This window comes from Halalkalibacterium halodurans, from assembly GCF_005671335.1.
Classification (GTDB): Bacteria; Bacillota; Bacilli; order Bacillales; family Bacillaceae_D; genus Halalkalibacterium; species Halalkalibacterium halodurans.
In genome coordinates, this window is record NZ_CP040441.1 from 2,652,893 (window position 1) to 2,710,563 (window position 57,671).

Sequence of the window (57,671 nt, forward strand, 5' to 3'; positions counted from 1 at the left end):
TGCCTCATGTACTCCTCTTGCCAACAAGCGCCCCGTTCCGCACCCTACATCTAATACGGCACGATTCGCCCAGGATCCCGTCCCTTTTTTTAACCGATCGTGGACTGGACGAAGCCAGCTCGCCTGCGCCATCCCGTCAAAAAAAGAGACGAGTGGATCAAACTCTTCACCCGTCATTTTTCGCATTCCATTGCCTCCCCTCTCCTTCCTTTTTAGCATACTAAGGTAGAAGGCAAATGACAATTATTCGTTCATCCAACTTTGCGAGCTAGGATTTTCACGCCATTTCTGTAATTTTTGTAATTCTTCTTCTGAGATGTCACCACGTCTGATCGCAACATCTAGCAAAGTCGGATAGTCCGTTAATACGTAGGAGGGAAGATTAGCTGCCTCTAGCTGATCCTGCCCTTTCTCTAGCCCGTATGTAAAAATCGCCACAACTCCAAGAACGTCAGCACCAGCTTCTCTTAACGCATCGGCTGCTTGAATGACACTTCCTCCAGTCGAGATAAGGTCTTCAATAATGACGACACGATCCTTGGAAGAGAGCTTCCCTTCGATTTGATTTTGCTTGCCATGACCTTTTGACTTGCTACGAACATAAACCATTGGTGCTTGCAGTCGATCACTTACCCACGCAGCGTGGGGAATTCCCGCTGTCGCAGTTCCTGCAACAACGGTCACCTCTGGAAAATGTGAGCGAATCAACTGCTCAAATCCTTCCGCAATCGACTGGCGAATGTGCGGATAGCCCATCGTTAGACGATTGTCGCAATAAATCGGCGACTTGATCCCAGAACTCCACGTAAAGGGGTCGTTCGGGCGTAACGTAACCGCCTCAATGTCTAACAAATGTTGTGCGATTGTCTCTTTCATCCTTAACCCTCCCATTGCTTGCGTATGATTTCATAGGCGGCAGCAGGATCTGGAGCCGCCGTGATGCTGCGACCGACAACGATAGCCCAGCTCCCTAATGTCCGCGCTTCTTCCGGGGTAACAATTCGCGTTTGATCCCCTTTGTCATCCTCTTTTAAACGAATCCCTGGTGTGACGGTCAAAAAAGACGGACCGCAATGCTCGTGAATAATAGGAACCTCTTGGGCGGACGAGACAACCCCATCCAGTCCGGCCTCCTTTGCAAGCCGAGCATAATGAGACACTGCCCCGTTCATGTTGGACTGAATGAGCAGCTCTTTTTGTAGCATAGCCTCATTTGTACTTGTAAGCTGTGTCACACCGATGAGCTTCGGACGGTTACGGCCGTCCACTGTCCCAGCTTCCAGTCCTTCCCGTGCCGCAGCCATCATGTTTGTTCCTCCTGCTACGTGAACGTTCACGATGTCAACTCCGAGTGTGGCTAGTTGTCGCATCGCTCGCTTTACCGTGTTCGGAATGTCGTGTAGCTTTAAATCGAGAAACACTTGATGTCCTTCATCCTTTAGTTGCTCAATCACAGCTGGGCCTTCACTGTAAAATAACTCCATCCCTACTTTTACGAACAGAGGTTTTGGAAGTGTCTTGAGCAGTTCCTGCATGTTCTCCCGGTTTTCTACATCTAGGGCAATGATCAATGGTCGTATCATGACTGCTTCCAGCTCCCTCCGACAATATCGGCAATCCGTTCAATGCCAAGCTCATCCATTCGCTTTGGCAGCTCGTCAATGATCGTTGGACAAACGTAAGGATCGGTAAAGTTGGCAGTACCGACCGCTACCGCATCTGCTCCTGCTAGCATAAATTCCAGCACATCATCAGCCGATTGAATCCCGCCCATCCCAATGATCGGAATCGAAACGGCTTGGCTCACCTGATAAATCATGCGAATCGCCACAGGCTTTATTGCAGGTCCAGACAGCCCACCTGTTCCGTTTGCTAAAATTGGCGTCCGCCGTTTTAAATCAAGGCGCATTCCAAGGAGTGTGTTGATCATCGACAATCCGTCGGCTCCAGCTCGCTCCACTGCATGCGCCATTTCCACAATGTCGCTCAGATTTGGCGAAAGCTTCACATAGACGGGCACAGTAGAGACGCGCTTCACTTCTTGCGTTAGCTGTGCCGCCACATCTGGCACGGTTCCAAAGGCAATCCCGCCCTCTTTTACGTTCGGGCAAGAAATGTTTAGTTCAAGCGCATGGACATTGTCCACACGGGAAATGGCTTCAGCCACTTCGACATAATCGTTCACGGTTGAACCTGCAATGTTGGCCACAATCGGTACATCCACGTCCGCAAGCCGAGCCAACTCGTTATCAATGACGTTATTGAGGCCTGGGTTTTGCAAGCCGATCGCATTTAGCATGCCCGAATGGGTCTCTGCTACGCGAGGCGTTGGGTTTCCGAAACGTGGCTCCACGGTGGTCGCTTTAATGGCGATCGCGCCTAAAAGATTCAGGTCGTAAAAGCCAGCAAATTCTTTACCAAAGCCGAAGCAACCAGAAGCTGGCATAATCGGATTTTTCATAGAGAGACCTGGTAATTCTACTGCTAACCGACTCATAGCACGACCTCCCCTACTGGAAATACTGGGCCATCGGTGCAGATTTTTCGATACGCCGTTCCTGCCTCATCTCCTGTCACATGACAGACACAGGCAAAACATGCACCAATCCCGCAGCCCATCCGTTCTTCCATCGAAATAAAGGCACGTTCACCAATAAAACGTTCACTCACGGCTTTTAACATAGGAGTTGGCCCACAAGAATAGACGACATTATACGAAAGGGCTTCTTGATCCAGCACATGGGTGACAAACCCTTTCGTCCCCGCTGTACCGTCCACGGTCGCTACATATGTTGTCCCGAGTTGAGAGAACTGCTCATAGTAAAAGCTGTCCTTTGCGGATTGAAAGCCAAGCACATTAATGACGTGGCAGCCTTTCGCTTTCAGGCGCTTCGCCAAATAGTAAAGAGGAGGGACTCCGATTCCGCCACCGATGAGCAGAGCCGTTTCCCCTGAAGCTATTGCCTCCAATGGGAACCCTTGACCGAGCGGTCCGAGAATGTCGACCGTCTCCCCCCGCGCTTTTTGCGCCAGCCGCTTCGTGCCTTGCCCTTCTGCTCGGTAAAGCAGCGTTAATTCGTTCGTCTGCTCGTCTACGTGGCAGATGCTGAGCGGGCGCCGTAGTAACAGCTCTGAGCCATCATCCACCTTCACATGGACGAACTGCCCAGGTGAGGTCATCTCTTTTACGCGCTCACCTGTTACTTTCATTTCATAGATGCCATCAGCGATTCGCTGATGGCTCGTAATTGTCATCCGTTCTGTCTGTCTCATCGGTCCTCCCCTTTCTCTATTGCATGACCGGCATGCTTTCAGCAGAAAACGTAATGGATTCTAGGACGCGGAGAAGCGCCTCGGCTGTGTCTAGTGATGTGAGACATACGACCCCGTTTTCGACCGATTCACGGCGAATTCGAAACCCGTCACGGGCTGGTTGCTTTCCTCTCGTTAACGTGTTGATGACAAATTGAGCGTCACCTGCACGGATCACGTCTAGCAAATGGGGCTTTTCGTCGCTAATCTTGTTGACCGTCGTCACTGGAATGCCCTCCGCTTGCAGAATATGGGCTGTTCCTTCCGTTGCGAGAATCGAGAAGCCGATTTGATAAAAGCGTTTTGCGAGACTGATCGCTTCCTGCTTGTCTTTATCGGCGATCGTAAACAACACCGAACCGTGGGTCGGAATGCTCATTCCTGAGGCAATTAACCCTTTGTACAATGCTTTTTCTAACGTTTTGTCTCGGCCCATTACTTCACCTGTTGACTTCATTTCTGGTCCTAGCGTGATGTCCACCCGGCGCAATTTTGCGAACGAAAAGACGGGTACTTTTACAGAGACTTCTTTTGCCTCTGGATGGTAGCCTGTTTCATAGCCGAGCTGCGGCAATGTTTTCCCAAGCATCACCTTCGTCGCCACATTCGCCATCGGAACACCTGTCACCTTGCTTAAAAACGGTACCGTTCGGCTTGACCGTGGGTTTACTTCAAGGACGTACACATCGTCTTTATGCCAGACGAACTGAATGTTCAGCAACCCGACAATCCGCAACCCTCTAGCAAGCTCGATCGTCCGTTCGATCAGCTTTTGTTTCAGCGATTCAGGAACGGTTTGCGGCGGATAGACAGCAATCGAGTCTCCCGAGTGAACCCCTGCCCGCTCAATGTGCTCCATAATGCCTGGAATATAGACGTTTTCTCCATCGGATATTGCGTCAACCTCTAGCTCTTTACCTGTCAAATAGCGGTCGATGAGCACGGGATGTTTCGGATTCACTTTGACCGCATGGGCCATATAGTTTAACAGTTCTTCTTCTTTATAAACGATTTCCATTGCCCGGCCGCCGAGTACATACGACGGTCTGACGAGAACTGGGTAGCCGATACGTTCAGCAATTTGGCGAGCTTCCTCAATCGAAGTTGCCGTATCGCCTAATGGTTGTGGGATGTTCAATTCAACCAATGTCTGTTCAAACTTATCCCGATCCTCGGCACGATCCATGTCTTCAAGAGCCGTTCCGATAATTTTCACGCCGCGTGCCGCTAGCCCGGACGCCAAATTAATCGCTGTCTGTCCCCCGAACTGGACGATCACCCCTTCTGGCTGCTCCAAATTAACAATGTGCATCACATCTTCGACGGTGAGCGGTTCAAAATAAAGTTTGTCGGACGTGCTAAAGTCTGTTGATACGGTCTCAGGGTTATTGTTCACAATAATCGCTTCGTACCCTGCTTCTTTAATCGCCCATACCGTATGAACCGTTGCATAATCAAATTCGATTCCTTGTCCGATTCGGATCGGGCCAGAGCCTAACACGAGAATGCTTTTTTTATCGGTTCGTTCCGATTCGTTTTCTTCTTCGTACGTTCCGTAAAAATACGGTGTCGCCGACGCAAACTCTGCTGCACACGTATCGACCATTTTATAGACTGGTGAGAGGCCATGGTTCATCCGGAGCTCATACACTTCCTGTTCGGATGTTCCCCATAGATCGGCGATGATCATATCGGAGAACCCACGCTCTTTTGCTTCTTTTAGTAGCTCTAAATCGCCTACGTTTTCCTTTAGTTGTTTTTCGAGCTGGATGATTCTTGCAAACGAACGGAGGAAGAAGCGATCAATTTTTGTTAACGCCCAAAGCTCTTCGATCGTATACCCTCTACGGATCGCCTCTCCTAAGGCAAACAATCGCTCGTCATCAGGCTTTGTCAGCTTTTTCTCGAGGCTTTCTTTATCAAGGTCATTTACATCTGGTTGATCTAAGTGATAGACCCCGGCTTCTAATGAACGAACCGCTTTTAACAGAGATTCCTCCAAGTTCCGTCCAATCGCCATTACTTCCCCAGTCGCCTTCATCTGTGTACCGAGGGAACGGTTGGCTGCTTCGAATTTATCAAAAGGCCAGCGTGGAATTTTGCTCACGACATAGTCAAGAGCAGGCTCGAAACTAGCATACGTCGTTTGGGTAATCGGATTGAGCAATTCATCCAATGTATAACCAACGGCAATTTTTGCGGCAATTTTTGCAATCGGATAACCGGTCGCTTTCGACGCGAGGGCAGATGAACGGCTCACCCGTGGATTCACTTCAATGATGTAATATTGGAAGCTATCCGGATCAAGGGCAAACTGAACGTTACACCCTCCTTCAATTCCTAGAGCGCGAATAATCTTTAACGACGAGTTTCGTAGCATTTGGTATTCACGATCGGATAACGTTTGCGACGGGGCCACAACGATTGAATCCCCTGTATGAACGCCGACAGGATCGATGTTTTCCATGTTACAGACGACGATCGCATGATCTTTTCCATCCCGCATGACTTCATATTCAATTTCTTTAAAGCCCGCGATGCTTTTTTCCACTAGACATTGGGTCACAGGGCTATACTTCAAACCGCTCGTTACGATTTCAACAAGGTCTTCTTCATTGTATACGAGACCCCCGCCAGTACCGCCGAGCGTATACGCAGGGCGAACGATGATCGGGTAGCCGACACGCTCGACGAACGTGTACGCTTCCTCCAACGTATGAATGATCTCACTATCTGGCACAGGTTCATTTAATTCTTTCATCAATGCTCGAAACAGGTCACGGTCTTCCGCCTGTTGAATCGAATCTAATTTCGTCCCGAGAAGTTCGACATTGTACTCTTTTAAAATGCCCGCTTGGTCTAATTCAACCGCCATGTTTAACCCTGTTTGGCCACCGAGTGTCGGCAAGATGCCATCCGGTCGCTCCATGCGAATAATTCGGCTCACAAATTCTAGCGTTAACGGCTCAATGTAGACACGGTCAGCCATTGTCGTATCGGTCATGATCGTGGCAGGATTGGAATTGACGAGAATCACTTCATAGCCTTCTTCCTTTAATGCTTGACACGCTTGCGTTCCTGCGTAATCAAACTCCGCCGCTTGTCCGATGACAATTGGTCCTGAACCGATGACGAGAATTTTTTTAATATCTTCGCGTTTCCCCATGTTCTCTCACTCTCCCAATTTTATCTGTTATACCGTGAGCGCCCGATGCTTGTTTGATTCCATCAGCTTAATAAAACGATCGAATAGCACGTTTGAATCTTCCGGTCCTGGTGATGCCTCCGGGTGGTACTGAACGCTGAACGCTGGATGTACTTTGTGTGCCAATCCTTCAATTGTTCCGTCATTCACTGCTTCATGGGTAACGATTAAATCCGTATTCACAAGTGAACCTTCCGTTACCGTATAGCCATGATTTTGTGCCGTAATTTCGATCAATCCCGTACTCCGTTCACGCACAGGGTGGTTCGAGCCGCGATGCCCGAAGCGAAGCTTTTCTGTTTTTGCTCCGCAAGCAAGTGCGAACAGTTGATGACCGAGGCAAATACCAAACAACGGAACTTTTCCTAATAGGTTGCGGATCATTTCTACTCCCTCAGATACGTCCTCTGGGTTTCCTGGTCCGTTGCTTAACAGGACGCCGTCAGGCCCTAAGCGGAGCACCTCTTCTGCTGATGTGTGGTAAGGCACAACAAACACTTCACAATTGCGGCGGATGAGCTCCTGTAAAATGTTATGCTTCATTCCATAATCAACGAGGACAACGCGCTTACCAGGGCCTGGTACGTGGTATGGATCTCTCGTTGAGACGCGCGACACTTGATCGGTCGGTGTTGGTGTTGCTTTCAACTCCTGAACGATTTGCTCTACGTCTACATCAAGTGGGCAGAGCTGGCCTTTTAACGTACCGTGCATCCGAATCAAGCGGGTGAGCTTTCGAGTGTCGATCCCAGATAGTCCAGGAATTTGCTTCGCTTTTAACAGGGAGTCTAATGATTCTTCACTTCTCCAGTTGCTCGGAATGTCACATGCTTCTTTGACGATTAACCCGTGTATCGCTGGATTCATCGATTCAAAGTCGTCGCGGTTAATTCCATAATTTCCGATCAATGGGTAAGTTAATGTCACAATTTGTCCGCAGTAGGATGGATCAGAGAGCATCTCTTGGTAGCCTGTCATTCCCGTGTTAAATACCACTTCTCCTGACATTTCTCGATCGCTACCAAACCCTTTTCCTACAAACACACTGCCATCTTCTAAAATGAGTTGTCTTTTCATCTCGCCACCTCTTTCTCTTCCCAAACAAGCTTGCCACCTACAAGTGTTGCTACCGGCCACCCTTGGCATGTCCACCCAGCAAACGGTGTGTTGCGGCCTTTTGAAGCAAAATGTGCTGGATCGATCGCTCGTTCCACTTCTAGGTCAATGATCGTCACATCTGCTGGTGCCCCCTCTTCCAACCGGCCATACGGTAGCTGGAATGTTTCCGCTGGATCAATCGTCAACCAATCAACAAGTTGCTTTAGCGTAAAGGTCCCTTTTTTGACAAAATGAGTGTACAGAAGGGGGAACGCCGTCTCTAATCCGACAATACCGAACGGTGCGCGCTCCATTCCTTGCCCTTTTTCCTCTTCTGTATGCGGAGCATGGTCTGTCGCAATAAAGTCGATTGTTCCATCTAGCAATCCTTCAATTAACGCCTCTCGATCTTCTTTCCCACGGAGCGGCGGATTCATTTTATAGTGGGCATCCAAACCTGGAATGTCTTCATCGCACAATAATAAATGATGTGGTGTCACTTCCGCCGTTACACGAATGCCTGCACGCTTAGCATCTCGGACAACCCGAACCGATTCCTTTGTACTAATGTGACAGACGTGGTAGTGAACACCTGCCGCTTCGGCTAAAAGCACATCGCGAGCAATGTGAACGGACTCACAAACCGATGGAATCCCTGCAATCCCATGCTTTTTTGAAAATACTCCTTCGTGGACTGAACCGTTTTGGATCAACGTATTTTCTTCACAGTGGGCAACGATGGCCATCTCGAGCTTTGCCGCCTCTTTCATCGCTTCAAGCATCATCGCTGCCGATTGTACGCCTACACCATCATCGGTAAAGGCAAAGGCGCCTGCTTCCTTTAACTTGGCAAAGTCGGTTAGCTCCCGGCCAAGCTGTCTCGTCGTGATGGCTGCGTATGGTAAAACGCGGACAACCCCTGTCTCATCAATTCTACCTGTCAGCCAGCTCATTTGCTCAGCGCTGTCTGGAACCGGACGAGTATTTGGCATGGCCGCAACAGTAGTAAAGCCTCCTTTCGCTGCCGCCTTTGTTCCTGTTTCAATCGTCTCCTTCGCTTCACCACCTGGCTCCCGTAAATGAACATGTAAATCCACAAGTCCAGGGGTCACTAGCTTTCCATTCGCTTCGATTACATGGGCGTCCGTTTCTTCAAGATTTAAGCCAATGGCGGAAATCACGCCATCGTTCAACAATACATCCTGTGTTTTAACCGTTCCTTCCTTTGTGACGATGCTGCCATTTTTAATCAACGTTTTCATGTTCTCTCTCCCCTTATTATTCATCTGTCAATGCTCGCTTTAACACGGCCATTCGGATGGCGACCCCGTTTTTCATCTGTTTAAAGATTCGTGAGCGTGGGCATTCCACAAGCTCGCTCGCAATCTCCACATTACGATTCACAGGCGCTGGGTGCATGACAATGCTTTTTGGCTTCATCCGCGCTTCCCGTTTGACCGTTAAGCCAAATTGCTCATGGTACGATGCTTGGGTGAATGAAACGGTCCCATCATGCCGTTCGTGCTGAACGCGCAAGAGCATGATGACGTCCGCTAGTTCGACCGCTTCATCCATCGTCACATAAGGGTAAACCCCCTCATAGCCTTCCATCCATTCCCGCGGACCTGAAATGTAAACGCGGGCACCGAGACGAGTTAAGGTTTCGGCATTCGAGCGAGCTACTCGGCTATGGCGAAGGTCTCCACTAATAACAATGATAAGGTTAGAAAATCTATCAAATTCCTGTTGAATTGTCCACAAATCGAGCAAGGATTGGGTCGGGTGATGGCCACAACCATCGCCAGCATTAATGATCGGGATGTTAATACGATCTTGCAATTCTTCGAAATATCGGTCCTGGCGATGGCGAATGACGAGGGCGTTTACACCGATAGACTCAAGTGTTTTCGCCGTATCGTACAGCGTTTCCCCTTTCTGCACGCTGGATCGTTCCCCATCCACATTGACGACATGGAGCCCAAGTCGTTGCTCGGCTACTTCAAAGCTCACTCTCGTCCGCGTGCTCGGCTCGAAGAACAAATTGGCGACAAAGAGCTTTTCCGCTGGCGACCAAAGGACACCATTTTCAAACTGCTGGGCATCGTGCAAAATGTGCTCAATTTCCTCAAGCGATAAATGGGACATAGTAAGCAAGTCGTGTTTCGTATCATGATCCTGTAAGAACGGTACCGCCATTTTCCATCACCTCAGATTATAAAATGAGAACCTTGCCTTACCGCCAAGTCATCATGGCAGAATCGATTGGTTCTCTTATCTTTTTTTCTCTTAAGAGTGTAAAAAACACGCCCGATCGAGCAGCTTCGGGCGTGCAGAGGTAGAGAAAGGCCTCGCTTTACTGATTGCCTCTCTCAAACAAGTCACGCCTTTGAAGGCTCTCTGTCCTTCATTAAAGGTCGATCCTTTCAGTTGTTATGCAGCTTGTTCTTTTTTTCTCACCGTCTTTTCATTTTCAAACATGCTCTTCGTTCCGTAGCTTACTTCCTTGTTCGGTAACACTAAGTGAAGAACAATCCCGATGATCGTCGCTAACGCCATTCCTGGAATTTGGACATTTTCGTTTATCGGAACGAACGCACCGCCAATTCCGATGACGAGTATGACCGAGGAAATGATCAAGTTTCGTTTTTCTCCGAGCTGAATCTCGTTGTCAATCAACATCCGCAGTCCAGAGGAAGCGATGACCCCGAATAAGAGGATCGACACCCCTCCCATAACGGCTTGTGGAATCGTGGAAATGAGAGCTGAAATTTTGCCGCTAAATCCGAACATAATCGCGAGCAAAGCCGCACCTCCGATCACGAATACGCTAAACACACGAGTGATGGCGATGACGCCGATGTTTTCCCCGTACGTCGTGTTCGGTGGTCCTCCAAGAAAGGAAGCGATCATTGTCGCAACCCCATCCCCTGCAAGGGAGCGATGCAATCCTGGCTTCTCTAAAAAGTTTTTCCCAGCAACTTTACTTAACACCATTTGATCCCCGATATGCTCCGCTAAGGTTACGGCGGCAATCGGCACCATAATCGCAAGCACGGTCCATTCAACCGTCGGTGTATAGGTGACGAATGGCACGATAAAGTCTGGAGCCACTAACCATTTCGCCTCATACACCGCTTGAAAGTCAATCAAGCCAACGAATAACGCGGTAACATAGCCACCTGCGATTCCAAACATCATTGGAACAAGTCCGAAAAATCCTTTAAAGAAAACAGCTGCAACGATTGTGATCAGCAATGTAATCATCGCCACTAGCATAAACGTACCGTTAAACACTTTTACCTCTTGTTCGATCGTCTCCATCATCGCCATATCGATCGCAACGCCAGCTAAGCCGAGACCAATCACCATAATGACTGGTCCAACGACGATCGGCGGCAAGACCGTCATCAGCCATTTTCTTCCTACGACTTTGATCAGTAGGGCGGCTACTCCGTATACGAGACCGACGAAAAAGCTCCCGACCATCGCCGCCTCCGGTCCGCCAAACGCTGTCACTGCAATGATCGGAGTGATAAAAGCAAACGATGATCCAAGATACGCCGGCACCTGTCCTTTCGTAATTAGCAAGTAGGCAAGGGTTCCGAGCCCACTTGAAATTAAGGCCACTGCTGGACTTAAGTCGACCAATAGTGGTACGAGAATGGTCGCACCAAACATGGCGCATAGGTGTTGTAAGCTTAAGATTAGCCATTTATGTGGTTGGGGAACTTCACGAATGCCGATATCTCTTTGTTGTTTTGCCATTGTTTTCTCCTCCTTGGTTATGCAAACAAAAAACCTCCTTGCCCATGACAAAGAGGTTACACTACTCCTGTAAAAAAGCACACAGGTGCCCAAGAAAGAGTGTACCTCTTAACAGCCTCACGGGACTGATTTAAAGAGGTGGTTATGAGGTTTTTTGTTCAATCGTTACTTCATCAATGCCATCCACTTCAGAAAGCTTGGCGACAATTTGTTCTTGCTTAGACGTCGGAACGTTTTTGCCAACGTAATCTGGGCGAATCGGCAATTCCCGATGCCCGCGGTCGATTAACACCGCCAATTGAATTTGTTCTGGCCGGCCTAAATCCATTAACGCATCTAAGGCTGCTCGCACCGTTCGACCGGTATATAATACATCGTCGATCAGGATGACTTTTTTTCCCGTAACATCGACAGGAACATCCGTCCCTTGCAAAATCGGCTCCTCCGTCGTTGACTTCACCGTTAAATCATCGCGATAAAGGGTAATGTCTACTTCACCGACTGGGAGCTTGATGCCTTCGATCGTTTCAATTCGTTCTTGGAGGCGGTTCGCTAAATAGATCCCCCTCGTTTTAATTCCGACAAGAAGGCAATCGCTCACACCTTTATTGCGTTCGATGATTTCGTGGGCGATCCGCGTTGTTGCTCGCCGAATCGCTTGCTCATCTAAAATTAACCGCGACACTGTGACACCTCCAAGTCGTTTTCGTTCCGTTTGAATGTTAGATGCTCTTTAAAGTATAAAAACCCTTCTGTCCAAAGGGCAGAAGGGTATACGTTACCTAAAGTCATGAAAACGACGAGCGGCGTTTTCGTGATTCCTTCTTAGCCTCACTGGACTAACATTAAAGGAGCTTATTCAATTCTCGCTTGGTGCAATTATGACAAAATACGACGACCGTGTCAACGGTTATTTTGCAATTGCCTGATGAGTTTTTTCATCTCTTCTGGCATTTCTACTTTAAAGCGCATAAATTCACCGGTACGAGGATGCTCAAACCCTAATTTTTGTGCATGAAGCGCTTGTCCATCAATTGATAATGTTTTTTTCGGTCCATATTTTGGATCACCTGCAAGGGGAAAGCCAATGTATTTAAAATGGACCCTAATTTGGTGGGTTCTCCCTGTTTCCAGTTGACATTCAACAAAGGTAAAATCACCAAATCGCTCAAGGACGGTAAAATGGGTTACTGCATCGCGGCTGTTTTCTTCTGTCACTGTCATGCTTTGTCGATCTACCTTATCCCGGCCGATTGGCGCATCAATCGTCCCATGATCATGGGGAATGTTGCCGTGAACGATTGCTTGGTACACCCGTTCGGTCGTTTTTGCTTTTAATTGGTTCACTAACGATTCATGGGCTCTGTCATTTTTTGCGATCATTAACAGCCCTGATGTATCTTTATCGATCCGGTGTACAATCCCTGGACGAACCACGCCATTGATCGACGAAAGATCGTTACAATGATACATGAGGGCATTGACAAGCGTTCCTGTCGTGTGTCCAGGTGCCGGATGAACGACCATCCCTCGCGGCTTATTCACAACCGCTACGTCCTCATCTTCATAAATGATCTCAATCGGAATATTTTCAGGAACCACTTCTAACACTTCTGGTTCTGGCACAAAAAGCTCTAGCGTATCGCCAGTTTCCACCTTGTAGTTCGATTTGATCGTTCGACCATTAATTAACACATGGCCATCTTTAATCCACTGTTGTACTTGTGTTCTTGACCATTCTTCCCCTTGAGCAGTTAAAAACTTATCGATCCGCTCCCCTTGTTGCTGTTCCGAAATGGTCCACGTCAATTGCTCACTCATGCATTCTTCTCCTTTTTTGCCTTTCGTTCGTCACGAATCATTTTCAAAAATAAAATGCCAACCCCGACGCAAAGCGCGGAGTCTGCCACGTTGAATATGGGGAAGTTGTATGTAAAAATGTACGTATTGACAAAATCAACCACTTCCCCACGAAAGATGCGGTCGATAAAATTACCGATAGCGCCCCCTAAAATCAGAGCTAAGGCCGTCGCAAATACACGATCATGCTTGGCCTCTTTTTCCATGTAATAAACAATCCCAATCACTACAATGGACGTAATGATGTAGAATAGCCACATTTGTCCTTCTAAAATCCCGAATGCTGCTCCTTTGTTTCGATGGGATGTTAAGTAAAGTACAGAATCAATTAACGGAATGCTTTCTCCAATTTCCATATGGCGAACGACTAGCCACTTTGTCCATTGATCCAGCAAAATAATCACTAACGCAACAATGTAATAAATCAACGTCCAGTCCTCCGATCTCCTGCTTCATCTCTACGTTAGCATTGTAGCACAAAAAGGAGGGGAATGTCCCTCCTTCATCCTTCCTAACGCAAGTGATTCATATACTGATCGTAATGAACATTTCGTTGAAACTGGACATTCTCTGCTCCACTATAGCCTTCGATCCCCGTCGACACAAATCCTTCAATTTCCTCCACGTAGCCAATGAGCTCGTCCTCTTCATCCAAGGATGCATCTTCAAACACCATATCGAGTTCATTGAAGCGTCCGACGGCTTGATACGCATCCTCAGCGTCAAACTCGGTTTCATCATCCGATTCATCAAAGTTGTACCGATCAAACGACTCCAGCACATCCTCCTCCACCGGTCTGTTGGCTGGAAGTTGGCCATTTCCATAGGCAACGGTCGTCCTTGCCGTTGGATTCGCCTCTAAACGCTCATATGGAATTTGTTCCCCCGTTCTTTCACAGATTCCATATGTTCCATTTTCCATTCGATCTAAGGCTTGTTTAATCTCTTCATACTCTCGACTCATCTGTTCGTAGAGGGCGATGTCTTTCTCTCGCTCGTAAAGATCGGTCGCCGTATCGGCCGGGTGATTATCGTACTGCGACAGCTCTCCTGTCGATCCAGAGAGCGTGCCTTTTTCCTCTTGCATTCCTAGCTCGCCCGACTGCTTGAGGCGCTGTTCAAGAGCGGCTTTTCTCTCTGTTAAGCGCTCCCGTAGTTCCGCGTATTGTTGCATGCTCTCCTCCCCTTTTTCAGCGCATCGTTAGACGATCATGTCCACTTTTAAGCGGTCAGTTTCCCAAAGCACGCCTCCCTGCGGCATCGGCTGTATTAGCACGTCCTGTGCGTCCACTGCCTATAGCGCCACGTCCTGTGGCATCGGCTGTATTAGCACGTCCTGTGCGTCAAAAAACTACAGATTGTAGCTTTTCATTTGTAGTCTGTCCTTAAAAAGGTGACGATAGCCCGAGCAACATTTGTCAAGAGTTTTCAAGCATGCAAAAACGATGATCCTGTATATTTTTTAAATTTTAGTTGCATAAGGTCATTATTCGTTTGCCATTATAGATGCTAGAACTTTGGTTCTTAGTCAAATGTTGGGGTGGCATAGGAGGGCGAGCCCCTCTTATCCTACCCCGAATGTCTGATGTTTGAATTGATGATGCAAGAGAATACGGTTTCGCAAGCGATCATAACGCCGAAAACCAAAGGCATTTCTCTTAATCACCTTCGTTTGATTATTCAGTCCTTCAATAAAACCATTGTTTAAGCCAAACGCGAGGCTATTCAAGATCTCGGTCTGCCAGTTCTTCAGCGTCTGAATGGCTCGGTGGAACTCCTTTAACGGGCTCGCCTCCACTCTTCGGTAAAAGGCGTAGAGCCCTTGTTTCACCTCGCTCATTCGTCCTTCCCTTCCTTGCATCTTCGCTTCTTGATACCACTGACGAAAATGTTCTTTTAGCTCATACGCTTCCCTTAAATCAGGGGATAGCTCTAAGTACCGCTCCACCTTCTTCTTTTGCTTATCATCCAGTCCTTCTCTCTCTTTCTGAAACAGATGTTTGATCCGTTTACATCGTTTTCGATGATACGGATGGAACGCTTTTTGCACTCGGCGGCGAACCCCTTCCAGAGCCCAGTAGATGTAACGACAGAAATGGAACGGATCCCCAATGATGAGCGGGTGGCCTAAGGCCTTTTGAACAGCCGACTTGAAGGTATAACTGAGATCCATCACGACTGTTTTCACATGATGACCCTTCTCTTGAAGATATCGTTTAAGCGTATCGGCTTTACGATCCGGTAAGATATCCAGTGGCTTCCGTGTATCTGCATCCGCAATGATCACTTGATATTTCCCCGCATTCGTATCCCCTTTGTAATCATCAATCGCAATCCGAGGAGGAAGGTGATCCACCTTCTTCACGAGGGGGGCCGCCAATTGATCAAACCGGCGCATGGCAGTTGTCACGGACGTTTGGAATTGATTCGCTGTGTCCGTAAAGTTCTTCCCTTGAATGAGCCGTAAGCGAAACGCTTGATTCCATTCCACTGTCTGACGCTGATATCGCTCTACAAAACAGGCTTTCTCCGCAAACCGCTTCCCGCATCTGCACGCGTACCGGCGCTTTCGATAGAATAGATACACCCACCGTTCAAAGAGCTTGAGATGTTGAACTTTTTGGATGCGGTAATCATGGATTCTCTCGGTTCTCTCCCCGCAGGATGGGCAACGATGAGGCGTTCGCGGCATTTCTACATGGAGCGCGATAAAGCCCTCTCGTTCCTCCATCTTTGTGACCTTCACACCTTTTAATCCGGGCAAATCCATGGTAAAATTCATCGTACACGCAGCTCCTATCCTTTCTTTGTTTCTGGACAATTCAAGGATAATGGATAAAGGAGCCTGCGTGCATTTTTTTTGCCCCTCTTTTGTGCAAAAACCCCAACATTTATTGTAGAGCCAGAACTTTAAATCCCCAAACAAAAAAACGAGGTCAATGACCTCGTTTTTTTGTTTGATTATTTTGTTACATAATACGTCGCCACTGTCTCCGCACAATCCGCACAAAGGGTCGGATGCTCGTTGTTTGTACCGACCGTTGGGCTCACAACCCAACAACGTTCACACGTTTCGCCTGCTGCTTTTTCAACAACGATCGCTAAATCGCCATATGACTCGGCTTCTTTTGGCGCATCCGCGACAGAGCCAGCCACTTTTACAGCGGACACGATGAACAACTTATCTAACGGCCCAAGCTCTTCTAAAAGCTGGCGGACGTCACCATCAGCGTAAAGCGTAATGGCCGCCGTTAAAGATTTGCCGATCACCTTTTCATTTCGCGCATTTTCAAGTGCCTTTAGAACATCATCACGAACGTTGATAAATGCATCCCATTTTTGTTTTAATTCACTCACGTCCCCAAGCTCGATCGGTTCTGGCATATCCGTCAGCTGGACACTCTCCTCTTCAACACCTGGGATATGTTTCCACACTTCATCCGCCGTATGGGGGATAATTGGGGACAAGAGTTTGGCCAGTGCTACGAGCACATCATACATGACCGTTTGCGTAGCTCTTCGATCCGCATGGTCAGCATGCTTCACATAGAGGGTATCTTTCGCAATATCCATATAGAACGAGCTTAACTCAATCGTACAGAAGTTGTGGAGCTCGTGATATACGGTTGAGAACTGGTACTCGTCGTATGCCTTTTTCACACGATTGATGACATCGTTTAATTTTGCAAGCATGTAGCGATCAAGTCCGTTTAACTGATCAATGGCCACACGGTGCGTTGCTGGATGAAAATCGTGTAAGTTTCCAAGCAGGAAACGATAGGTGTTGCGAATTTTCCGATATACTTCCGAAACTTGCTTCAAAATTTTATCCGATACGCGTACATCTGCTTGATAGTCGACAGATGCGACCCAAAGGCGTAAAATATCGGCTCCAAGCTGTTTCATTACATCATTCGGAATGACGACATTTCCGAGTGATTTACTCATTTTCTTTCCTTCACCATCAAGGGTAAAGCCATGGCTTAGCACCCCTTTGTAAGGTGCTTTTCCTGTGATCGCTACACTTGTTGATAACGATGAGTTGAACCAACCGCGATACTGGTCTGAGCCTTCTAAATAAAGATCCGCAGGTCGATCTAACTCCTCACGCTCTACGAGCACCCCTTGATGGCTAGAGCCAGAATCGAACCAAACGTCCATAATATCCATTTCTCGTGTGAATTGACCATTCGGACTTGATTCATGGGTAAATCCTTCTGGAAGTAAATCTTTCGTCTCCCATTCAAACCAAACATTTGATCCGTGCTTTCTAAATAGCTCTGATACGTGGTTGATCGTTTCATCCGTAATGATCGGTTCTCCATTCTCTCCATAGAAAATCGGAATCGGCACACCCCATACGCGTTGACGTGAAATACACCAATCACCGCGGTCACGTACCATGTTGTAGAGGCGCGTTTCCCCCCACTCTGGAACCCACTTCACTTCCTGAATCGCTCTCAACAATTCGTCACGGAAGTTTTCAATCGATGCGAACCACTGAGCCGTCGCCCGGTAAATGACCGGCTTTTTTGTCCGCCAGTCATGGGCATAAGAGTGGGTGATAAACGTTAGCTTTAGGAGCGCACCGCACTCATCTAACTTTTGCGTGATCGGTTTGTTCGCTTCGTCATAAAATAATCCTTCAAAGCCAGGTGCTTCAGCGGTCATGTACCCTTTGTCATCAACTGGACATAACACGTCTAAACCGTACTTTTGGCCGACAATGTAGTCTTCTTCCCCGTGTCCAGGCGCTGTATGGACGCATCCTGTACCGGCATCTAACGTGACATGATCCCCTAAAACAACCAAGGAATCTCGGCCGTAAATCGGATGTTCAGCGACGACGTATTCTAAATCTACCCCTTTGATCGTTCGCAAGATTTCTGGATTTTCCCATTCAAGAGCGGATTCGAGTGTTTCCACAAGTCCTGACGCGACGACGTATTTTTCGCCTTTCACAGCGACAACGCTATATTCAAGTTCAGGATGAACGGCAATTCCTAAGTTTGCTGGGATCGTCCACGGAGTTGTCGTCCAGATGACGATTTTTTCATCTTGTTGTAATACGTTCTTTCCATCTTTCACTGGGAAAGCTACGTAAATCGACGGTGAGCGTTTGTCATGATATTCGATTTCCGCTTCCGCTAACGCTGATTCTGACGATGGTGACCAGTAGACAGGCTTTTTTCCTTTATAAATGTAGCCTTTTTTCGCCATCTCCCCGAACACTTTTACTTGCTGGGCTTCAAAGCCTTTATCTAAAGTGACGTAAGGGTTCCACCAGTCCCCGCGCACACCTAATCGCATAAATTGTTCACGTTGGCGGTCAATTTGCTTCCGTGCGAATTCTTCACAAAGCTTACGGAACTCGGCGACACTCATCGATTTGCGATCAACACCAGATTTCGTTAACGCTTGCTCAATCGGCAGGCCGTGGGTGTCCCACCCTGGAACATACGGAGCATGAAAACCTGCCATGGACTTATAGCGAACAATCATATCCTTTAAAACCTTATTCAGTGCATGCCCCATATGGATGTCACCATTGGCATAAGGTGGTCCATCATGAAGCACAAACAGTGGACGACCTTTCGTCCGTGCTTGCACCTTCTCATAAATATTCATATCTTTCCATTCTTCCTGCATTTGCGGCTCACGGTTTGGCAAATTTCCCCGCATCGGGAAATCCGTTTTTGGCATGAGCAATGTTTCTTTAAAATCCATTTCCATTCCTCCTAATGATTTGCAACTCCATTACAGCCAGCCTTGTGGCGGAAATGATTGTTTTCAATGGAACAAATAAAAACCTCCCCATCCCCATTAGGGACGAGAAGGTATTCCCGCGGTACCACCCTAGTGAACAAACGACATTCTTTGCTTGTTCCCTCGTGTCATTGTTAACAGGCATGACCTGTTGCAGCCTACTGAATCATCGATCGTTCGGTGCAAAAACTAAAGGGTGATTTTCCACATTCACGTTCCATCAGGCTTCCACCATCCCTGACTCGCTTTAGGAAGGGGTGACGTGTACTGTCCCTCTCATCGTCCATTGTATGTTCGCTTTTTTAATTAAAATTCATTATATGCGAGAGCTAAAAAGAACGCAAGTAGATCTAAGCTGCTTTTTACAAAGCTCCCTTCTACTCAGCGTATTCTTCTGAACGCTCATCGCCAGAATCTTCGGTTACCTCATCCCAGTCGTCCGTGTTCAGCATTTCAAGCTGGGCTTCAATTAACATTTTAAAACGCATTTTATAAACGGATGCTTGCTTTTTCAGCTCTTCCATTTCAAGCATAATTTTGCGCGATTTCGCCAGAGCATCATTGATGATGCGATCGGCGTTCTTTTCCGCTTCCTTCACGATCAACTGCGCTTCTTTTTGCGCGTTACGGCGAACCTCCTCCGCCGATTCTTGAGCGACCAAAATCGATTTATTTAACGTTTCCTCGATGTTTTGGAAATGTTCGAGCTTCTCATCGAGATCGGTCACTCGGTCAAACAGTTCTTTCTTTTCCCGGAGAACAGCTTCATAATCTTTAATGATTTGATCAAGAAACTCATTCACCTCATCTTCATCATACCCTCTAAAACCACGGGTAAACTCTTTGTTGTGAATATCTAAAGGGGTTAAAGGCATAGTCAGCACCTCCATCACAATAGTAGCAACATTCTTAAAAAACCTTGTTCGACATTATGCGAAAAACTCCTGCATGCCACGAGGGGCCCTTTTGCCCCATTTATGTACGGCTAATGTCCCATCCGTCCAATACGAAGCCGGAATTTATCTTTCTTCGTCTTTCCTTCTACCTCTAAAAGCTTATGGCGGCCAAAGCCGCGTACAGATATGTGATCCCCAGCTTGAAGGGTTAAAGCTCCCGATTCGACTAGCTTCCAGTTTACTTTTACGCGCCCTTTTTCTACAAGCTCCGCTGCCTTCGCCCGTGAAAGAGAAAGCATTTCACCGATCACGGCATCTAGGCGCAAGGAGGAAACAGTCGCTGTTCGTTCATGCCAGCTTTCGGTTGTAACTAACATTTGCTCAAAACCAAGCTCCACCATCTCCACCTGTGCTTTACCGACACTCGTTAAATGAAGGCGAACAAATTCTGCGATTTCCGTTGCCACAACAAGCTGAATGCGCTCATCGGCTACGAGAATATCTCCGAACTTTTCTCGTTTAACGCCTAAGCTCATACAAGCACCGAGCACTTGACGATGATCAATGGTGAGAAATTTTTTCGGATAAGAAAGCTCGAATAACGTCAATCCATAGTCCTCTTCGGCCAACTCCAGATAGGGCGGGATCAAACAAGCCCGCTTCCGTTCAGCATGCTCCGAACCGCCCCAAAATGATACGCTTACGTCATCGTTCCGTCCAACTAATGCGCCAACGATTTCCTGCTCCCGGGGGTCGAGAAAGTCTGTTCGTTTCCAAGTGTATTGCATGGAGACATCAGCTTTCCACTCCAGCACTTGGTCAATAAACGGGCGCTCTTCCGGCCGGAAATGTTGATAGATATCCATGAATTCTCCTTGCCTCTTATTCGTTTCTAAAAGAAGATCGCGTGAACACCGTAACGAGCAAACGTCAGGGCAAAAATCGCGACAATTGGAGAGATGTCAATCATCCCGAGCGGAGGAATGATTTTGCGGAACGGCGCCAAGTAAGGCTCCACGATAGAACCTAAAAATTGACCGAACGATGACTCCCTCGCGTTTGGAAACCAAGACATGAGAATATATGCAATAATCATGTAAGAATAAATTGTGATTGCCCATAGAAGCAATGAACCAATCGTAGCCAAAGTGTCACCACCTTTTCTTGTTACAATGAGGGATGATTATGACCGATACCCATCCTGGATCATATCGGTAATCGTCCCTGTAACATCCACATTATCAGGGGTACATAAAAAGATATTCATCCCCAGCTTTTGAATGTCTCCTCCTATAGCATACACTGTTCCGCTTAAAAAATCGACCACTCGTTTCGCTTGTTCATGGGAGATGCGCTGCAAATTAATAATGACCGCTTTACGATTTTTTAATTGATCGGCGATTTCTTGCGCCTCATCGTACGTTCTTGGCTCAAGCAAAACGACTTTTGCGGTTTTTTGCACACTTTGCAAACTAACGACATTTTGACCTGTTTCTCGTTCTTGTTTCACGCCAGTGCGTGACCTGCGCCTAGGTTCCTCAACCTCTTCCACGAAATCGCGGCTTACCGCTTCTTCTTCATACATTGAGGCATCATCGTCCAATTCGAAAAAACGTTTGAATTTTGACTTCATTCCCATACAGCAGAACCTCCCTTCAATTAATCCACTTCTTTTCCGACGAGCGCGGTCCCGATTCGAACAAACGTCGCTCCTTCTTCGATCGCTACGATAAAATCATTGGACATACCCATCGAAAGCTCCGAGCAAGGGGCATGATCAAACCTTTTCGCCTGCACTTCATCGCGAAGATGACGAAGTTCGCGAAAGACCCACCGCGTGTCTTCAGGGTCTTCCACAAATGGAGCCATCGTCATCAAGCCTACGACCCGAATGCTCGGATAGGTTTGTAACTCCTCGATGAATGGAAGAACCTCCTCTGGCTTTAAGCCGGATTTGGATTGTTCTCCAGATACATTTACTTGGACGAAACAATTTAAAGCTTGTCCATCCGGCAAGCGCCGATCGATTTCCTTTGCTAGCGATAATCGGTCAAGTGAGTGTAAATAGTCAAAATCGGCGATCATTTTCTTCACTTTTTTTGACTGGAGACTGCCGATAAAATGCCACGTACCTTCGTTAGGAAACGCGCGTCGCTTCTCAACGCCACCTTCGACGCGGTTTTCTCCTATATGCGTGATACCTGCTTCAAGGGCTTCTCGTGTCCTCGCCTCACTTACATATTTCGTTACAGCAATAATGTGAACGTCATGAGGGTTGCGTCCAGCTCGCTCACATGCTTCATTCACTTGCTCTTGAATTTGCTTTAACTGATCTTTCACAGACACTGAATGGGCTCCTTTCTATGGTGAACGTTCGATAGATGAATTCACGAAAAAACGCCAATAAAACTCATCATTCGCCCAGTTTTTCCCCCTTCATGTCGGTGAGAAAATAACAAGTTTGACTGAGCAGAGCAGTGGGATGAAACTAGAATTTGCGCCTTTTCAAGCCCTGCATCAATGAGGAGTTGCTCGTTGCAAGCTTTCAAATCTAACTGGTAGCGTCCCTCTTCCCTTTTTACGTATGGACGCGTTGCCTCGGAGGACAGGGCGCGGTCGATTTGATCAATGACGACTTGATCGACTTCATATGCTTCACACGATATCGAAGGGCCAATCGCTGCATGGATCGCTTCCTTCGGCAGGTGGAAACGCTCAGTCCATGCATGAACTAGCTTGGCGCCGATTTGCCCGACGGTGCCTTTCCAGCCAGCATGGGCTAACCCGATGTAGATAGCTCCTCTATGTTCCGCGTAAAAATAGAGTGGCACACAATCGGCATACAAGCTACACAACAATATTCCTTGATCCGATGTATATAGACCGTCTGCACCTTTCAGCGCCGATTGCCGTTCAAAGGCGCCAGCTCCCCGATCGTGTGCGGTCACGTGTACCACTTCGCTTCCGTGTATTTGCTCGGCAAACACCCATTGCGAGAGGGGCACTTGTAATTCCGCCGCGAGTAGCTCCCTATTTTGGATCACCGCTTGTTCATCATCCCCCACATGAAGACCGAGGTTGAGCGAGTCATAAGGGGGGCTACTTACTCCATCAAGCCGTGTCGTAAATCCGACCCGCAGCTGCGGATTTTTACGAGTCCATTCTGAAAGTTCAAAAAATCGGTTACTCACTTGTTGAAAGGGTTCCATTTTTTCACGACCCTCTTTTTGTTTTTGCTATTTCGATAAAAACTTACATGCGTGTCTATAGTTTAACATATTTTTCTCTTCTCAAGGAACGAAAAATCGCATCATAACGGAAAATTTTAGCGATTAGCGAAAGGGGCATGTCACAATAAGCAATGTCTGATAAATGTTTGTTCCGCTGTTTGTTACGAACGGCGTTCAAAACTCTTCGGCTTAAAGCGGTCATTAAACTGTGGGACTTCGACTAAAATGACATCAGATCCAATTTTAATAATGTTTTTCCATGGGATGACGACCTCATCTTCCCCCCGACCAAACAGCCCCATCACCTTCCCCCCACCGCCAATGACTAACGAAGAGATTTGCCCTGTCGTTAAATTAATGTCTAGATCGGTAATGGTTCCAAGACGTCTCCCATTTTCCATATTCACAATATCTTTCGCTTGTAAGTCGGATATTTTCAACATGTTTCTACCGCCTTTCATAATAAGGAGCTCTTTCAATTATATGATCGTCCTTATCCCTTTTATGATAATGCCGTTCGGCCTCTCGAAAGATGGCAAACATTGTTTGCGTCAAATGGTCTTTCTATGAACCACACGTGGGTTAGAACAACTTGGCTTACCATCAAGTGTTAATGCCCTTTATAAAGAAAAAAACGACATCACGCACTCGTGACATCGTTCTTTTCTTGCTTTTCCACATGCTCAACCTCTTTTGATAAAAACCACCCAGCTACCGCAATCCCAATTAACACGACGTAAAACGTAATTTTCCAAGCCGAAGACGCGGCAAACCCTTCAGGTAAAATCGCTAACGTTGGATGAGATAAAGTGAAGACCGTTAATTTGACACCTACCCAGCCGACAATTAAGAATGCAGCAATCTCAAGCCCTGGCTTTTTCTGCAATAGCGTAACAAACAAGTTAGCCGCAAATCGCATGATGACGACACCCATAAACCCACCAATAAACACGACGATGAAATGTCCGCCATCCATCCCACCAATGGTCGGGAGGTTCGTTTTCGGCAAACTAACGGCGATCGCTACCGCTGCCAAAATCGAGTCAACGGCAAACGCAATATCAGCGATTTCTACTTTTAATACCGTCGTCCAAAATCCCGCTTTTTTCACCGGTTTTTCTGTCGCTGCCGCTACTTCTTCGTGCCCGCGTAACCATACCTTTCGGACAATATGATTAACGGCAATAAACATTAAGTAAAGCGCCCCAATCGCTTGTAGCTGCCAAATGTCGATTAAGAACGAAATCGCAAACAGTGAAGCGAAGCGGAACAAAAACGCTCCAGCTAATCCATAAAATAAAGCTTTCTTTCGCTTTTCTTCTGGCAAATGTTTAACCATGACAGCAAGCACGAGTGCGTTATCTGCAGCGAGCAGCCCTTCCAACACAATTAAGACGAGGATGACCCAACTGTATTCTAGTACTAATGATAATTCCATGACGCCCACTCCCTTTAGTTCTTTTTCTGTAAAGCTGCTTTCCTACGAAAAAGACCTTTGCCCCATAGGCAAAGGTCTAAAAAAGCATAGGAAAAGACCTTTACCCCATTTGGTAAAGGTCTTGCTAACAACCGTATATCCGTTGCCAATAAAGCCGAGGGATTTATGGGAGATCCCTGTCATGACGACTTTATTGTAATTAGCTACTCCCCTTAAAAGCTATGTAGTTGATAGCTACATTTTATCCAAGAACAGGTCCGCGGTCAACCATTTTTTATGAAAAACCTTTAGCATATGCACACATCGTTAACTTTGTGCATGTTTACTCATCTGTTGGATAGCCGCTTTTTCTAGTCTTGATACTTGCGCTTGGGAGATGCCAATCTCTTCTGCTACTTCCATTTGCGTTTTCCCTTGATAAAAACGCATGTTTAAAATTAACTTTTCCCTGTCATTGAGCCTCACCATTGCTTCCTTTAAGGCAATTTCATCAACCCATTGAACATCCTTATTACGATCATCACTGATTTGATCCATGACATAAATAGGGTCGCCGCCATCGTTATAAATGGGCTCAAAGAGAGAAACAGGGTCTTGTATCGCGTCAAGGGCGAACACCACGTCCTCTTTTGGCACGCCTAATTCCTTGGCGATCTCTTGTACGGTCGGTTCCTTTTCACGCTGCTTTTCTCCCATGAGTTGATCTCTAACTTGAAGGGCCTTGTACGCAATGTCCCGGAGTGACCGTGATACTCGGATAGGGTTGTTGTCGCGTAAGTAGCGACGAATTTCCCCGATAATCATAGGAACGGCGTACGTTGAAAATTTGACATTTTGGCTTAAATCGAAGTTGTCGATCGATTTCATTAAGCCGATACAACCGACTTGAAACAAATCATCCACGTATTCCCCGCGATTATTAAATCGCTGAATGACGCTTAAAACTAAGCGAAGATTTCCATTGACTAGCGTTTCTCTGGCGCTCGTATCTCCACTTTGTAATCGTGCGAACAGCTCTCTCATTTCTTGATTTTTCAACACTGGTAGCTTGGATGTATCGACACCACAAATTTCAACTTTGTTTCGTGTCAACGCTGTCCCTCCTAACATGGGAGATGATGTCACGTAAAGTATCTCCTTAGGAGGGAAAAATATGCACAAGCGTTTGACCATAGAAAAGGAGGAAAAATTAAATCGTGTTCATATCAGTCAGCAGCCCGAAAAAAAACATATATTCTGAATTCACACCATTTTATTGAATTCTTTTTGCAGCCGTTTGATGATTCGCTTCTCTAATCGAGAGATATATGATTGTGAAATCCCAAGAAGGTCAGCTACATCTTTTTGCGTTTTTTCCTCTCCTCCCGCTAAGCCGAAGCGGAGTTCCATAATTTGCTTCTCCCGATCGGTTAACGTATGTAAAGCTTTCATGAGCAGCTTACGATCGACCTTTTCTTCTATTCCACGAGTGATGATGTCATCATCGGTTCCAAGGACATCGGATAGAAGAAGCTCATTCCCATCCCAATCAATATTTAACGGTTCATCGAAAGACACTTCGGAACGGATTTTATTATTGCGACGCAGATACATGAGAATTTCATTTTCGATACAACGCGAGGCATAAGTGGCTAGTTTAATTTTTTTCTCAGGGTTGAACGTATTCACTGCTTTAATTAAGCCAATCGTTCCGATGCTAATCAAATCTTCAATGTTAATTCCCGTATTTTCAAACTTACGGGCGATGTACACAACCAAACGCAAATTCCGTTCGATTAGCATGGAACGCACCGCCTTGTCACCACTCGGAAGCTTTTTGAGCAGGTGTGCCTCTTCCTCTTTTGAGAGAGGCGGGGGCAAGGCTTCACTCCCACCGATATAATAAATTTCATCTGCTTTCATCCCTAACCGGTACAACAGTCGATACCATATTAAAGTCGCTTTTAATTTCAACAACGAACGTCTCCTCCTTAGGCAAGTTTATCGGTTATTCCGTGAACGATCATTTTCGGGTGAACGATACATTGGTACGTGTCCTCAGGCGATAGCGCCTTATTGTTTAAGCCGATCAACACTTTAGACACAGTCATCCATTCCTCTTCATGTCGGATCCGTACACTGTCAGGCTTGAAAACAGCGAGCAACCGCTGTGGTTGTCCGACTACACGATAAGGAATAACAGACATCCGCCTCATAAACCGCTCATCACCGTCTGTCGTTCCGATCGACTCAACATTTAGCATTTGCTCAATCCATTCGTCCGGTATTTGCCCACGTAGCACATCCGCTTGAATGATCATAACCGGTGCTTTCGTAAACGGGTCTTGCAACTGATTTCCGCTATCGATGATTCCCCGGATTGTCAGTTTCGATTGCTCGAGCCAAACTTCTACATCGACTAGTCGTTCATACTGAACTTTTTTCACTTCAATCGTCTCGAGACGTTGCTTTGAAAAATACCATACAAGAGGAAAACCAAGACAGACAAACAACCAGCTAATCCCACTGCCAAAGGAGCCGCTTGTCAATGAGTGATCTGTAAAAAACGGGATTTCTGTTTGCCAAAAATAGTGAAGTGCGAACAATCCACCTCCTGTCATAAACGTAACGAAATAAAACATGAAAAGCGCTTGAAGAAAGAAACGCCAACGCTGATACCCAAATGCAATCCAAACAATGAGAGCTGAATAGAGCCCTTTGACGATCGGCTGGAGAAAGAAGTCCGCCACCGGGGTAAACATAAAGACAACGATGAGAGAAGCCACGAAGGAAGCACAGATAAACCGAAACTGCTGGAACGGTCGCTTCAGCAAAATTGCCGTCAAGGCAATAAGCAAATAATCAATGCACAAGTTGAGCAACCATATAACATCCGCATATAAGGTCATCTCTTCCTCCTCTTCCATCAAGATGAACCTAGTATAAAACAAGAGAGAAGGGAAAGTCTGTCAGTTTATGACGGGGACAAGCTAGTTATTTTGAGAGATTTTCAGTTTTTTTGTCAGCGGGAAATATTGCCCAATAAAAATAAAAGAGCAATTGTAAGTATGAAAAGAGGCTGAGACAAAACACAGTTGCTAACAGCTGTTTTTTTATAAGGGTTGATTGTGTCAAAAATCACTCGCTTGCCGGGGGCAAGGCTTCAGTTAATCGGAGGAAATCGCCCGATGGATCTTCAGCTCTTGCTTTTCCCGCAGGCGTCTCGTACTTTGACAATTAACTTGAAAACGTCCGTCTAGTAATGCGTATACACAAAAAGAACACCTTCTGATAAAGTTAGTGTCACCACATTAAAACAGAATCGGTTGTATCCTTATGTTTAAACATGACAATATGATTCTAGTGATAGTACCCTTAAGAATTTAATATTGCGCTGGATATGGCAGTGTGAATGTGAAGCTGGCTCAGAATGCCCATTCCATACGAAGTGCCTAAAGCAAGGAAGGAAACCATCGGAGTTAATTGAAAAAAGGTTCTTAGTCAAATGTTGGGGTGGCATAGGAGGGCGAGCCCCTCTTATCCTACCCCGAATGTCTGATGTTTGAATTGATGATGCAAGAGAATACGGTTTCGCAAGCGATCATAACGCCGAAAACCAAAGGCATTTCTCTTAATCACCTTCGTTTGATTATTCAGTCCTTCAATAAAACCATTGTTTAAGCCAAACGCGAGGCTATTCAAGATCTCGGTCTGCCAGTTCTTCAGCGTCTGAATGGCTCGGTGGAACTCCTTTAACGGGCTCGCCTCCACTCTTCGGTAAAAGGCGTAGAGACCTTGCTTCACCTCGCTCATTCGTCCTTCCCTTCCTTGCATCTTCGCTTCTTGATACCACTGACGAAAATGTTCTTTTAGCTCATACGCTTCCCTTAAATCAGGGGATAGCTCTAAGTACCGCTCCACCTTCTTCTTTTGCTTATCATCCAGTCCTTCTCTCTCTTTCTGAAACAGATGTTTGATCCGTTTACATCGTTTTCGATGATACGGATGGAACGCTTTTTGCACTCGGCGGCGAACCCCTTCCAGAGCCCAGTAGATGTAACGACAGAAATGGAACGGATCCCCAATGATGAGCGGGTGGCCTAAGGCCTTTTGAACAGCCGACTTGAAGGTATAACTGAGATCCATCACGACTGTTTTCACATGATGACCCTTCTCTTGAAGATATCGTTTAAGCGTATCGGCTTTACGATCCGGTAAGATATCCAGTGGCTTCCGTGTATCTGCATCCGCAATGATCACTTGATATTTCCCCGCATTCGTATCCCCTTTGTAATCATCAATCGCAATCCGAGGAGGAAGGTGATCCACCTTCTTCACGAGGGGGGCCGCCAATTGATCAAACCGGCGCATGGCAGTTGTCACGGACGTTTGGAATTGATTCGCTGTGTCCGTAAAGTTCTTCCCTTGAATGAGCCGTAAGCGAAACGCTTGATTCCATTCTACTGTCTGACGCTGATATCGCTCTACAAAACAGGCTTTCTCCGCAAACCGCTTCCCGCATCTGCACGCGTACCGGCGCTTTCGATAGAATAGATACACCCACCGTTCAAAGAGCTTGAGATGTTGAACTTTTTGGATGCGGTAATCATGGATTCTCTCGGTTCTCTCCCCGCAGGATGGGCAACGATGAGGCGTTCGCGGCATTTCTACATGGAGCGCGATAAAGTCCTCTCGTTCCTCCATCTTTGTGACCTTCACACCTTTTAATCCGGGCAAATCCATGGTAAAATTCATCGTACACGCAGCTCCTATCCTTTCTTTGTTTCTCGGCAATTCAAGGATAATGGATAAAGGAGCCTGCGTGCATTTTTTTTGCCCTCTTTTGTGCAAAAACCCCAACATTTATTGTAGAGCCTGAAAAAAGGTTCGGATCTTCAAAAGAAAATGATCCGAACCTTTTTTATTACGTTTGGCTAATTTTGTCCCAGTCTCTTAACGTTATCTTGATTTCCGCCGGCGATTTCGTAAAAAGGCCGGAATGTCTAATGTATCAAGTGACTCGTTGTCATCGGCTTCAGGCTGTGAAGTAAAGCGAGGTTCTTTCTTCTCCGCTTCTTTCTCCTTCGACTTCAACGGTTGTTTTGGTGCCGCCTGCCGGTTAAAGTTGCTTTGTTGTTGGGCACGGCGATTTTCTGCATCATCAAAACCTGTGGCAATGACAGTTACAACAATTTCATCTTTCAAATCTTCATTAATAACTGAACCAAAGATCATGTTGACTTCTGCGTCCGATGCAGCAGAAACTATTTCCGCCGCTTCATGAACCTCATACAAGCTTAAGTTGGAGCCGCCTGTAATGTTCATTAACACCCCTTGAGCTCCGTCTAAAGACGTTTCGAGCAATGGGCTGGAAATCGCTTTTTTCGCGGCTTCACCCGCTCGGTTCTCACCGGTGGCAATCCCGATTCCCATGAGGGCAGAACCTTTATCTTTCATAATCGTTTTTACGTCCGCAAAGTCAAGGTTGATTAATCCAGGCGTCGCGATCAGATCGGAAATCCCTTGAACCCCTTGACGAAGCACATTATCAGCCTCACGGAACGCTTCCAACATTGGCGTGTTCTTGTCGACAATTTCAAGCAAGCGATCATTCGGAATGACGATTAGTGTGTCTACTTTCTCCTTCAAAGCAGCAATCCCTGCCGCTGCCTGAGTGGAACGTTTTCGCCCTTCAAACGTAAACGGACGTGTCACCACACCAACCGTTAACGCGCCAATCTCTTTTGCCACTTCAGCAATGACAGGTGCAGCACCTGTACCTGTGCCGCCTCCCATACCAGCTGTAATAAACACCATATCAGCACCTTGAAGAGCTTCTTCAATTTGCTCACGGCTTTCTTCCGCCGCTTTTTTTCCGATCTCAGGATTAGCTCCAGCACCTAGCCCTCGCGTCAGTTTACCACCTAATTGTAGCTTCACTTCCGCTTTAGAAAGGTGGAGCGCTTGGGCATCGGTATTCACAGAAATAAAATCAACGCCTTGCAAGCCATTTTCAATCATTCGGTTTACCGCGTTGCTTCCGCCTCCGCCGACACCGATTACTTTAATCTGTGCTAATTGATCCATATCCATTTCAAACTCTAACATGTCAGGTCCCCCTAATCAAACAATTGTCCCATTTGCACTTCCGATTTCATCCTACTCCAAAAAGACTTTGAACCAGTTTTTCACCTTTGATTTGACCCCTGGACCTTCATTTGTGCGAGACCGCTCTTTCTCCTTTTTAGGCCGTTGTTCTTGTTCGGCCCCAGCCTCCGCAACTGCAGCAGCAACTTCTTTTCCTTGAATTTTTACGTTTTTATACGCAAACTGGATTAATCCAACGCCCGTCGTATATTGTGGTTCACGAACACCAATATAATCAGGAATAGCGACGCGCACGTTACGGCCGAGCGTCTCCTTCGCCAGTTCAAGAACTCCCGGCATCATCACCGACCCACCAGTGAGAACAAAGCCACCAGGGAAATCATGCTGTCCTAGGCGTCTTAGCTCACGGTTAATGAGCTCAAACATTTCTTCCATTCTCGGCTCGATGATGTGGGCAAGCTCAAATTGAGAAAAAGCCTCTGGCTCTGTGCTACCGATTGCTTTCACCTCAAATCGGTCTTCTTCCGATGCTTCGTCTATGTACGCATGTCCATGCGTATGCTTGATTTTGATAGCTTCTTCTGTAGAAATTCGCAAACCAACGGCAATATCATTTGTTACATGGTCCCCGCCTACAGGAATGACAGAAGTATCTACCAAGCTTCCTTGTTCGAAGCATGAAATGGTCATTGACCCTCCGCCAATATCGATCAGACAAACGCCTAGGCTTTTCTCATCTTTTGAAATGGCTACAGATCCGGCCGCTAATGCTTGTAGACAAATATCCGCAACCTCTAACCCTGCACGTTCCACACATCTTAATAGGTTATGTAATAACGTTTTTGATCCTGTAATGATCGTCCCTTCCATCTCCAAACGGACGCCGATCATTCCTCGAGGGTCATTGATTTCGTCGAGGCCATCCACGATGAATTGTTTCGGAATCACATCAATAATTTCCCGCTCTGGTGGAATTGAGACGACTTGTGCGGCGTCGATCACCCTTGCAATGTCCTCATCTCCAATTTCTCGATCTGGGCTTGAAACAGCTACCACTCCATGGCAAGGCTGGAGCTGCACGTGATTTCCATTGACACCGACAATGACCTGTCGTATCGAAAGACCGACCATCCTCTCTGCCTGTTCAACTGCTCTGCGAATGGATCGCACGGTTTCATCAATATCAACGATCGAGCCTTTCTTTATTCCTTCAGATGGTGCATTCCCAACACCAATGATGTTAATTGAACCATCTGTAATTTCTCCAATGATGATTCGAACATTGGATGTACCGATGTCTAAACTCACATATATCTCATTGTTGTTCAATCTGTGGCACCTCCTTTAATAATCTGTTTTCCAATGAGGCTTGTCCTATTATTCTGAAGAAACTTTTAGAAAACGTATAGAATTACGTAACTTATTCAACAGAATAAGTGCCGTTTCCTTTCTTTTTCTTAAAAAGAAAAGACATCTTCGAATCTTCCATGCTACGTCCCTCAAAAACGAGGTCAATAGATGTAACAGATCAAGGCGTCTCTCGCCGACTTTGAAAACGTGAGAGCATCATTCTCCGGATAACGGCGATGTTATTAAACAGGCGGACGCCAAATGCAAAAATGGCTGCTAAGTATAAGTCTACACCAAGATACACACCTAGAAAAGCCAAACTTGCGGCTAATATAATATTAAAGAAAAAACCAGACAAAAAGACGTATGTGTCAAAAGTGTCTTGAAGTTGTGCACGAATCCCACCAAAAAGCGTATCAAGGGCAGCTAATACCGCAATGGATAAATAATTTGTATACGCATCTGGTACGCGAAAATCGGAAAATAGGCCTAGTAATATCCCGATTAGCAGTCCAACAATTGGCAACCACATGTTCACCTACTCCTCCTTTACTTCTTCCATAAAGCGCACCCTCGGCGTTTGATCAAAAGCTGGTAGGGTTATCTCGTCTCTTATCTCAAACTCAAGCTGTAACCCTTCAATCTCAGCTAACTCGACAGCGGCGGACACGACCATTTGATTATGAAGTCGCTCCACATCATCACTTAAAACTTTTACTTCGATCGGCAATGGTGGGAGTCTCCGCGTATTCACTTGCGTCGTACCATTCACCTCATAAAAAGTAGAGGTTGAAATGATCCGTTCCGTTCCAATCGCTATTTCCTTCGCTTGATAGATGTTCAGCTCGTTTAGCAAGGAGCGGAGGAAATCTGGTGAGACATTCTGGCTTGTTGAACCTACATAGGCATCATTTTCGTAAAGTGACTTGATCGTAATTACGAGCCCTTCCCCCGATACCTCAGTAAGCCCGGCACTTTCTCGTAACGTTTCGATCTGCTCCTCAATCACACTATCTATCTCTTGCTGCTCTTCTAAGGATTGTCGATATTGTGAAAGTAAGGATTCCGTATTTTCGATCTCATCGGCCAGTTGCTGTCTCTTTTCTTGCTCCTGCACCAATTCCTGCCGTAATTCTCGAACATCTCGTGTATCACGGACAACCGGCTCCTTTGTCGTTTGAAAAAGAACCGCTAGCATGAAGCCAATCAGCAAGGTAACAATTGTGAATGTCCATTTTCGTTCCATCTTTCTCATCTTCTTTCAGTTAGATAAGGGTCTAGAACAATCGTGCTTTTCTCTTCAACCCTCACCTCGATTGAATCATCTAATAAAAAGTCTTGGACGCCACCTGGAAGCTCAAAGGAACTTTTCATGACTGAAGGATCACCAACCGCTGAAATAGTAAATGGTGCATACGAACGATTACCATCCACTGTAATGACAGGACCTACACATTGAATGTACGATTGATGTGACAAACGGTAGCCATTAATCGCAACCGCCTCCGCCCCTGCCACAAGCAAAACATCGACTACCTTTTGAACATGGTGCTCATGAACAATATAGTTGTTAGGGTCCCCTTCTTCAGGAATGTATGAGCTGTCATCAAGGGTGATCTCGATCCCCTGTCCTTGGACAGGAACAGCTCCAGTAATTTTACGAAGCTTTTCCACGTCTTCTATTAAATTGGCCGTACGAATTTCTGAGCGTTCAGTGGCAGAAGCGATCTCTTCTTCAAGCTCCCGCACTTCTGATTGCAAATTGCGCAAATCTTCCTGCAACGATCGATTGATTGTTTGCTCTAACAGAATACGATTGCGAAGCTCGTCCTCATACCGCCATTGACTCGTATTTCGCTCGCCTTGGTTCGCTAATTGCTCACTGGCTAACTCATAGCTCAAAGCAAGAATAAAGCCCGTAACGAGGAAGACTAGCGACAGGAGTACATGTTTACTTCTAACTTTCCACTTCAACCTCCTGATCCTCCTCTTCCTCTGGAATGTTAAACGACTCAAAATATGGACTCATTCTCATGTGTAAAATCCCTTCAGCATCCGGGTCGAGCTCTTTCACAACCACTGGATAAGGAGCCATATATTCCGCGAATTGACGAATCGTGGACTGAACGATAAGGCCGTCGTTCATATACAGGGTGATACGTAATGGATCTCCATCATTGGGCGTATGATAAATTTCCGATATTCGTTGCACCACTCGATCCGGCATCTCATTTAGCTCGGCTGCTAACTCTTTCACAAGTGAGAGCTGATCCCAATTGACTAAAATAGGAGCATCTGCCGGAACTTTATATTTCGGCAGTTCGGATAAAAATGAACCTGACTCTAAAATCGGGAAATATTGATCCTCTTGAAACAAGTATGCAACTCGTTCGTACTCCTTCACTTCAAGAACGACCGTATTAGGGAGTACTCTATGCCACTCTATTGCTTCTACTTCCTCAAGCGATTCCACATTTGCCTTTAATTGCTCATCAGAGATGCTCCAAATGCTTGTCTCATTTGAAAGTTTACTTGCTTCAATGATCGCGTCATCATCAACAAATTGATTCCCTTCAACTTTAATGCTACGGATGTGACTTAGCGGAGACTGAAAATAAATCACAAGGAGGAGCAAGAGAAAGAAGAACGATAGGAAGAAGATGAGCCTGCGATTCGCTCGCTGTTTTCTTTGTTCTTTTAACGATGGAATTCGTTCATGAATCGTAACAACTTTCTCATCTCCCATAACCGTCCCCCCATCTGACGTTATACTTTAATAATCGGCATATTTGCCCACAACTTTTATCCTCGAAGCTCAAATCAAACCCATATGAACGTTTTTTACCATTCTCCGATCAGTTCGACTTCTGTTTCCATTTTAACTTGATATTGCTTTTGAATGGTATCTTTTACGTGATGAATGAGTGCGACCACATCAGCTGCCTTCGCATCTCCAGTGTTTACGATAAAATTAGCATGCATCGTTGAAATTTGCGCTCCTCCAATCTGGTATCCTTTTAATCCAGCTTTTTCAATCAACTGTCCTGCATACTCAGGAAGAGGGTTACGAAACACGCTCCCACACGTTGGATGATTCCACGGCTGGGTGTCACGGCGATAGTCTTTGTTTTTTTGGAGCTTCTTTTTAATGTCTTCCTTATCGCCTCGCGTTAGTGAAAAAATGGCTTCCACACATATTCCATCATTTTTTTGCAATAACGATGTGCGATATGAAAAGGCCATCTCTTCGTTCGTTAACCAGCGGAGTGTCCCGTCTGGGAACAACACATGCGCCTTCGTCAAAATTTGTGATATGTCTGAGCCATGGGCTCCTGCATTCATAAAAACGGCACCGCCGACAGACCCAGGGATGCCCGCAGCAAATTCGAGACCTGCCAAGCCTTGCCGACTGATCACCGTTGCCAGTTTGACCACTGGATATCCTGCTCCGACCGTGATTGATTCACCGTTTACTTCCAAATGATCAAGGCCTTTATCTAGTTTGACCGTCACCCCACGCAACCCTTTATCCGATACTAGAATATTTGAACCACGACCAATCACCCGCCATTTACATCCTGTCTCTTGAATGAGCTTCATCGTTTTTTTAAGACCTTCTATGTCGTTTGGAATGACAAAAACATCGGCAGGTCCACCAATTTTCCACGTCGTATGATGAGCCAGAGATTCATTCACCCGTACTTCTCCTACTTGAAGGGCACGTAAGCTTTCCACTAGTTGTTCCATCTATTCAAACCCCTTTTCTCTTCAAAACATATACGCCTTACATAAAATGAAATGTAGTAGTCTGAGGTGATTTACTTCGCTACCTCTTTCACAAGCATATGTAACTTTTCAGCAGATGTAGGCACCCCTAGTGCTTTGGCTGCTTGTTTCATCGCATCAAGTCGACCTGGCGTCACCATGATGTCATCGATATCTTGCAGTAAGCGATCCCCCGTAAGTTCAGATTCCTTTCGCAAGATTGCGGCATCCTTTTTGCTTAACGCTGCAGCATTTTTTTCTTGGTGATTGTTCGTTACATAAGGGCTCGGAATGAGAATGCTCGGCAGTCCTAGCGCCGTAATTTCCGCTAGTGTCGTTGCTCCTGCCCGGGCAACAATTAAGTCGACCGCAGAAAGAACGTCTGGCATGTTGTGAATGAACGGTTGAACGATGACGTTTTCTGGTTGGCCTATACTCTTCATCTGTTCCTGTACACGCTCATAGTGGACCGTACCTGTGACATAAACAAACTGATAAGGTTTCGCCTTCACGTCGCTCAAGATTGACATAAACGCATCATTTATTGGACGAGCCCCTCGGCTCCCGCCAACAATCAGCACCGTTTTTTTATTCGGTTTAATGCCAAGAGACCTTAGCCCTTCCTCGCGGTTGCCGCTCATCACTTCAGAAGCACGGGGATTGCCTGTAAAGACAACCTTGTTTTTCGGAAAAAACGCTTCGGCCTCCTTGAAACAAATCGCAATCCGATCCACATAGCGGCTCAAAAATTTATTTGTTAAACCTGGTACACTATTCTGTTCATGAATCACCGTAGGTATCTTGAGCTTTGCCGCTGCGTAAACAACAGGACCACATACGTACCCGCCCGTACCAATGACAACGTCTGGCTTAAATTCATTTAACAACGCCTTGGCTCGCTTTGTTCCACGCAAAAAGCGAACGACGGTTTTCACGTTTTCCATGGAGAGCTTACGCTGGAATCCAGTGATATGAATCGTTTGAAAAGGAATTCCTTCCCTTGGGACGATCTCGCTTTCAAGTCCCCGCTCTGTTCCAATATATAAAACATCGAGACGTTCGTCCCTTTTTTTTATCTCATTGATAAACGCGAGGGCTGGATAAATATGTCCTCCTGTTCCCCCACCACTAACAACGATTTTCATGTTCAAAGACACCTTCTCTCTTTTTCCATTTTATCATGATTTAGGCTAGGTTTATACCTGTATCGCACAAAGGCTAGTGTAAAAATGTGAAATACTCAAAAATTGGTTCTTAGTCAAATGTTGGGGTGGCATAGGAGGGCGAGCCCCTCTTATCCTACCCCGAATGTTTGATGTTTGAATTGATGATGCAAGAGAATACGGTTTCGCAAGCGATCATAACGCCGAAAACCAAAGGCATTTCTCTTAATCACCTTCGTTTGATTATTCAGTCCTTCGATAAAACCATTGTTTAAGCCAAACGCGAAGCTATTCAAGATCTCGGTCTGCCAGTTCTTCAGCGTCTGAATGGCTCGGTGGAACTCCTTTAACGGGCTCGCCTCCACTCTTCGGTAAAAGGCGTAGAGCCCTTGCTTCACCTCGCTCATTCGTCCTTCCCTTCCTTGCATCTTCGCTTCTTGATACCACCGACGAAAATGTTCTTTTAGCTCATACGCTTCCCTTAAATCAGGGGATAGCTCTAAGTACCGCTCCACCTTCTTCTTTTGCTTATCATCCAGTCCTTCTCTCTCTTTCTGAAACAGATGTTTGATCCGTTTACATCGTTTTCGATGATACGGATGGAACGCTTTTTGCACTCGGCGGCGAACCCCTTCCAGAGCCCAGTAGATGTAACGACAGAAATGGAACGGATCCCCAATGATGAGCGGGTGGCCTAAGGCCTTTTGAACAGCCGACTTGAAGGTATAACTAAGATCCATCACGACCGTTTTTACATGATGACCCTTCTCTTGAAGATATCGTTTAAGCGTATCGGCTTTACGATCCGGTAAGATATCCAGTGGCTTCCGTGTATCTGCATCCGCAATGATTACTTGATATTTCCCCGCATTCGTATCCCCTTTGTAATCATCAATCGCAATCCGAGGAGGAAGGTGATCCACCTTCTTCACGAGCGGTGCCGCCAATTGATCAAACCGGCGCATGGCAGTTGTCACGGACGTTTGGAATTGATTCGCTGTGTCCGTAAAGTTCTTCCCTTGAATGAGCCGTAAGCGGAACGCTTGATTCCATTCCACTGTCTGACGCTGATATCGCTCTACAAAAGAGGCTTTCTCCGCAAACCGCTTCCCGCATCTGCACGCGTACCGGCGCTTTCGATAGAATAGATACACCCACCGTTCAAAGAGCTTGAGATGTTGAACTTTTTGGATGCGGTAATCATGGATTCTCTCGGTTCTCTTCCCGCAGGATGGGCAACGATGAGGCGTTCGCGGCATTTCTACATGGAGCGCGATAAAGTCCTCTCGTTCCTCCATCTTTGTGACCTTCACACCTTTTAATCCGGGCAAATCCATGGTAAAATTCATCGTACACGCAGCTCCTATCCTTTCTTTGTTTCTGGGCAATTCAAGGATAATGGATAAAGGAGCCTGCGTGCATTTTTTTTGCCCTCTTTTGTGCAAAAACCCCAACATTTATTGTAGAGCCCAAAAATTATTTCAAAGCGTGATCCACTCATAAAAAAAAGGTCGAATGGGCAACCAGACGACCTCTAACTCGGTTTACGTTCGCGTATAACGCGAGACGTTAAGCAACACGCCGAGAGAGACGAGCATGAGTGTTAAACTTGATCCACCATAGCTCAAAAGTGGAAGGGTGATTCCTGTCACTGGCATGAGTCCTGTCACGACGCCAATGTTAATCATCACTTGGATGGCCACCATCGCGACGATCCCTGTGGCAAGAAAGCTCCCAAACAAATCTGGAGCCCCTAAGGCGATTCGTATGCCACGCCATAAGACGATCCCAAATAGAGCAATCACAAAACAGCCACCGAGAAAGCCTAACTCCTCCGATAATATCGCAAAAATAAAGTCGGTTTGTGGCTCGGGCAAGTAATAGTACTTTTGCCGACTTTCCCCTAGACCAAGACCGAGGAGTCCTCCTGGACCGATCGCATAAAGGGATTGAATAATTTGAAATCCGCTCCCAAGGGGGTCTGACCATGGATCAAGAAAAGAGGTGATGCGCTTAATCCGGTATGGAGCCGAAATGATCAATGCTGCAAAACCAGCCATTCCGACAATGCCGAGCATGACGAAATGTAAAATCCTCGCACCGGCAACAAAAATCATCACCACACACGTACCGACCATGACCGCGCCTGTTCCTAAATCAGGCTGGAGCATGATCATGCCAAAAGCAAGCATAACAAGGGATAACGAAGGGAGCAACCCTTTTTTAAACGATGTGATTAATTTTTGATTTTCAGCCAAAAACTTAGCCAAAAAAACAATCATCGCCATTTTCATAAATTCTGAAGGCTGGATGGAGAACGCTCCTACACCGAGCCAGCTTCGTGCTCCACCGCGAACGAGACCAACCCCTGGAATGAGAACAATAATGAGCAAAACGAAGCAAACAATCACCATCAGTTTTGCCCATACGCGCCACGTCCAATATTCAACCCTCATCATAAAGAGCATGGCGATAAAACCAACACTCGCAAAAAAAAGCTGTCGCTTCGCAAAGAAAAACCCATCGTCAAATCGGTAGGTAGCCCAAGCCTCACTCGCGCTGTAAACCATAATTAAGCCTATAATAAGTAAGGCTACCGTTGCGACAACGAGAAGGTAGTCTGGTGCTGCTTTTTGTCTTGGCAATCGGAACACCTCATTTACTGAGTTTCGTTCGTACGGGACAAAGCCCCTCTACCAAACTGTATGCGCCAGACAAACCGAACATGTCCTTTATTATCCTATTCTTGTAATCCCTCGATTGAAGTCACAAACGCCTCACCGCGCTCTTCAAACGTACGGTATTGATCCCAGCTCGCACATGCAGGCGATAAAAGGATGACATCCCCATTCGTAGATACGTCTAATGCCTTACGTACTGCATCTTCTACCCGCTCAGCCTCCACGATCGTCTCAACGCCAGCTTCCATTGCTGCTTGTGCTAATTTATGCTTTGTTTCTCCAAAAAGCACGACCGCTTTCACCTTTTGTAGTGCTGGAATTAAGTCATCAAATGAGTTTCCTCGATCCAACCCGCCTGCTAGCAATACAATAGGGTCAGTAAAGGATTGAATCGCCGCTGTAGTGGAGAGAATGTTTGTCGCTTTCGAATCGTTATACCATTTCCTCTCAAAAGCTGTCCCAACAAATTGCAGGCGGTGTTCCACACCAGAAAACTTGGACAATACATGATGAATTTGTTCCTTTGTCGCACCCATGAGCAAGGCAGCCGACATGGCAGCTAATACGTTGTCCACATTGTGGTCTCCTGGCAATACGACATCGCCTTTTTCCACAATCTTTTCCCCTCTAAACATATAGGTTTCCCCATCAACATAGGCTCCGCTTTTGACGACGGTTGACCGTGAAAAAGGAATAGGTGTTGCCTTTGTTTCAGCGGCAACCTTGGAGACTAGCGGATCATCTGCGTTGTAGACAAAGTAGTCTTCCTCTTTCATATTTTCAACAATTTTCTTTTTGGCCGCCACATAATTTTCTTTCGAGCCGTGATAATCGAGATGGGCGTCAAAAATATTTAAGAGGATCGCCACTTTAGGACGGAAATGGCTCGTCCCCATCAATTGGAAGCTGGACACTTCCATGACGATCACATCATCCGCCGTTGCTTCCCTAGCTACATCGGAAGCCACGACCCCAATGTTTCCTGCTACTTTCGGCTCTCGGGCACTTCCCTTCAGCATCTCCACAACTAAAGACGTCGTCGTCGTCTTCCCATTAGACCCTGTAATTGCGACGATCTCAGCTTCACTCACCTTAGATGCAAGCTCGACCTCGGTCACGACGGAGATCCCCCGTTTGATCGCTTCCTCAACAATTGGATTATCATAGCGAATCCCTGGGTTTTTTACGACTAATTCTTTTCCATCAAGAAGAGAGATTGGGTGTTCTCCACATACGACGTGAATCCCTTCCTTTTGCAGCTTTTGCGCTTGAGGGTTATCCGCCAACGGTTTTTGGTCATTTACGGTGACAATCGCGCCTAAATCATGGAGGAGACGGGCCGCGGCCTCTCCGCTTTTTGCCAAACCTAATACTAAAATATGTTTTTGATGAAATTGTTCTGTATGTTTCATGTTATCCACACCTCTAAATAGATCGCGAGCATAGCAAATAGGAGACCGACCGTCCAAAACGTAACGACGACGCGCCATTCAGACCAACCTGAAAGCTCATAGTGATGGTGGAGCGGGCTCATTTTAAAAATCCGCTTTCCTCTCGTCTTAAAAGAAATGACTTGAATGATGACGGAAAGTGTTTCAATGACAAATACCCCGCCAATAATGATTAACAAGATTTCCTGCTTCGCCATAATCGCAATGGCCGCAATGGCACCCCCAAGTGCGAGGGAACCTGTATCTCCCATAAACACTTTAGCCGGGTGGGAGTTGAACACAAGAAAGCCGAGTACGGCACCAACAACAGCGGCAGAGAAGATCGCCACTTCAAAATAGTTAGTGGCCCAAGCAATGATCGCAAATGCACCGAATGCGATCGCACCAGTCCCTGCTACTAATCCATCAAGGCCATCTGTTAAATTGACCGCATTGGATGCACCAACAAGCATGACGATCACGAGAGGTAAATAAAACCACCCGAAATCAATCGAAAGGGACGTCGCTGGAATCGTCACCTCTGTAGAGAGACCCATGTTTCTTAGGCCTAAATAAAACAGGACAGCGACAACCAGTTGTCCGATCAATTTTTGCTTAGATGTAAGCCCTAAGTTTCTTTTCATGACCACTTTAATAAAGTCATCAATAAATCCGAGAACACCGAAGCCGATTGTCACTAATAGTAAAAGCAAGACGTCCATTGATAAAGATAGAAATTGAAACGAGACGAACAAGGATGACACGAGGATGGATAGAAGGATCATTAAACCCCCCATCGTCGGCGTCCCGCTCTTTTTTTGATGTGATTTTGGTCCTTCTTCACGAATGCTTTGCCCAAACTTAAGCCTGCGTAAAAACGGGATAAAGATAGGTGACAAAATGACCGTAATCACAAAGGACAGAATAAGGGTTAAAAGTAAGACACGTTCTAGCATCATTTGGTTATCCCTCCTCCCGTTTCAATTTATCTACAATCGATTCCAATTCCAATCCCCGAGAGGCTTTGAATAAAACGACTGTTTTTCCATCTAATAAACCTTCAATATAGTCCGTCGCTTCCTCTTTCTCAACAAACGAAACGAAAGGAATATTGCTCCCTCTTCGCTTCATCTCATCCGCTATCCACTGACCTTTTTCCCCAACAAGGACCGCGGTCGTTATCGGCTCTGTTATTTCATCGGCAACCGAGCGATGCAATGCTTCTTCATCTATTCCTAGCTCGTAAATATCTCCTAAAACAGCAACCTTCTTTTCATAGTTCGGATATGCCTTTAACGTCTTGATCGCTGCTTTCATTGAAGTCGGACTAGCATTATAGGCGTCATTTAAAAGAAGGGCTCCCTTTTGACCTTCGACCTTTTCAAGCCGCATCTTTGAAATTGCTACACTCTCTAATGATCTAGCGACTTGCTCCGGTGAAAGTCCGAGGTGTAGTGCTACGCTGACAGCGTATGCTGCATTCTTAACATTATGCTCACCAATCAGTTTGATGTCATAAGAATGATCATCAATGGTGAACGAATAGCCATCTTCACGAGCTTCTAGATCGTGAATCACGATTTTATTTTCCGAAGAGAATCCAACCGTTTGCACGCCTTCTTTCACATAAGGAGAAAGCAACGGTTCATCACCGTCGAGAAATAGGACACCTGTTGGCTTTAGGCCGAGGGCAATTTCCATTTTTGCTTTTGCAATGTTCTCACGGCTCCCTAGCTGTTCAAGGTGAGATTCTCCTATGTTCGTTACGACAGCAATATCCGGGGTTGCTAGTTTACTTAACAGTTCAATTTCCCCTAACCCGCTCATCCCCATTTCTAAAATGAGTGTTTGACAATTAGCTGGCATGGAAAGCACCGTTAACGGAAGCCCGATATGATTATTGTAATTCCCTTGCGTTTTATAAATAGAGCCTAACGGAGCAAGAGTCGCATAGAGTAAGTCTTTCACTGTCGTTTTCCCATTGCTTCCCGTTACGGCTACAACTGTTGGTTCTGTTTGCCGCAAATAAGCTTTTGCCATCGCTTGTAGCGCAAATAGGGTATCATTTACGAACAAAAGGCGATCCTCATTTTTTAATGACTCAGGTACCGGAACAGAAGTAGCCCAAAGTGAAGCTTGTGCTCCCTTAGATAGCGCTTGTTCCACATAATCATGACCATCAAATCTCTCACCGATAAGCGGAACAAAAAGGTTCCCTTCTTGAATCGTGCGTGTGTCGGTCGATACCCCGGTAAACGAGAGTGGAGCAGATGGGTTGTTTTTCGTAATGATCCCTTTTAAAAGCTGTGTTGATATACTCATGTCCATCGCTCCTTAATCGCCTGTTGAGCTACGATCCGATCGTCGAAATCGATCGTTCGATCACGGAACTGCTGATACGTTTCATGTCCTTTTCCTGCAATCACGATAATATCGTCTTCTTTCGCCAATTCAATCGCTTTAAAGATCGCTTCTTTTCGGTCTTCAATCATAAGATAGGAATCACCTTTGGCCCCCTGCTCCATATCATGCAAAATATCCATCGGCTCTTCACTGCGAGGATTATCTGATGTGAAAATCGCTTGATCCGCAAAGGTTGTGGCAATTTCCGCCATGACCGGACGCTTGGTCTTATCTCTGTCGCCACCGCAGCCTACAACGACCCGCACGTCTCCTTTCGCCAATTCGCTAACCGTCTTCAGCACATTTTCGAGACTATCAGGCGTATGAGCATAGTCGACAATGACCGTAAAAGGTTGATCATGCTTCACCGTTTCGAATCGTCCCGCTACTCCTTTGACTTCCTCTAAACTCTTCTTTATCTCCTGTAATGGAACACCGCTCACATAAGCGGCGGCAGCGGCTGCTAGAACATTGTATACACTAAATTTTCCGATTAGACGAATCGATATCTCCATGCGCTCCTCGAAAGCAGCAAGCTCAAATGTCGTTCCAGTGGAGGTAATTCGAACATTTTCTGCCTGGAAATCGGCTTCGTTCTCAATACCATAAGTAACGACTTGAGCGATCGTCATCTCAGCGAAATCAGCAGAGGCTGGATCGTCCGCGTTTAAGACAGCTACTTTTCCTCGGTACGTATTGCCGAGTTGAGCAAAGAGTAACCCCTTGGCAAATTTATACCGCTCCATCGTTCCATGGTAGTCTAAGTGATCAGGAGTTAAATTGGAGAAGACAGCCACATCAAAATCACAGCCACGCACTCGTCCCGATTGAAGGGCATGGGAGGAAACTTCCATCATCGCCGTCGTCACTCCAGACTTTTTCATGTCAGCAAATGTTCGTTGCAACACGAGGGACTCTGGTGTTGTGTTTTTCGTCTCCCTGAGCTCATGACCGATTTTCGTGTACATCGTTCCTATGAGCCCTGTCATCTTCCCTTGATCCTGCATTATTTTTTCAATCAAATGGGTAATCGTAGTTTTACCATTCGTTCCTGTAACACCGATGAGCTGCAGATCATTTGTCGGTTCACCGTAAAACTTTGTCGCCACTTGAGCCATCGCTCGACGTGAATCTCTGACGACAACAACAGGAACGGAAAGTTCAAGCGGTCTCTCACTAACGACCGCAACTGCTCCGTTGCTTACTGCTTGCTGGGCGTAATCATGACCATCAACCGTATACCCTTTGATGCAGAAAAACAGCCCACCTTCTACAACTTCACGTGAATCCATATGTATTGAATGAATGTCTGGATTTCCCTCATGTATCATTTTATATCCATACAAGGAATCCAGTAAGGAAACTAATTTTACCATACATCATTACCTCACAATATTGGCTTTTATTTAAACTTAAAAATGAGCGCCACATCAATCTTACGTATCCACCCATCTATTGTAAAGACCTAATTTTATGTAAACTGAAATGTCGTCAAGGAAAATTGTCGCTCAGCATCAAATTCATCCGCAGGAGCCAGCCCTTTTTATTTGGCTGAAGTAAATAAACGCATGTACGTTCTCGTGAAAAAAATAGAAGGAGAAGAGAAAGCGGCTATCCGTCATTCTCTCCTTTTCCCTTCTTTGTTAAAACGTATCTCTTTTATTTTAATCTGTAGGCTCTGTGTCGTCATCCATGTAAAGCCGTATCGTCGATCCAACCGCCACTTTCGTCCCTGGCTCTGGTGCTTGAGCGACGACAACATCCCCTTTACCATCTGCATCAATTTTAAGTTCATAATACGATTCATGAAGGTCTCTCTTCGTTCGGCCGACCAAATCAGGAACTTCGACTAAAGGTTCGTCGTTCCATTTCCGCTCTTTTTCAATCTGATTTTCTCGCTTTTCAATACCAAGTGCTTGCAAACTATCGCCAATAATCTTTCCAACAATTGGCGCAGCGACAACACCACCGAACTGGACCGTATCTTTCGGGTTATCGATTGCAACGTATACAACAATTTGCGGGTCATCTGCTGGAGCGAACCCGATAAACGAGACAATATGATTGTTCTCTAAGTATCGTCCATCTTTCGCTTTCTGTGCCGTACCGGTTTTCCCTCCCACTCGATATCCGTCCACAAACGCACCTTGTCCCGTTCCACGTGCAACAACACTTTCTAATGCATAGCGAACTTCTTTTGACGTCTCTTCTGAGATAATTTGTCGCCTCATTTTCGGGGCACTTGACTCGACGACTTCTCCTGTATATGGATCAACCCAGTCCTTTGCTACGTAAGGTTCGTACAAATAACCGCCGTTCACTGCCGCAGAGACAGCTGCTACTTGCTGTATGGGCGTAACCGACACCCCTTGACCGAAGGCTGTCGTTGCTTGCTCGAGGGGGCCAATCCGATCCCGGTTAAAAATAATTCCTTTCGCTTCACCTTGTAGGTCAATGCCCGTTTTCTGACCAAAGCCAAACGCTTCAATGTAATCAAACAGCCGATCCTTTCCAAGACGTTCCCCTAGAACGACAAAGCCTGGGTTGCATGAATTCTCTACGACTTCTAAAAAGGTTTGGCTCCCGTGGCCTCCTTTTTTCCAGCATCGGAGACGGTGTCCTGCCACCTCAATAAACCCTGGATCATGGAACCTATCGTTCGTAAGGTCGACCTCGTTTTCTTCGAGCGCAGCCGCAAGTGTAATAATTTTAAAAGTAGAGCCTGGCTCATATTGCATCCAAATCGGCTTGTTTTGGTTGTATACTTCAGGGGGAACCTCTCGGAAGTTTTCAGGGTTATAATGTGGCCGACTGCTCATCCCTAAAATTTCTCCAGTATTGGGGTTCATCGCAATTGCGATCGCGCCATCAGGGGAATAGGTAGCTTCAGCAATATCCAGCTCTCGTTCAATAATCGTTTGAACCCTGCTGTCAATCGTCAATCGTAAATTTAAGCCGTTGATAGGAGCAGTATATTCGTCAGCCAAATTAGGTAACCGTTGGCCTTTGGCGTCGGAAAAAAAGGAAACATGTCCTTTCTCTCCCTTTAGCTGCTCATCATAATAAAGCTCCAATCCCGTGAGTCCTTGGTTATCAATACCAGCAAACCCAAGAACGTGGGACAAATAGCTTCCAAACGGGTAATGACGCTTGCTGTCTTCGGCAATGTAAACACCAGGAAGCCTGAGCTTCCGTACCTCATTGGCCTTGTCTTTTGAGATTTTACGTCCTTCTGGATTCAACCGAACGATTGACTCTCTTTTTGTAATTAATTCATACGCTTTTTGCCTGTCCATTTGCAAAACATTGGCTAACTTCTCAGCCGTCTCCGTTGGATCTTTCACTTGACGAGGAACGACGAGAATGGATGGTGCACTAACATTTGTCGCCAAGACAACGTCGTTTCGATCGGTGATCTCTCCTCGTTTCGCTTCAAATGGCACATCCCTACTCCATGAGTCTTGTGCTTGACCTGTTAACCAATCACCCAAGGCAAATTGAACGTACCCGAGTCGTAGCATAATAATAAGAAAGGCTGCTAATCCAACCAAAAGAACGAAGATGAGACGTCTTCGGACAGTGACATTTGACACTCGCACAGCAAGTACCTCCCCGGTTCAATTCTGCGAAAGCCCGCTTTCCTTTCCTACCATCCTAGGAACATTTTGATAGCGGAATTGAAGAGGGCCGATCAATCAACCATCGACCCCCTCCAAGAAGTAGGCTTGTTTCAACTTATTCGAATAGGGAGTTGTTTATGCGAATCGTTATACGCTTTTCTTACTCTTCGTCTTCTTCTTTCTCGCCAGTCTTTGTTTCTTGACGGGTTGGCGAAGCTAGCTCAACGACCATATAGTCTCCAGGTGTAATTGTATCTCCTTCTTCAATGCTTTGACCGACGACAAATCCTTGACCAAAAAGGTTCACATTCACATCAAGGACATTCGCAACTTTCAACACATCACGTAGCGACCATCCGATCATGGACGGAAGAGTGTACGATTCACTTTCTGTTCGAAGAATGACTCGCTCCCCTTCTAGCAGTGTATGTCCTGAATACGGTTGCTGTCCTTCCACTGTGTCTCCTTCACCTAAAACGTATACTTTCATTCCTGCTTGTTCAAGCTCTTCCCGTGCCGATCGTGCTGATTCACCTATAAAGTCGGCTAGCTCATAACCTTCTTCTTCCTCATCCTTTAGCTCCTCTACTGAAGGAGAAATGTTCAAGTATTGGAGGCTGTGGTTCATAATCGTATTAAAGATTTTCGCCACTGGCTCCGATCCTACTTGGTTCGTGTTTAGCGACGGACGATCAACGGCCACATAGACGATCACACTCGGATCATCTTTTGGCGCCACCCCAATAAAAGAAAAGATATTCTGTCCATGACCATTTAAATAACCAGGACCGTCTGGATTTCTTACTTGGGCTGTTCCTGTCTTTCCAGCCACATCGAATCCTTCTAAATAAAATGGACGACCCGTTCCTGATGACGAGGTAACGACCGTTTCCAAAATGTCTCGTACTTCCTTTGCCGTTTCTTTAGAAATGGGCTCTCCTACCACTTCCGGTTCCTTCTCTGCAATGACCTTTCCTGTTTCAGAGTCTACAATTCGATCAACGACATAAGGCTTCATCATCTTCCCATCGTTTGCAATCGCCGTCATGGCCTGAATTTGTTGAATCGGCGTCACAGCTGTCCCTTGTCCAAATGCTGTGGATGCCGCATCCCGTAGCGACCCTTTCGCATAGACGCTCGCTGCTTCATTCGGTAGATCAATACCTGTTGGTTCACCGAAACCAAATTCATCTAAGTATTCGTAAAGTTTTTCAGGACCCAGCTTCTCCAAGGCAATTTTTGAAAACCCAACATTTGATGAGCGCTGCATCGCTTCTAGGTATGAAATCGTCCCCCACCCGCGCCCTTGGTTATGGTCGCGAATCGGCGGGTTCGTATCATTTCTAATCGTATACGTACCAGATTGATACTGTTCATTAACGTTTAGTACCCCTTCCTCTAAAGCTGCCGCTAGGGTAAACACCTTCATCGTAGAACCAGGTTCATATCGATCTGATACAGCGTAGTTCATGTAGTTTGTAATTTGCTCATATTCATTCGGATTAAAGGTTGGCCGATTGCTCATCGCTAAAATTTGACCTGTTTTCGGGTCAGCGACGATCGCAATGATTCGCTCAGGTTTATATTCTTCCTCCACCTGTGTCATGACTTGATCTAATGCCGTCTGAATATTGGAATCTAAAGTCAAGTAGACATCATTTCCTGTTTTTGCCGGTTCAATTTGCTCACTCGGGCGCGGGAGAGGAATTCCTTGGCCGTCCTTCTTAAACCGAATCTCTCCATCCTCTCCACGAAGATATTCATCCAGGCTTCGCTCAAGACCCATACGTGATTCCCCCATGTCTCGGTCTGTGTAACCGATGAGGTGGGAAGCATATGTATGCTTCGGATAATATCGTCTCGGTTCTTCTGTGAAATAAATGCCTGGCAGATCTAAATCGGCAATCTTATCTCGCTGCTCTTGTGTTAAGTTCCTTGCCCCAGCACCTAGCTCGACTTGGTAGACATCCCGTGTAAGCAATTCTAATAAGCGCTCTTCTGACATATTGATATGTTCTGCCAACAATTGAGCGGTCCGCTCCGGATCTTCTACTGCCGGTTGGTGAGAATTATCAAGAACGGCATATACAGAATAAGACGTGACTTCTTCTGCCAGAGCATCGCCATTTCGATCCCTAATCGTGCCTCTTTTCCCATGAAGAACCTCAGAACTTGTCCACCTTGCCTCTGCAATTGCTTGAAGAGAGTAGCCTTTTACTTCTTTTTCGATTTGTAAATATAAGAACCTTGCAATTAAAACAGAGAATACGACGATAAACAAGACTAGCATGAGCACTGCACGTTTATTCGTCGCTGCTCGTTTAATGTCCATACTACATGCACCTCCGCCAGACACGTTCGTTACTACGCGAAAAAACTAGTTCCTCGGGAGAACTAGTTTTGAACGACCTTCACATTCTCATCCTCTAATTTCATTCCAAGGCTTTTCGCAATTTTCAGGATACGTTCCGGACTGCTCAGTTCAACAACTTGCAATGAAAGACCATCATTAATTTGCTCTTGAGCTGCAACCGTCTGTTCAAGTTCATGAATCTCTCGATTGACAGAGTACATGGTGGCATAATTATGTACCGAAAAACCGATGAACAGTAAAAACGCGACCGTTAGCATTCCTAGTAACATTTTTTCCCCTTTTGTAATTTTCCCTCTTTGCCTTCTCGGCCTTGGCGCAGGTTGTTGCGGAGCTTGTCCCGGTTGTCGGCGGACATGTTCAATCGATCTTGCTACGTTTTGCATAGTTCAACCTCCCCTTTTTTCTTTATGTTGTTTAGTAGGTGTCCTGTCTATTGTTTCTCAGCGATTCGTAACTTCGCTGATCGTGCTCGATTGTTCAGTTCAATTTCTTCGGCAGTCGGAACGATCGGCTTTTTCGTAATAAGCTTCAATGTTGCTTTGTACTCCTCAGGAATGACAGGCAAACCAGGAGGAACATCCGGTCCCTTACTAGCCTCGCGAAACATTTCTTTGCAAATACGATCCTCTAATGAATGAAATGTAATGACACAAATCCTGCCCTTTGGAGCCGTCAGGTCAATGGCTGCTTCCAACGCCTCTTCAAATGCTCCAAGTTCATCATTTACTGCAATTCGAATCGCCTGGAAAGTTCGTTTAGCCGGATGCCCCCCCGTCCGTCTAGCAGGCGCAGGAATGGCCTCCTTAATAATGTCAACTAATTCACCTGTCGTTCGAATCGGCTTTTTTTCCCTAGATTGCTCTATTTTCCGAGCAATCTGTTTGGCAAACCGCTCCTCACCATAACGGGAAATGATCTTCATTAACTCAATGAAATCCCATTGATTCACAACCTCATAAGCAGATAATGACTGTGAGCGATTCATTCTCATATCCAGTGGAGCATCTCGATGATAACTAAATCCTCTTTCATCCTCATCAAGTTGAGGGGAGGAAACACCGAGATCGAAAAGAACCCCGTCGACGTGGTGAACACCAAGTTCCTCTAATTTTTCTCTCATATAACGAAAATTACTTTCGATTAACGTGAATGAACCACGATAAGGGCTAAGCGTTTCTTTTGCATGCGAAAGAGCATATTGGTCTTGATCGAACGCATATAAATGGCCGCCTCCCGTTAATTGTTTAACAATTTCCTGAGAGTGCCCTGCCCCACCTAGCGTGCAGTCCACATAGATGCCATCAGGCTTAATATTTAACCCTATAACAGATTCGTTTTTTAATACGGTAACATGTTCGAACATGATTCGAGCTCCTTTTACGTCCCGACCGTTTACAAATCAAAATCAACGATGTTTTCAGCAATCTCACTAAATGATTCTTCGGACTCTGCAAAGTACTCTTCCCAAAGCTCTTTGCTCCAAATCTCCACTCGGTTAGAAACACCGATGACGACACATTCTTTTTTCAACTGGGCAAATTCACGCAATGGGGAGGCAATATTTACTCTTCCCTGTTTGTCTAGTTCACATTCCGTAGCCCCCGAGAAAAAGAAACGGGTAAAAGCACGGGCGTCTTTTTTCGTAAATGGGAGGTTTTTAAGTGATTCTTCGAGCTTTTTCCATTCCACTTGAGGGTACACAAACAAGCAACGGTCCAGCCCACGGGTTACAACGAATGTCTCGCCTAATTCATCACGAAACTTCGCAGGGATAATCATCCGTCCTTTTTCATCCACATTGTGGCGATATTCCCCCATGAACATGAGACTCCAGCTCCCCCCACTTTCTACCTTTAATCTACCACATCCCCCCACTTTTCACCACTATTATTTTTGATTCTTTTCCTAACAAAAAAATCCTGCACAAATGGCAGGATTTTTTCTTCCCTTTCTTTCGACAGGGATCTTAGACGAATATTTACAGTTTTACGAGGTAATGGACGCCCATTTTGTTGATATTCATGGAAATGAGCCTAGGGATGAAGTCATCACCTACGATATTTAACAATTGGATCACATGATCATGACGTTCTTGTAATAAACCATTAGGTTTGAGCCACCTTTCTGCTTCATCAAACTTAGATAGCTCATGTTCAAATCGTTCCCGAACGTGCCGCTTCATTCGGCGCTCCATAAACCGAAGTTGACTCTCAATAATAGACCAGTTTTTATTCGCTAATTTACCAGGTGTTTCTCCGATCTGTTCCGCTAGGTCTTTTATAGGTTTATGACTATGGCGGATTTGAGTAATCGCTTCCTCCACCACTTGATCAATCGGCCACGGGGTTTGTTCTTCTAGCCATCCTTCTTTCTCCTTTTCTAATCCGTGTGCGATCGCTTTTTCATATGAATACTGTTTTTCAGCAAACCATTTTTGTACAGCAGACGGCACGCATGTTGCCGAAATGCGGGGGACAACTGGAGACATCTTCATCCCACATTCATGAAACACTCGTTTCAACGTTGCCCAATACGAAATTTCTCCAGGGCCTGCCACAAAGGCAAGGACAGGGAACAACGCATCTTGCATGACCGGCCTTGTGACAACATTGTTGCTAAAGCGCTCGGGGTGAAGGGTTAGGTGCTCAAGCAACTCTTCTCTAGAGAACGTTTGATTTTTTCCATTGAGTTCATAATTTTCTCCAGTATAATCGATACGGTAGCGAATCCCTTCCTCGACATAAAACAAATGAGCATTTGTTTCTTCGGTTATGATCGGTCTTCCATAACCAGCTTGTTCAAGCTTTTTCACTTGATGAGCAAAGGATCCTTGGACGTTTTTCGTTTTTTGGATCAGCATGTGAAAACAGGATTTCTCCAAGGTCCGAAAAGACGGGTCCCCTGAGTCAAAAACGACAAGCCCTTCGTCTCTAAACAAATAGAGAAGGAGCTCGGCAAAAAAATCCGTGTATGTATTCGATCTGCCAGCTAACGTTTTGACACGCTCATACAACGGGAGCGTATGCTCTGTTTCTGGTAAGGAGCGAAATACAGTTGCTAACCATTTGGCGAGTGTCTCTTTGTTTAAGCCTGCTTCACTTGCGATCCGCTTCCGTTTTTCCTCAATTCTGTGTAACCGCCATCTCCCGTTTTTTTCAATGGGAACAGCGTTGATTTCATCAAGATCATGATCCTCTCCAGCGATCCAAAACACCGGAACCACTGGGACGCCTAATGCTCGCTCTTGTTCCCTTGCAAGCAAAACAATGGTCACAGCTTTATAAATCGTATAAAGGGGGCCTGTTAACAGGCCGGCCTGTTGGCCACCGATGACGACAACGGAGCGGGGATCTTTCAACTTTTCTACTTGCTGAGCAGCTTTATCATGAAAAACAAATCGTTTTTGATACGACAGAAGTGCTTTAGATAATGCATCGCGGTCGTAGGGTTGCCCCTGTAAGTCACTAAGGCGTTGCTGAAAAACAGTCGGTTGATGAATGTTATAATCAAAAAAGGATAACATGTCGTTCTGATTATTCAAATAATCTTTAGCAGCTTTAGATGAAGGGAGAAGCTTTAATTCCTCAACAATCATAATTTACAGACGTCCTTTCTCGCCAGGATACGCCTTGAATTATAGCAAAATTCATTCTTCACACAAACTATTACGCTTAGTAGAATTTCATAATGTTCACCACAAGGCCGACTCCACTTAAAAGAAAGTAAAGAATAAAGAAGAACAGAAAGTTCAATCGCCAAATTCCTCTCGCTAACTTTCTAATGTATATATCCTCTGCGACCTTATAATGCATGTATGTAAAAAACATTGCGATCAGAAAGAACACGGCAAGAATGATCCAAATAGACATATTTGTCCACATCGACTTTAGAATAAAATAGACACCTAACATAAACAGTAGTGTAGAGAAATCAGATGCCAGCCGAACAGATCGACGCTTGTTCTTCGTCCATTTTACAACAACAATATAAACCAAATACCATCCGATGAAGGGCACTGTAATCACAGTAGCCACGAGCCAAACGAGCGCATTTGTCAACCCATCCTCACCTTCCTTCCCTCTTCATCCATTCCCATCACCGCATGATAGACAAACGATGTGTTAGGGATTTCAATTCCTTTCTTAGCTGCTTCCTTTATAAGATATCCTGTAATACTCTCAATTTCAGTTCTTCTATGATGAGTCAAATCCATGTACATGGAGGACAGGTTATTTGCTGTTTTATCACAAATGGCCCGCGTATAAGCAAGGTGTTCGTCTACTTCCCTTTCCCTCCCTAATGTTACACACGCTTCCTTCACAAGCTCTTTCAACAATAACGAAAATAGCTGATTTTCAATAAGCGCCCCATTTTTGACTCGAAATAACCCAGTTAAAGGATTTATTGCTGCATTGGCAATCAGTTTTCTTTCCATTTTATCTCGCCAATTTGTTACTTTCTGAGCCTTAAGTCCCACGTTATGCAAACAAGCCCACATCGGGTCGAAATTCTTGCTATCTCCTACCATATCACCGATCCATATCGTTCCGTCTCCCGTATGCTGTACCCTCACATCGCTCTCTCGTTTCGCACCAATTTCGACAATTCCGCAGCAAATAGCTCGAGCAGGTATTTGGCGCAAGATTTCTAAATGGGTCATACCGTTTTGAAAAAAAACAAGACCGTCCCACTTCTTCCTCTGGAGTTGTGGTAACAGTGCTTTAACTGCAAAACTTTTTACCGTGATAAACCCTACCTCTGCCTCTTCTGCATAGAAAGAAGACAAAGGAGTTGCTGTCACGGAAATAGGCTGATGTTCTCCTGATTTTGCAACGAATGTTAACCCTTCTTTATTTAAATGATCAGCTTGTTCCGGGCGATTCGTTACGAGGAGAGCTGGCCAATTTGCAAGCTTTAGATAGGCATATAGCAAGAGACCTATCGAACCAGAACCAATGACCGCTACTCTCGGCTTCTCCATATGTATCATCCTTTTTTCCTATTTGGTCAAGATTTTACCATACGAACAAGAATTGGACTAGTTAATTTAGTTGTGAGAATAGTAAAACTTTTTTTATTGCAACGAAAATTGTTAATTGAACTAAGCTTTTATAGTAAAATAGAATTGTAATCCTTTACAGATGTTTAACATCCATCTTTTTGAACGTACACATGGAGAGAAGTTATGTCAAAGGAGGAATAAGTCATGCAACAAATTGAAGTTAAGCGCTTACTTGTCAATTACAAAACACTTGAAGAGTTCCGAAACTTTCGTGAGTTCGGCGCTGCTGAACTTTCGATGAAGGATGATCTCGAAGCGAATATTATTGAAAACGATAGCGAATCTCCGTTTTATGGGATTTACTTTGGTGGTAAGCTCGTTGCACGCATGAGCCTTTATCGAATCGACGGCAAGTATGACCGTTATTTTGAACCACCTCAAGATTATTTAGAGCTATGGAAGCTAGAAGTGCTTGAGCCATACCGGGGGAAAGGATTTGGCCGCGCCCTTGTTGATTTCGCGAAAAGCTTCAATTTACCTGTGAAAACAAATGCCAGACAACGCTCAAACGAATTTTGGACGAAAATGGGCTTTGAGCCTGTCACATACCAAACGGATCGAGACCGTGGAGAAAGTCCATACGTTTGGTATCCAGAAGGAGTAAAAGAACAACTCTCTGAAGACGAAGGACCTGTGGAAACCCTTGAAAATTAAAAGAAAAGCGAACGGGAACAACGCCCGCTCGCTTTTTATTTTTCCATTGCCTGTTCGTTCTCTTGACCGACAAGGGAAAGCTTCCGGGCTCGATCCATAATGGAAATTAACGTCTGGTAGTCTTCAGCGATCGTCATTTTCTCTTGACGCATCTTCTTTATTTCCTTTTCAAGCCTTGCGTTCTCTTTTCGTAACGTTTCATTTTCATCGAGAAGCTGTTGCTTTTCTTTCTGAAGTCGTTGATCTTGCCCAAGTAGAGTTTGCTGGTTTTTCAAAAAGGCGATCACTTTCTCCATCGTGATGGAACCACCGTTCTCGTCTACTTGAGAGGAAACTTGTTGCTCCTCTACTACTTCCACTTGATTCTGCTGTCGTTTTTGAGGTTTCGCTTCAACCTCCATCGCCACCTCTACTGTTTCGACAGGCTCTGATACTTCCTTCTTCACTTGCTTCGAATGCTTTCGCTGCTTTTTCGCAAGAGCGATAGCAGCCTCATACTTTTTTCGAATGGCTGAATTCCAACGAAAGCCGCATGCTGCAGCTGTTCGGGACAACCGCTCCCCCACTTCCTCAAAAGCGGCTAACTGCGTACTACCTTCTCGAATATGCCGGAGTACAACTTCCGCTAGTATAAGGTCTTCATCATTTGTCCATGCATCTTGACGATTAGCTGACAATAGCAATCCCTCCTCTTATTTTTCAGCTTCTTCTAATACTTATGCCCTTACTAGAAAAGATAGACTTTCTTCTAGTAGAAGATTATGTCCTTAAAAACCATAAGCTATTCATGATCAGATAAAGATTAGAAGAGGAGGGATGAAAAAGACTAGCAATCCATTATCAAGAAATCGTTACATCCTCAAAAAAGCATCGACTGCTTCATGGTGGGCATCTCGCTCCCACAACTGTGCGCACTTTGCTACTTCCCGCTCGATTCGCCATATCAGCTCTTTCCTAGAGATTCTGTCAAGGTGACGCTCCTTATAAGCTGCAAGCACCTCCTGGTCGAGTACTGTGTATAGACCAAGCCATTCTTTCACTCCTTCACGAAAAGGGATCTTTTGGATAACCTTTTGGATAAATCCAAGATTTTCTCCTACGTCAGACGAGTACACCTTCCCAGTCATTGTCATTTCAAGACTTACATGAGGCTGAACCCGCGTCATTAAAAATGAGGTGCCACCCCATCCGGTCGTAATCCCTAACGTTCCTTGAATAAATCCAAATTTGCTGTGAGGTGCAGCCAAGCGAAGGTCACAGGCCGCTGCAATTTCACATCCCCCACCGACTGCAGCCCCGTTCAATGCTGCCACTGTTAACTTTGGACAATAATAAACATCTAAAAGGATCTTCGCCATTTTTGCTAGCATCGCCTTTGCTTCCGATTCCGTTTTCAATTTGTGAAAAGAGGAAAGATCCCCACCCGCACAAAATGCTTTTTCCCCTGCACCTGTCACAATGATCACCTTACTTTGATCACCTTTTGCTTGTGCCAAAGCCTCGGCAAACAGATCCATCGTCTCTTCATCTATCGCATTTCGCTTTTCTGGTCGATTAAATTGAATCCATGTCACATCATGATCTTGTATGTATAACACTTTGCTCATCTTATTCCCTCCTTATGACAAGTTCAACACTCAAGCCGACTTCCCTTTATAAAATTACTGAATAAGCAAAAAACCCGCCTTTCTTCAGGCGAGTTTTTTACCAGAATTTCTTCCATTATTTACTTAAAACATCTTGGCCTTTATAAGAGCCACACTCTTTACATACGCGGTGAGCAAGTTTCATTTCACCACATTCTGGGCATTTAACCATACCAGGTACAGCTAACTTGTAGTGAGTACGACGCTTTCTTTTACGTGTTTTTGACGTTCTTCTGAAAGGTACTGCCATCATTCCCACCTCCTTACCGGACTTAAAAACAACATGTATGAAATGAAAGGGGATGAGGTAGCCTCATTCCTTCTTCATCCCTACTGCTTATCAAAAAACTTTGCCAAATCCGCGAGCCGCGGGTCCACTTTTTTCTCCTGTGCCTCTGGCTCTGTGATCAGCTCCCACCCTTTTCCTTGAGGAGGGGCCTCACCTTGCTCGCCATCTTCAGCAAAAACTTGCATCGGAATCTCAAGGAGAATATGTTCCTCGACAAACGGTAGTAGGTCTACCGTTTCTCCCTCAATTAAATGAATGTCTTCATCGCTTGCTGCGACATAATCAGATTCAGTAAATTGCTCTTCCACTGTTAAATCAAATGGGAACTCCACATCTGCAAGGGTTCGAGAGCATGGCAAGATCAACGTTCCTGTAATATGTAACGGGAAACGAACGACGTTACCTGTAAAGATTGCTTCACCACGAACCTGAACAGGGGAGACTGAACGAATTTCTTCGTTTACTTCCTTCAGACGATCAAGGTTTACCGTCTCATCAAAAGAAAATTGACGATGCTTCGCCGCGCGAAGCTGTTGCATGTTCCATTTCAACATGTGATCACCTCAAGGCAACAAGA

55 protein-coding genes and 1 other annotated feature (1 of these 56 cut by a window edge) are annotated in these 57,671 nt (G+C 45.7%); of the genes, 1 reads left to right on the plus strand and 54 read right to left on the minus strand.

All coding sequences use genetic code 11. The annotated features are described in order from the left end of the window. The 50 genes from FED51_RS12810 to FED51_RS13055 form a co-directional block, all read right to left on the minus strand. On the minus strand, positions 1-186 hold the 5' portion of the coding sequence (locus tag FED51_RS12810) for a class I SAM-dependent methyltransferase (protein ID WP_053430925.1). 477 nt of this gene lie to the left of the window's left edge; 186 of the gene's 663 nt are visible here — the first part of the coding sequence; its start codon is at positions 184-186; the stop codon falls past the left edge of the window. 57 nt (positions 187-243) lie between these two features. Then, the gene (gene pyrE, locus FED51_RS12815) at positions 244-876 is read right to left on the minus strand and encodes an orotate phosphoribosyltransferase (RefSeq protein ID WP_010898683.1); all 633 of its coding nucleotides are present in this window, start codon (positions 874-876) and stop codon (positions 244-246) included. A 2-nt stretch (positions 877-878) separates the two neighbouring features. Beyond that, positions 879-1,583, minus strand: coding sequence for an orotidine-5'-phosphate decarboxylase (gene pyrF, locus FED51_RS12820; protein ID WP_053430924.1), 705 nt, complete (start codon positions 1,581-1,583; stop codon positions 879-881). After that, positions 1,580-2,497, minus strand: coding sequence for a dihydroorotate dehydrogenase (locus tag FED51_RS12825; protein WP_053430923.1), 918 nt, complete (start codon positions 2,495-2,497; stop codon positions 1,580-1,582). The genes pyrF and FED51_RS12825 overlap by 4 nt, the downstream gene beginning before the upstream one ends. Then, complete coding sequence (locus tag FED51_RS12830) at positions 2,494-3,273, minus strand: dihydroorotate dehydrogenase electron transfer subunit (RefSeq protein WP_053430922.1); 780 nt, start codon at positions 3,271-3,273, stop codon at positions 2,494-2,496. The genes FED51_RS12825 and FED51_RS12830 overlap by 4 nt, the downstream gene beginning before the upstream one ends. A 16-nt stretch (positions 3,274-3,289) precedes the next feature. Next, complete coding sequence (carB, locus tag FED51_RS12835; protein ID WP_138090572.1) at positions 3,290-6,478, minus strand: carbamoyl-phosphate synthase large subunit; 3,189 nt, start codon at positions 6,476-6,478, stop codon at positions 3,290-3,292. Between the two features lie 27 nt (positions 6,479-6,505). Further along, positions 6,506-7,594 carry a carbamoyl phosphate synthase small subunit gene (locus tag FED51_RS12840; RefSeq protein WP_010898688.1) on the minus strand — a complete coding sequence of 363 codons (1,089 nt, stop codon included), beginning with the start codon at positions 7,592-7,594 and terminating at the stop codon, positions 6,506-6,508. Further along, entirely contained in the window at positions 7,591-8,877 is a 1,287-nt protein-coding gene (locus FED51_RS12845; protein ID WP_053430920.1) for a dihydroorotase, read from the minus strand. The genes FED51_RS12840 and FED51_RS12845 overlap by 4 nt, the downstream gene beginning before the upstream one ends. A 16-nt stretch (positions 8,878-8,893) precedes the next feature. Next, complete coding sequence (locus FED51_RS12850; RefSeq protein ID WP_053430919.1) at positions 8,894-9,811, minus strand: aspartate carbamoyltransferase catalytic subunit; 918 nt, start codon at positions 9,809-9,811, stop codon at positions 8,894-8,896. A 234-nt stretch (positions 9,812-10,045) separates the two neighbouring features. Then, positions 10,046-11,380, minus strand: a complete 1,335-nt coding sequence (locus tag FED51_RS12855; protein WP_138090574.1) for a solute carrier family 23 protein — start codon at positions 11,378-11,380, stop codon at positions 10,046-10,048. A 142-nt stretch (positions 11,381-11,522) separates the two neighbouring features. Further along, positions 11,523-12,065, minus strand: coding sequence for a bifunctional pyr operon transcriptional regulator/uracil phosphoribosyltransferase PyrR (gene pyrR / locus FED51_RS12860; protein WP_010898692.1), 543 nt, complete (start codon positions 12,063-12,065; stop codon positions 11,523-11,525). A gap of 218 nt (positions 12,066-12,283) precedes the next feature. After that, positions 12,284-13,201 (minus strand): RluA family pseudouridine synthase, encoded by a 918-nt coding sequence (locus tag FED51_RS12865; RefSeq protein ID WP_010898693.1) that lies wholly within the window; start codon positions 13,199-13,201, stop codon positions 12,284-12,286. Further along, positions 13,198-13,668, minus strand: a complete 471-nt coding sequence (lspA, locus tag FED51_RS12870; RefSeq protein WP_053430917.1) for a signal peptidase II — start codon at positions 13,666-13,668, stop codon at positions 13,198-13,200. The genes FED51_RS12865 and lspA overlap by 4 nt, the downstream gene beginning before the upstream one ends. An 83-nt stretch (positions 13,669-13,751) precedes the next feature. Continuing rightward, on the minus strand, positions 13,752-14,414 hold the full coding sequence (locus tag FED51_RS12875) for a TraR/DksA C4-type zinc finger protein (protein WP_053430916.1): 663 nt from the start codon (positions 14,412-14,414) through the stop codon (positions 13,752-13,754). A 390-nt stretch (positions 14,415-14,804) separates the two neighbouring features. Further along, a complete protein-coding gene (locus FED51_RS12880; RefSeq protein ID WP_138090576.1) occupies positions 14,805-16,022 on the minus strand; it encodes an ISL3-like element IS651 family transposase in 1,218 nt (405 codons plus the stop codon). Positions 16,023-16,201: 179 nt separating this feature from the next. Beyond that, positions 16,202-18,967 carry an isoleucine--tRNA ligase gene (gene ileS / locus FED51_RS12885; protein ID WP_053430915.1) on the minus strand — a complete coding sequence of 922 codons (2,766 nt, stop codon included), beginning with the start codon at positions 18,965-18,967 and terminating at the stop codon, positions 16,202-16,204. A gap of 95 nt (positions 18,968-19,062) precedes the next feature. After that, positions 19,063-19,295: a binding site (T-box leader), on the minus strand. An 88-nt stretch (positions 19,296-19,383) separates the two neighbouring features. After that, positions 19,384-19,881 carry a DivIVA domain-containing protein gene (locus FED51_RS12890; RefSeq protein ID WP_010898697.1) on the minus strand — a complete coding sequence of 166 codons (498 nt, stop codon included), beginning with the start codon at positions 19,879-19,881 and terminating at the stop codon, positions 19,384-19,386. Positions 19,882-19,991: 110 nt separating this feature from the next. Beyond that, positions 19,992-20,768 (minus strand): YlmH family RNA-binding protein, encoded by a 777-nt coding sequence (locus FED51_RS12895; protein ID WP_053430914.1) that lies wholly within the window; start codon positions 20,766-20,768, stop codon positions 19,992-19,994. Positions 20,769-20,794: 26 nt separating this feature from the next. Continuing rightward, the gene (locus FED51_RS12900) at positions 20,795-21,049 is read right to left on the minus strand and encodes a YggT family protein (RefSeq protein ID WP_053430913.1); all 255 of its coding nucleotides are present in this window, start codon (positions 21,047-21,049) and stop codon (positions 20,795-20,797) included. A 36-nt stretch (positions 21,050-21,085) separates the two neighbouring features. After that, entirely contained in the window at positions 21,086-21,541 is a 456-nt protein-coding gene (locus FED51_RS12905; RefSeq protein ID WP_053430912.1) for a cell division protein SepF, read from the minus strand. 20 nt (positions 21,542-21,561) lie between these two features. Next, positions 21,562-22,248, minus strand: a complete 687-nt coding sequence (locus FED51_RS12910; protein ID WP_053430911.1) for a YggS family pyridoxal phosphate-dependent enzyme — start codon at positions 22,246-22,248, stop codon at positions 21,562-21,564. 41 nt (positions 22,249-22,289) lie between these two features. Then, positions 22,290-23,111 (minus strand): peptidoglycan editing factor PgeF, encoded by an 822-nt coding sequence (gene pgeF, locus FED51_RS12915; protein ID WP_053430910.1) that lies wholly within the window; start codon positions 23,109-23,111, stop codon positions 22,290-22,292. A gap of 182 nt (positions 23,112-23,293) precedes the next feature. Then, positions 23,294-23,575 carry a YlmC/YmxH family sporulation protein gene (locus tag FED51_RS12920; protein ID WP_010898703.1) on the minus strand — a complete coding sequence of 94 codons (282 nt, stop codon included), beginning with the start codon at positions 23,573-23,575 and terminating at the stop codon, positions 23,294-23,296. Positions 23,576-23,772: 197 nt separating this feature from the next. Then, positions 23,773-24,570 (minus strand): TerC family protein, encoded by a 798-nt coding sequence (locus FED51_RS12925; RefSeq protein ID WP_010898704.1) that lies wholly within the window; start codon positions 24,568-24,570, stop codon positions 23,773-23,775. A 306-nt stretch (positions 24,571-24,876) separates the two neighbouring features. After that, a complete protein-coding gene (gene sigG / locus FED51_RS12930) occupies positions 24,877-25,743 on the minus strand; it encodes an RNA polymerase sporulation sigma factor SigG (protein WP_407901204.1) in 867 nt (288 codons plus the stop codon). Positions 25,744-25,812: 69 nt separating this feature from the next. Continuing rightward, positions 25,813-26,526 carry an RNA polymerase sporulation sigma factor SigE gene (sigE, locus tag FED51_RS12935; protein ID WP_010898707.1) on the minus strand — a complete coding sequence of 238 codons (714 nt, stop codon included), beginning with the start codon at positions 26,524-26,526 and terminating at the stop codon, positions 25,813-25,815. A gap of 14 nt (positions 26,527-26,540) precedes the next feature. Then, positions 26,541-27,458 carry a sigma-E processing peptidase SpoIIGA gene (gene spoIIGA, locus FED51_RS12940; protein WP_053430909.1) on the minus strand — a complete coding sequence of 306 codons (918 nt, stop codon included), beginning with the start codon at positions 27,456-27,458 and terminating at the stop codon, positions 26,541-26,543. A 628-nt stretch (positions 27,459-28,086) separates the two neighbouring features. Then, positions 28,087-29,304 carry an ISL3-like element IS651 family transposase gene (locus tag FED51_RS12945; protein ID WP_138090144.1) on the minus strand — a complete coding sequence of 406 codons (1,218 nt, stop codon included), beginning with the start codon at positions 29,302-29,304 and terminating at the stop codon, positions 28,087-28,089. Positions 29,305-29,508: 204 nt separating this feature from the next. Then, positions 29,509-30,657 carry a cell division protein FtsZ gene (gene ftsZ / locus FED51_RS12950; RefSeq protein WP_010898709.1) on the minus strand — a complete coding sequence of 383 codons (1,149 nt, stop codon included), beginning with the start codon at positions 30,655-30,657 and terminating at the stop codon, positions 29,509-29,511. 51 nt (positions 30,658-30,708) lie between these two features. Next, positions 30,709-31,986, minus strand: a complete 1,278-nt coding sequence (gene ftsA, locus FED51_RS12955) for a cell division protein FtsA (RefSeq protein WP_053430908.1) — start codon at positions 31,984-31,986, stop codon at positions 30,709-30,711. 199 nt (positions 31,987-32,185) lie between these two features. After that, positions 32,186-32,539 (minus strand): small basic family protein, encoded by a 354-nt coding sequence (locus FED51_RS12960; protein ID WP_010898711.1) that lies wholly within the window; start codon positions 32,537-32,539, stop codon positions 32,186-32,188. A gap of 6 nt (positions 32,540-32,545) precedes the next feature. Next, on the minus strand, positions 32,546-33,253 hold the full coding sequence (locus FED51_RS12965; RefSeq protein WP_010898712.1) for a DUF881 domain-containing protein: 708 nt from the start codon (positions 33,251-33,253) through the stop codon (positions 32,546-32,548). Positions 33,254-33,258: 5 nt separating this feature from the next. Then, positions 33,259-33,981 carry a DUF881 domain-containing protein gene (locus FED51_RS12970; RefSeq protein WP_010898713.1) on the minus strand — a complete coding sequence of 241 codons (723 nt, stop codon included), beginning with the start codon at positions 33,979-33,981 and terminating at the stop codon, positions 33,259-33,261. Next, complete coding sequence (locus FED51_RS12975) at positions 33,965-34,753, minus strand: cell division protein FtsQ/DivIB (RefSeq protein WP_053430907.1); 789 nt, start codon at positions 34,751-34,753, stop codon at positions 33,965-33,967. Before FED51_RS12975 ends, FED51_RS12970 begins: the two co-directional genes overlap by 17 nt. 95 nt (positions 34,754-34,848) lie before the next feature. Further along, positions 34,849-35,754 carry a UDP-N-acetylmuramate dehydrogenase gene (gene murB, locus FED51_RS12980; RefSeq protein ID WP_053430906.1) on the minus strand — a complete coding sequence of 302 codons (906 nt, stop codon included), beginning with the start codon at positions 35,752-35,754 and terminating at the stop codon, positions 34,849-34,851. A 71-nt stretch (positions 35,755-35,825) separates the two neighbouring features. Then, positions 35,826-36,917, minus strand: a complete 1,092-nt coding sequence (gene murG / locus FED51_RS12985; protein ID WP_053430905.1) for an undecaprenyldiphospho-muramoylpentapeptide beta-N-acetylglucosaminyltransferase — start codon at positions 36,915-36,917, stop codon at positions 35,826-35,828. Positions 36,918-37,066: 149 nt separating this feature from the next. Beyond that, entirely contained in the window at positions 37,067-38,284 is a 1,218-nt protein-coding gene (locus tag FED51_RS12990; protein WP_138090175.1) for an ISL3-like element IS651 family transposase, read from the minus strand. Between the two features lie 195 nt (positions 38,285-38,479). After that, entirely contained in the window at positions 38,480-39,580 is a 1,101-nt protein-coding gene (gene spoVE, locus FED51_RS12995) for a stage V sporulation protein E (protein WP_010898717.1), read from the minus strand. A 95-nt stretch (positions 39,581-39,675) separates the two neighbouring features. Beyond that, positions 39,676-41,028: a UDP-N-acetylmuramoyl-L-alanine--D-glutamate ligase gene (gene murD, locus FED51_RS13000; protein ID WP_053430904.1), complete on the minus strand. Its 1,353-nt coding sequence runs from the start codon at positions 41,026-41,028 to the stop codon at positions 39,676-39,678. Next, entirely contained in the window at positions 41,025-42,002 is a 978-nt protein-coding gene (mraY, locus tag FED51_RS13005) for a phospho-N-acetylmuramoyl-pentapeptide-transferase (protein WP_053431954.1), read from the minus strand. The genes murD and mraY overlap by 4 nt, the downstream gene beginning before the upstream one ends. 7 nt (positions 42,003-42,009) lie before the next feature. Continuing rightward, positions 42,010-43,368 (minus strand): UDP-N-acetylmuramoyl-tripeptide--D-alanyl-D-alanine ligase, encoded by a 1,359-nt coding sequence (locus FED51_RS13010; protein ID WP_053430903.1) that lies wholly within the window; start codon positions 43,366-43,368, stop codon positions 42,010-42,012. Continuing rightward, positions 43,365-44,825, minus strand: a complete 1,461-nt coding sequence (locus FED51_RS13015) for a UDP-N-acetylmuramoyl-L-alanyl-D-glutamate--2,6-diaminopimelate ligase (RefSeq protein ID WP_053430902.1) — start codon at positions 44,823-44,825, stop codon at positions 43,365-43,367. Before FED51_RS13015 ends, FED51_RS13010 begins: the two co-directional genes overlap by 4 nt. 288 nt (positions 44,826-45,113) lie before the next feature. Next, on the minus strand, positions 45,114-47,048 hold the full coding sequence (locus FED51_RS13020; RefSeq protein ID WP_053430901.1) for a stage V sporulation protein D: 1,935 nt from the start codon (positions 47,046-47,048) through the stop codon (positions 45,114-45,116). Between the two features lie 181 nt (positions 47,049-47,229). Beyond that, positions 47,230-49,401, minus strand: coding sequence for a penicillin-binding protein (locus FED51_RS13025; protein ID WP_053430900.1), 2,172 nt, complete (start codon positions 49,399-49,401; stop codon positions 47,230-47,232). A 62-nt stretch (positions 49,402-49,463) separates the two neighbouring features. Beyond that, positions 49,464-49,826 carry a cell division protein FtsL gene (gene ftsL, locus FED51_RS13030; protein ID WP_010898725.1) on the minus strand — a complete coding sequence of 121 codons (363 nt, stop codon included), beginning with the start codon at positions 49,824-49,826 and terminating at the stop codon, positions 49,464-49,466. Positions 49,827-49,873: 47 nt separating this feature from the next. Further along, positions 49,874-50,806 (minus strand): 16S rRNA (cytosine(1402)-N(4))-methyltransferase RsmH, encoded by a 933-nt coding sequence (gene rsmH, locus FED51_RS13035; RefSeq protein ID WP_010898726.1) that lies wholly within the window; start codon positions 50,804-50,806, stop codon positions 49,874-49,876. A 29-nt stretch (positions 50,807-50,835) separates the two neighbouring features. Then, a complete protein-coding gene (gene mraZ, locus FED51_RS13040; RefSeq protein ID WP_053430899.1) occupies positions 50,836-51,267 on the minus strand; it encodes a division/cell wall cluster transcriptional repressor MraZ in 432 nt (143 codons plus the stop codon). A gap of 154 nt (positions 51,268-51,421) precedes the next feature. After that, positions 51,422-53,038 (minus strand): bacillithiol biosynthesis cysteine-adding enzyme BshC, encoded by a 1,617-nt coding sequence (gene bshC, locus FED51_RS13045; protein ID WP_053430898.1) that lies wholly within the window; start codon positions 53,036-53,038, stop codon positions 51,422-51,424. A gap of 76 nt (positions 53,039-53,114) precedes the next feature. Next, positions 53,115-53,501, minus strand: coding sequence for a DUF3397 domain-containing protein (locus FED51_RS13050; protein ID WP_053430897.1), 387 nt, complete (start codon positions 53,499-53,501; stop codon positions 53,115-53,117). Then, on the minus strand, positions 53,498-54,424 hold the full coding sequence (locus FED51_RS13055) for a 2-dehydropantoate 2-reductase (RefSeq protein ID WP_053430896.1): 927 nt from the start codon (positions 54,422-54,424) through the stop codon (positions 53,498-53,500). The genes FED51_RS13050 and FED51_RS13055 overlap by 4 nt, the downstream gene beginning before the upstream one ends. A gap of 225 nt (positions 54,425-54,649) precedes the next feature. On the opposite strand from FED51_RS13055, the gene FED51_RS13060 reads away from it, so the two are divergent. Beyond that, complete coding sequence (locus FED51_RS13060; RefSeq protein ID WP_053430895.1) at positions 54,650-55,159, plus strand: N-acetyltransferase; 510 nt, start codon at positions 54,650-54,652, stop codon at positions 55,157-55,159. A 35-nt stretch (positions 55,160-55,194) separates the two neighbouring features. Here FED51_RS13060 and FED51_RS13065 read toward each other — a convergent pair whose 3' ends face one another. The 4 genes from FED51_RS13065 to FED51_RS13080 all read right to left on the minus strand — a co-directional run bounded on the left by FED51_RS13065 (position 55,195) and on the right by FED51_RS13080 (position 57,645). Continuing rightward, complete coding sequence (locus FED51_RS13065) at positions 55,195-55,836, minus strand: RsfA family transcriptional regulator (RefSeq protein ID WP_010898732.1); 642 nt, start codon at positions 55,834-55,836, stop codon at positions 55,195-55,197. A 174-nt stretch (positions 55,837-56,010) separates the two neighbouring features. Next, entirely contained in the window at positions 56,011-56,766 is a 756-nt protein-coding gene (locus FED51_RS13070) for an enoyl-CoA hydratase/isomerase family protein (RefSeq protein WP_053430894.1), read from the minus strand. Between the two features lie 115 nt (positions 56,767-56,881). Beyond that, a complete protein-coding gene (rpmF, locus tag FED51_RS13075) occupies positions 56,882-57,055 on the minus strand; it encodes a 50S ribosomal protein L32 (RefSeq protein ID WP_010898734.1) in 174 nt (57 codons plus the stop codon). Between the two features lie 80 nt (positions 57,056-57,135). Continuing rightward, positions 57,136-57,645 carry a YceD family protein gene (locus tag FED51_RS13080; RefSeq protein WP_010898735.1) on the minus strand — a complete coding sequence of 170 codons (510 nt, stop codon included), beginning with the start codon at positions 57,643-57,645 and terminating at the stop codon, positions 57,136-57,138. Between the last annotated feature and the right edge of the window lie 26 nt (positions 57,646-57,671).

Bases quoted from the DNA above. Each gene is read 5' to 3' on its own strand.
- FED51_RS12905 (WP_053430912.1), bottom strand. From the start codon at position 21,541: ATGGGAATGAAGTCAAAATTCAAACGTTTTTTCGAATTGGACGATGAT.
- FED51_RS13025 (WP_053430900.1), bottom strand. From the start codon at position 49,401: ATGGACATTAAACGAGCAGCGACGAATAAACGTGCAGTGCTCATGCTA.
- spoIIGA (WP_053430909.1), bottom strand. From the start codon at position 27,458: ATGACCTTATATGCGGATGTTATATGGTTGCTCAACTTGTGCATTGAT.
- FED51_RS13070 (WP_053430894.1), bottom strand. From the start codon at position 56,766: ATGAGCAAAGTGTTATACATACAAGATCATGATGTGACATGGATTCAA.
- murB (WP_053430906.1), bottom strand. From the start codon at position 35,754: ATGGAACAACTAGTGGAAAGCTTACGTGCCCTTCAAGTAGGAGAAGTA.
- FED51_RS12925 (WP_010898704.1), bottom strand. From the start codon at position 24,570: ATGGAATTATCATTAGTACTAGAATACAGTTGGGTCATCCTCGTCTTA.
- FED51_RS12840 (WP_010898688.1), bottom strand. From the start codon at position 7,594: ATGAAAAGACAACTCATTTTAGAAGATGGCAGTGTGTTTGTAGGAAAA.
- FED51_RS12865 (WP_010898693.1), bottom strand. From the start codon at position 13,201: ATGAGTGAGCAATTGACGTGGACCATTTCGGAACAGCAACAAGGGGAG.
- rpmF (WP_010898734.1), bottom strand. From the start codon at position 57,055: ATGGCAGTACCTTTCAGAAGAACGTCAAAAACACGTAAAAGAAAGCGT.
- rsmH (WP_010898726.1), bottom strand. From the start codon at position 50,806: ATGTTCGAACATGTTACCGTATTAAAAAACGAATCTGTTATAGGGTTA.
- FED51_RS13010 (WP_053430903.1), bottom strand. From the start codon at position 43,368: ATGAGTATATCAACACAGCTTTTAAAAGGGATCATTACGAAAAACAAC.
- ftsL (WP_010898725.1), bottom strand. From the start codon at position 49,826: ATGCAAAACGTAGCAAGATCGATTGAACATGTCCGCCGACAACCGGGA.
- FED51_RS12850 (WP_053430919.1), bottom strand. From the start codon at position 9,811: ATGGCGGTACCGTTCTTACAGGATCATGATACGAAACACGACTTGCTT.
- ileS (WP_053430915.1), bottom strand. From the start codon at position 18,967: ATGGATTTTAAAGAAACATTGCTCATGCCAAAAACGGATTTCCCGATG.
- murG (WP_053430905.1), bottom strand. From the start codon at position 36,917: ATGAAAATCGTTGTTAGTGGTGGGGGAACAGGAGGACATATTTATCCA.
- FED51_RS12855 (WP_138090574.1), bottom strand. From the start codon at position 11,380: ATGGCAAAACAACAAAGAGATATCGGCATTCGTGAAGTTCCCCAACCA.
- FED51_RS12880 (WP_138090576.1), bottom strand. From the start codon at position 16,022: ATGAATTTTACCATGGATTTGCCCGGATTAAAAGGTGTGAAGGTCACA.
- FED51_RS12825 (WP_053430923.1), bottom strand. From the start codon at position 2,497: ATGAGTCGGTTAGCAGTAGAATTACCAGGTCTCTCTATGAAAAATCCG.
- FED51_RS12965 (WP_010898712.1), bottom strand. From the start codon at position 33,253: ATGGAACGAAAATGGACATTCACAATTGTTACCTTGCTGATTGGCTTC.
- FED51_RS13015 (WP_053430902.1), bottom strand. From the start codon at position 44,825: ATGGTAAAATTAGTTTCCTTACTGGATTCCTTGTATGGATATAAAATG.
- sigG (WP_407901204.1), bottom strand. From the start codon at position 25,743: ATGGTCAAACGCTTGTGCATATTTTTCCCTCCTAAGGAGATACTTTAC.
- pyrF (WP_053430924.1), bottom strand. From the start codon at position 1,583: ATGATACGACCATTGATCATTGCCCTAGATGTAGAAAACCGGGAGAAC.
- FED51_RS13055 (WP_053430896.1), bottom strand. From the start codon at position 54,424: ATGGAGAAGCCGAGAGTAGCGGTCATTGGTTCTGGTTCGATAGGTCTC.
- carB (WP_138090572.1), bottom strand. From the start codon at position 6,478: ATGGGGAAACGCGAAGATATTAAAAAAATTCTCGTCATCGGTTCAGGA.
- mraZ (WP_053430899.1), bottom strand. From the start codon at position 51,267: ATGTTCATGGGGGAATATCGCCACAATGTGGATGAAAAAGGACGGATG.
- FED51_RS12960 (WP_010898711.1), bottom strand. From the start codon at position 32,539: ATGTGGTTGCCAATTGTTGGACTGCTAATCGGGATATTACTAGGCCTA.
- pyrE (WP_010898683.1), bottom strand. From the start codon at position 876: ATGAAAGAGACAATCGCACAACATTTGTTAGACATTGAGGCGGTTACG.
- FED51_RS12830 (WP_053430922.1), bottom strand. From the start codon at position 3,273: ATGAGACAGACAGAACGGATGACAATTACGAGCCATCAGCGAATCGCT.
- FED51_RS12990 (WP_138090175.1), bottom strand. From the start codon at position 38,284: ATGAATTTTACCATGGATTTGCCCGGATTAAAAGGTGTGAAGGTCACA.
- murD (WP_053430904.1), bottom strand. From the start codon at position 41,028: ATGAAACATACAGAACAATTTCATCAAAAACATATTTTAGTATTAGGT.
- FED51_RS12890 (WP_010898697.1), bottom strand. From the start codon at position 19,881: ATGCCTTTAACCCCTTTAGATATTCACAACAAAGAGTTTACCCGTGGT.
- FED51_RS12975 (WP_053430907.1), bottom strand. From the start codon at position 34,753: ATGGGAGATGAGAAAGTTGTTACGATTCATGAACGAATTCCATCGTTA.
- FED51_RS12895 (WP_053430914.1), bottom strand. From the start codon at position 20,768: ATGGATATCTATCAACATTTCCGGCCGGAAGAGCGCCCGTTTATTGAC.
- pgeF (WP_053430910.1), bottom strand. From the start codon at position 23,111: ATGGAACCCTTTCAACAAGTGAGTAACCGATTTTTTGAACTTTCAGAA.
- FED51_RS12945 (WP_138090144.1), bottom strand. From the start codon at position 29,304: ATGAATTTTACCATGGATTTGCCCGGATTAAAAGGTGTGAAGGTCACA.
- bshC (WP_053430898.1), bottom strand. From the start codon at position 53,038: ATGATTGTTGAGGAATTAAAGCTTCTCCCTTCATCTAAAGCTGCTAAA.
- ftsZ (WP_010898709.1), bottom strand. From the start codon at position 30,657: ATGTTAGAGTTTGAAATGGATATGGATCAATTAGCACAGATTAAAGTA.
- mraY (WP_053431954.1), bottom strand. From the start codon at position 42,002: ATGCTAGAACGTGTCTTACTTTTAACCCTTATTCTGTCCTTTGTGATT.
- FED51_RS13060 (WP_053430895.1), top strand. From the start codon at position 54,650: ATGCAACAAATTGAAGTTAAGCGCTTACTTGTCAATTACAAAACACTT.
- FED51_RS12845 (WP_053430920.1), bottom strand. From the start codon at position 8,877: ATGAAAACGTTGATTAAAAATGGCAGCATCGTCACAAAGGAAGGAACG.
- FED51_RS12875 (WP_053430916.1), bottom strand. From the start codon at position 14,414: ATGCAACAATACGCGGAACTACGGGAGCGCTTAACAGAGAGAAAAGCC.
- FED51_RS12920 (WP_010898703.1), bottom strand. From the start codon at position 23,575: ATGTTGAAAATATCCGACTTACAAGCGAAAGATATTGTGAATATGGAA.